This is a genomic window from Pseudomonas sp. TNT2022 ID642, assembly GCF_028656995.1.
In the GTDB taxonomy this organism is placed as follows: domain Bacteria; phylum Pseudomonadota; class Gammaproteobacteria; order Pseudomonadales; family Pseudomonadaceae; genus Aquipseudomonas.
Map to the genome: position 1 here is coordinate 114,329 of NZ_JAMDGW010000016.1, position 57,671 is coordinate 171,999.

General features: G+C 60.1%; 38 protein-coding genes and 1 pseudogene (2 of these 39 running past the window's edge). 12 read left to right on the plus strand and 27 right to left on the minus strand.

The genetic code is table 11. The features are described 5' to 3' along the window. The 4 genes from urtD to urtA form a co-directional block, all read right to left on the minus strand. Positions 1 to 161, minus strand: partial view of an urea ABC transporter ATP-binding protein UrtD gene (gene urtD, locus M5G26_RS16945; protein WP_443218391.1) — the start only. 709 nt of this gene lie to the left of the window's left edge; only the first 161 of its 870 coding nucleotides appear in the window; the start codon lies at positions 159 to 161; the stop codon falls past the left edge of the window. Further along, entirely contained in the window at positions 158 to 1,237 is a 1,080-nt protein-coding gene (gene urtC / locus M5G26_RS16950) for an urea ABC transporter permease subunit UrtC (protein WP_008078130.1), read from the minus strand. Before urtC ends, urtD begins: the two co-directional genes overlap by 4 nt. Further along, positions 1,237 to 2,739: an urea ABC transporter permease subunit UrtB gene (gene urtB, locus M5G26_RS16955; RefSeq protein ID WP_273916011.1), complete on the minus strand. Its 1,503-nt coding sequence runs from the start codon at positions 2,737 to 2,739 to the stop codon at positions 1,237 to 1,239. Before urtB ends, urtC begins: the two co-directional genes overlap by 1 nt. A gap of 594 nt (positions 2,740 to 3,333) precedes the next feature. Beyond that, on the minus strand, positions 3,334 to 4,599 hold the full coding sequence (gene urtA / locus M5G26_RS16960) for an urea ABC transporter substrate-binding protein (protein ID WP_007914554.1): 1,266 nt from the start codon (positions 4,597 to 4,599) through the stop codon (positions 3,334 to 3,336). Positions 4,600 to 4,910: 311 nt separating this feature from the next. On the opposite strand from urtA, the gene M5G26_RS16965 reads away from it, so the two are divergent. After that, a complete protein-coding gene (locus tag M5G26_RS16965; protein WP_273916012.1) occupies positions 4,911 to 9,722 on the plus strand; it encodes a DUF4329 domain-containing protein in 4,812 nt (1,603 codons plus the stop codon). Between the two features lie 70 nt (positions 9,723 to 9,792). Here the strand turns inward: M5G26_RS16965 and M5G26_RS16970 are convergent, their stop codons facing one another. The 10 genes from M5G26_RS16970 to cbiE form a co-directional block, all read right to left on the minus strand. Beyond that, complete coding sequence (locus M5G26_RS16970; RefSeq protein ID WP_273916013.1) at positions 9,793 to 11,166, minus strand: PepSY-associated TM helix domain-containing protein; 1,374 nt, start codon at positions 11,164 to 11,166, stop codon at positions 9,793 to 9,795. Positions 11,167 to 11,286: 120 nt separating this feature from the next. Next, on the minus strand, positions 11,287 to 13,407 hold the full coding sequence (locus tag M5G26_RS16975; RefSeq protein WP_273916014.1) for a TonB-dependent copper receptor: 2,121 nt from the start codon (positions 13,405 to 13,407) through the stop codon (positions 11,287 to 11,289). A gap of 85 nt (positions 13,408 to 13,492) precedes the next feature. Next, positions 13,493 to 13,939 carry a DUF2946 domain-containing protein gene (locus M5G26_RS16980; RefSeq protein WP_150693059.1) on the minus strand — a complete coding sequence of 149 codons (447 nt, stop codon included), beginning with the start codon at positions 13,937 to 13,939 and terminating at the stop codon, positions 13,493 to 13,495. A 21-nt stretch (positions 13,940 to 13,960) separates the two neighbouring features. Further along, positions 13,961 to 14,440, minus strand: a complete 480-nt coding sequence (locus M5G26_RS16985) for a copper chaperone PCu(A)C (protein ID WP_273916015.1) — start codon at positions 14,438 to 14,440, stop codon at positions 13,961 to 13,963. Positions 14,441 to 14,488: 48 nt separating this feature from the next. Continuing rightward, positions 14,489 to 14,887, minus strand: a complete 399-nt coding sequence (locus tag M5G26_RS16990; RefSeq protein ID WP_122599673.1) for a DUF2946 domain-containing protein — start codon at positions 14,885 to 14,887, stop codon at positions 14,489 to 14,491. 97 nt (positions 14,888 to 14,984) lie between these two features. Then, positions 14,985 to 15,275 carry an addiction module antidote protein gene (locus M5G26_RS16995; protein WP_077570750.1) on the minus strand — a complete coding sequence of 97 codons (291 nt, stop codon included), beginning with the start codon at positions 15,273 to 15,275 and terminating at the stop codon, positions 14,985 to 14,987. A 3-nt stretch (positions 15,276 to 15,278) separates the two neighbouring features. Beyond that, on the minus strand, positions 15,279 to 15,581 hold the full coding sequence (locus M5G26_RS17000) for a type II toxin-antitoxin system RelE/ParE family toxin (RefSeq protein WP_122606498.1): 303 nt from the start codon (positions 15,579 to 15,581) through the stop codon (positions 15,279 to 15,281). Positions 15,582 to 15,740: 159 nt separating this feature from the next. Then, positions 15,741 to 16,469: a cobalt-precorrin-6A reductase gene (locus M5G26_RS17005; RefSeq protein WP_273916016.1), complete on the minus strand. Its 729-nt coding sequence runs from the start codon at positions 16,467 to 16,469 to the stop codon at positions 15,741 to 15,743. Further along, entirely contained in the window at positions 16,466 to 17,563 is a 1,098-nt protein-coding gene (locus M5G26_RS17010; protein WP_273916017.1) for a cobalt-precorrin-5B (C(1))-methyltransferase, read from the minus strand. Before M5G26_RS17010 ends, M5G26_RS17005 begins: the two co-directional genes overlap by 4 nt. Further along, a complete protein-coding gene (gene cbiE, locus M5G26_RS17015) occupies positions 17,556 to 18,767 on the minus strand; it encodes a precorrin-6y C5,15-methyltransferase (decarboxylating) subunit CbiE (RefSeq protein WP_273916018.1) in 1,212 nt (403 codons plus the stop codon). The genes M5G26_RS17010 and cbiE overlap by 8 nt, the downstream gene beginning before the upstream one ends. 132 nt (positions 18,768 to 18,899) lie before the next feature. Here cbiE and cobG point away from each other — a divergent pair, with 132 nt between their 5' ends. From cobG to M5G26_RS17040, 5 genes are all read left to right on the plus strand, one after another. Beyond that, a complete protein-coding gene (cobG, locus tag M5G26_RS17020; protein WP_337993674.1) occupies positions 18,900 to 20,195 on the plus strand; it encodes a precorrin-3B synthase in 1,296 nt (431 codons plus the stop codon). Further along, on the plus strand, positions 20,188 to 20,814 hold the full coding sequence (locus tag M5G26_RS17025) for a precorrin-8X methylmutase (protein WP_134175765.1): 627 nt from the start codon (positions 20,188 to 20,190) through the stop codon (positions 20,812 to 20,814). The genes cobG and M5G26_RS17025 overlap by 8 nt, the downstream gene beginning before the upstream one ends. Beyond that, positions 20,811 to 21,545, plus strand: coding sequence for a precorrin-2 C(20)-methyltransferase (locus M5G26_RS17030; RefSeq protein ID WP_370872600.1), 735 nt, complete (start codon positions 20,811 to 20,813; stop codon positions 21,543 to 21,545). Before M5G26_RS17025 ends, M5G26_RS17030 begins: the two co-directional genes overlap by 4 nt. Next, on the plus strand, positions 21,545 to 23,245 hold the full coding sequence (cobJ, locus tag M5G26_RS17035; protein WP_134175763.1) for a precorrin-3B C(17)-methyltransferase: 1,701 nt from the start codon (positions 21,545 to 21,547) through the stop codon (positions 23,243 to 23,245). The genes M5G26_RS17030 and cobJ overlap by 1 nt, the downstream gene beginning before the upstream one ends. Positions 23,246 to 23,765: 520 nt before the next feature. Further along, positions 23,766 to 30,698 carry a TcdA/TcdB pore-forming domain-containing protein gene (locus tag M5G26_RS17040; protein WP_273916020.1) on the plus strand — a complete coding sequence of 2,311 codons (6,933 nt, stop codon included), beginning with the start codon at positions 23,766 to 23,768 and terminating at the stop codon, positions 30,696 to 30,698. Between the two features lie 83 nt (positions 30,699 to 30,781). On the opposite strand, the gene M5G26_RS17045 is transcribed toward M5G26_RS17040, so the two are convergent. From M5G26_RS17045 to prmA, 8 genes are all read right to left on the minus strand, one after another. Continuing rightward, on the minus strand, positions 30,782 to 31,378 hold the full coding sequence (locus tag M5G26_RS17045) for a MarC family protein (RefSeq protein WP_025111770.1): 597 nt from the start codon (positions 31,376 to 31,378) through the stop codon (positions 30,782 to 30,784). A 64-nt stretch (positions 31,379 to 31,442) separates the two neighbouring features. Continuing rightward, positions 31,443 to 34,220 carry a hybrid sensor histidine kinase/response regulator gene (locus M5G26_RS17050; RefSeq protein WP_273916021.1) on the minus strand — a complete coding sequence of 926 codons (2,778 nt, stop codon included), beginning with the start codon at positions 34,218 to 34,220 and terminating at the stop codon, positions 31,443 to 31,445. Positions 34,221 to 34,319: 99 nt separating this feature from the next. After that, entirely contained in the window at positions 34,320 to 35,615 is a 1,296-nt protein-coding gene (gene purD / locus M5G26_RS17055; protein WP_141125791.1) for a phosphoribosylamine--glycine ligase, read from the minus strand. 174 nt (positions 35,616 to 35,789) lie between these two features. After that, positions 35,790 to 37,397 carry a bifunctional phosphoribosylaminoimidazolecarboxamide formyltransferase/IMP cyclohydrolase gene (gene purH / locus M5G26_RS17060; protein ID WP_007914589.1) on the minus strand — a complete coding sequence of 536 codons (1,608 nt, stop codon included), beginning with the start codon at positions 37,395 to 37,397 and terminating at the stop codon, positions 35,790 to 35,792. Between the two features lie 83 nt (positions 37,398 to 37,480). Further along, positions 37,481 to 37,801, minus strand: coding sequence for a DNA-binding transcriptional regulator Fis (gene fis, locus M5G26_RS17065; protein ID WP_003221275.1), 321 nt, complete (start codon positions 37,799 to 37,801; stop codon positions 37,481 to 37,483). Further along, on the minus strand, positions 37,798 to 38,808 hold the full coding sequence (gene dusB, locus M5G26_RS17070; RefSeq protein WP_116031736.1) for a tRNA dihydrouridine synthase DusB: 1,011 nt from the start codon (positions 38,806 to 38,808) through the stop codon (positions 37,798 to 37,800). Before dusB ends, fis begins: the two co-directional genes overlap by 4 nt. A 185-nt stretch (positions 38,809 to 38,993) precedes the next feature. Next, entirely contained in the window at positions 38,994 to 40,268 is a 1,275-nt protein-coding gene (locus M5G26_RS17075) for a DUF3426 domain-containing protein (protein WP_134175753.1), read from the minus strand. 30 nt (positions 40,269 to 40,298) lie between these two features. Beyond that, positions 40,299 to 41,177, minus strand: coding sequence for a 50S ribosomal protein L11 methyltransferase (gene prmA, locus M5G26_RS17080; protein WP_034151566.1), 879 nt, complete (start codon positions 41,175 to 41,177; stop codon positions 40,299 to 40,301). Between the two features lie 195 nt (positions 41,178 to 41,372). Between prmA and M5G26_RS17085 the strand changes: the two genes are divergently transcribed. Continuing rightward, complete coding sequence (locus tag M5G26_RS17085) at positions 41,373 to 45,326, plus strand: dermonecrotic toxin domain-containing protein (RefSeq protein ID WP_273916022.1); 3,954 nt, start codon at positions 41,373 to 41,375, stop codon at positions 45,324 to 45,326. 82 nt (positions 45,327 to 45,408) lie between these two features. Here the strand turns inward: M5G26_RS17085 and accC are convergent, their stop codons facing one another. The 5 genes and pseudogenes from accC to gcbA form a co-directional block, all read right to left on the minus strand. Next, complete coding sequence (gene accC / locus M5G26_RS17090) at positions 45,409 to 46,764, minus strand: acetyl-CoA carboxylase biotin carboxylase subunit (RefSeq protein ID WP_134175748.1); 1,356 nt, start codon at positions 46,762 to 46,764, stop codon at positions 45,409 to 45,411. Positions 46,765 to 46,781: 17 nt separating this feature from the next. Then, the gene (gene accB, locus M5G26_RS17095) at positions 46,782 to 47,243 is read right to left on the minus strand and encodes an acetyl-CoA carboxylase biotin carboxyl carrier protein (protein ID WP_064388763.1); all 462 of its coding nucleotides are present in this window, start codon (positions 47,241 to 47,243) and stop codon (positions 46,782 to 46,784) included. A gap of 48 nt (positions 47,244 to 47,291) precedes the next feature. Continuing rightward, positions 47,292 to 47,744 (minus strand): type II 3-dehydroquinate dehydratase, encoded by a 453-nt coding sequence (aroQ, locus tag M5G26_RS17100; RefSeq protein WP_007914604.1) that lies wholly within the window; start codon positions 47,742 to 47,744, stop codon positions 47,292 to 47,294. Positions 47,745 to 47,950: 206 nt separating this feature from the next. Beyond that, positions 47,951 to 48,457, minus strand: a pseudogene (locus tag M5G26_RS29550) (methyl-accepting chemotaxis protein); the annotation flags it as partial. Positions 48,458 to 49,948: 1,491 nt separating this feature from the next. Next, positions 49,949 to 51,619: a diguanylate cyclase GcbA gene (gene gcbA, locus M5G26_RS17110; RefSeq protein ID WP_034151562.1), complete on the minus strand. Its 1,671-nt coding sequence runs from the start codon at positions 51,617 to 51,619 to the stop codon at positions 49,949 to 49,951. A 424-nt stretch (positions 51,620 to 52,043) separates the two neighbouring features. On the opposite strand from gcbA, the gene M5G26_RS17115 reads away from it, so the two are divergent. The 5 genes from M5G26_RS17115 to M5G26_RS17135 form a co-directional block, all read left to right on the plus strand. Then, positions 52,044 to 53,111 (plus strand): DUF2333 family protein, encoded by a 1,068-nt coding sequence (locus M5G26_RS17115; protein WP_007914608.1) that lies wholly within the window; start codon positions 52,044 to 52,046, stop codon positions 53,109 to 53,111. Between the two features lie 3 nt (positions 53,112 to 53,114). Continuing rightward, on the plus strand, positions 53,115 to 53,672 hold the full coding sequence (locus M5G26_RS17120) for an NUDIX hydrolase (RefSeq protein ID WP_150693072.1): 558 nt from the start codon (positions 53,115 to 53,117) through the stop codon (positions 53,670 to 53,672). Positions 53,673 to 53,978: 306 nt separating this feature from the next. After that, a complete protein-coding gene (locus M5G26_RS17125; RefSeq protein ID WP_016984929.1) occupies positions 53,979 to 54,350 on the plus strand; it encodes a translation initiation factor Sui1 in 372 nt (123 codons plus the stop codon). Between the two features lie 219 nt (positions 54,351 to 54,569). After that, a complete protein-coding gene (gene speA, locus M5G26_RS17130; protein WP_038360569.1) occupies positions 54,570 to 56,483 on the plus strand; it encodes an arginine decarboxylase in 1,914 nt (637 codons plus the stop codon). Between the two features lie 233 nt (positions 56,484 to 56,716). Continuing rightward, positions 56,717 to 57,671 carry the 5' portion of a type VI secretion system Vgr family protein gene (locus tag M5G26_RS17135; RefSeq protein WP_273916024.1) on the plus strand. 392 nt of this gene lie beyond the right edge of the window, so 955 of the gene's 1,347 nt are visible here — the first part of the coding sequence; its start codon is at positions 56,717 to 56,719; its stop codon lies beyond the right edge, outside the window.

Genomic DNA, 57,671 nt, shown 5'->3' on the forward strand with positions numbered 1-57,671 from the left:
ATGTCTTCCAGTGTGAGGATCGTGCCGTGGCGGGTATCCAGCCCCGGACCAACCCGCTGGCCGAGGCCGATCGAATCGCGGCTGGTGCCTTCGTCCTTGTTCGGTTCCACGGGAAAGAAGGCCGGTTCCAGCATGAATTCAGCGCTCGCCGTGACTCTCATTGTTCACCTCTTTTCTTCAGCAGACCGATCACGCCTTTGGGCAAGTACAGCGTCACGACGATGAACAGCGCGCCGAGGAAGAACAGCCAGTATTCCGGGAAGGCCACGGTGAACCAGCTCTTCATGCCGTTGACCACGCCGGCGCCGAGCAGCGGGCCGATCAGCGTGCCGCGACCGCCGAGGGCAACCCACACCGCCGCTTCAATCGAGTTGGTCGGCGACATTTCGCTCGGATTGATGATCCCGACTTGCGGCACATACAACGCCCCGGCCAGACCACACAACACCGCACTCAACACCCAGACAAACAACTTGAACCCGCGTGGGTCGTAGCCGCAGAACATCAAGCGGTTTTCCGCATCACGCAGCGCCGTCAGCACGCGACCGAACTTGCTCTGCGCCAGGCGCCAGCCGATGAACAGACTCGCCACCAGCAGCAACACCGTGGCCAGAAACAGCACCGCGCGAGTACCCGGTTCAGTGATGCCGAAACCGAGAATCGTGCGGAAATTGGTGAAACCATTGTTGCCACCAAACCCGGTCTCATTGCGGAAAAACAGGAGCATGCCGGCGAAGGTCAGGGCCTGGGTCATGATCGAGAAATACACGCCCTTGATCCGCGAGCGGAAGGCGAAAAATCCGAACACCAGCGCCAGCAACCCCGGCGCCAACACCACCAGACACATCGCCCAGAGGAAGCTGCTGGTACCGGTCCAGTACCAGGGCAATTCGCTCCACGACAGGAAGGTCATGAACGCAGGCAGACCATCGCCAGCGGCCTGACGCATCAGGTACATGCCCATCGCATAACCGCCGAGGGCGAAGAACAGACCGTGGCCCAGCGAGAGCAAACCGGCGTAACCCCAGACCAGATCCAGCGCCAGTGCGACGATGGCGTAGCAGAGGATTTTGCCGACCAGCGTCAGGGTGTACGCCGAGATGTGCAGCGCATTGTCGGGCGACAACAACGACAGCAGCGGCAGGGCGATCAGCAGGGCGAGGATTACCGCACCGATGGCAATGGTGACTTTCGGCCCGGCCTTTTGTGTGGCCGTGACTAACAGAGGCTGGTTCATCAGTCGATCACCCGTCCTTTCAGTGCGAAGAGGCCTTGCGGACGTTTCTGGATAAACAGAATGATCAGCGCGAGGATCAGGATCTTGCCGAGCACCGCACCGATCTGCGGTTCGAGAATCTTGTTGGCGATGCCCAGGCCGAAGGCCGCGAGCACGCTACCGGCCAACTGGCCGACGCCGCCGAGCACCACCACCAGGAACGAGTCGATGATGTAGCTCTGGCCGAGATCCGGGCCGACGTTGCCGATCTGGCTCAGCGCCACGCCGCCGAGTCCGGCGATACCGGAACCGAGGCCGAAGGCGAGCATGTCGACGCGACCGGTGGGCACGCCACAGCAGGCGGCCATGTTGCGGTTCTGGGTGACGGCGCGGACGTTGAGGCCCAGGCGCGTTTTGTTCAACAGCAGCCACGTCAGCACTACGACGAACAGTGCAAACGCGATGATCACGATGCGGTTGTACGGCAGCACCAGATTCGGCAGCACTTGAATGCCGCCGGACAGCCACGCCGGGTTGGCCACTTCAACGTTTTGCGCGCCGAACAACAGGCGCACCAGTTGAATCAGCATCAGGCTGATGCCCCAGGTGGCGAGCAGGGTTTCCAGCGGGCGGCCATAGAGATGACGAATCACCGTGCGCTCCAGCGCCATGCCGATGGCCGCCGTGACAAAGAACGCTACCGGCAGTGCGATCAAGGGATAAAACTCGATCGCTTGGGGGGCGTAGCGCTGGAACATCAACTGCACCACGTACGTCGAGTAGGCACCGAGCATCAGCATCTCGCCGTGGGCCATGTTGATCACGCCGAGCAGGCCGAACGTGATCGCCAGACCGAGTGCGGCGAGCAGCAGAATCGAACCGAGCGACATGCCGCTGAACGCCTGACCGAGCACTTCGCCGATCAGCAGTTTGCGTTTGACCTGAGCGAGGCTGGTTTCAGCGGCGGTGCGTACGCCGGCATCGCTTTCGACGCCGGGTTCAAGCAAGCCTTCGAGGCGCGAGCGTGCCAGCGGATCACCGGTTTCGCCGAGCAGGCGTACTGCGGCGAGGCGCACGGCCGGATCGGTATCGACCAGTTGCAGATTGGCCAGCGCCAGGCTCAGGGCGGCGTGGACGCCTTCATCTTTTTCGCCAGCGAGTTGCAGGTCGAGGAATTTCAGCTGCGCGGGTTTCGCGCTTTTCTGCAATTGCTGCGCGGCAGTCAGACGGATTTTGGCGTCGGCGGCGAGCAATTGGTGGCTGGCCATGGCGGTGTCGATCAGACCCCGCAGGCGGTTGTTCAGGCGCAGGGTTTTCGGTTGGCCGTCGATGGTCAGCTCGCCTTGTTGCAGGGCGTTGATCAGTTCGATACGGGCCGGATCGGGCTGCGCGGCCCAGGTTTCCAGCAGTTTGGCTTGCTGCACAGGATTGGCCGCGACGAAGTCTTCGGCATCGCCGGCATGGGCCAGCATTGGCAGCAATAGTGCGATGGCTATGAGAAAGCGGTGTATGGCAGTGGGCATTAGTGGTGTTTCCTTTCTTGCGGTGGCCGATGGAGCGGTGTCCGGCTGTGAATCCGCCCCTCACCCTAACCCTCTCCCAGAGGGAGAGGGGACTGACCGAGTTGTCAGGTCATCCAGCACCGACCTGACATTCCTGCGTCGAACTCAGGTTCTGAAAGCCATAGAGATCTGCTCCCTTCCCCCCTCTCCCAGAGGGAGAGGGGACTGACCGAGTTGTCAGGTCATCCAGCACCGACCTGACATTCCTGCGTCGAACTCGGGTTCAGAAAGCGCTATAGAGATCTGCTCCCTTTCCCCCTCTCCCAGAGGGAGAGGGGACTGACCGAGTTGTCAGGTCATCCAGCACCGACCTGACATTCCTGCGTCGAACTCGGGTTCAGAAAGCTATAGAGATCTGCTCCCTTTCCCCCTCTCCCAGAGGGAGAGGGGACTGACCGAGTTGTCAGGTCATCCAGCACCGACCTGACATTCCTGCGTCGAACTCGGGTTCAGAAAGCTATAGAGATCTGCTCCCTTTCCCCTCGCCCCCCCTGGGGGAGAGGGTTGGGGTGAGGGGGAAAAGATCTTCGCCCCACCCCAAAACCCAAGTCAGACTCAGTTGCTCTTCACCGCATAATCCGGCTTCTTGTCGTTGCCCTGAATGAACGGGCTCCACGGTTGCGCGCGGATCGGCCCTTCGGTCTGCCACACCACGTTGAACTGACCGTCGGCCTGAATCTCGCCGATCATCACCGGTTTGTGCAGGTGGTGATTGGTCTTGTCCATGGTCAGCGTGTAACCCGATGGCGCAGCAAACGTCTGCCCGGCCAGCGCTTCACGCACTTTGTCGACGTCGGTGGATTTGGCTTTCTCAACCGCCTGCGCCCACATGTGGATGCCGACGTAAGTGGCTTCCATTGGATCGTTGGTCACGGCTTTGTCGGCGCCCGGCAGGTTGTGTTTCTTCGCGTAGGCTTTCCAGTCAGCGACGAATTTCTTGTTCTGCGGGTTCTCCACCGACTCGAAGTAGTTCCATGCCGCGAGGTTGCCCACCAGCGGTTTGGTGTCGATGCCGCGCAGTTCTTCTTCGCCCACCGAGAAAGCCACAACCGGTACGTCGGTGGCCTTCAGGCCCTGGTTGGCCAGTTCTTTGTAGAACGGTACGTTGGAGTCGCCGTTGACGGTCGAGATAACCGCAGTCTTGCCACCCGCCGAGAATTTTTTGATGTTGGCAACGATGGTTTGATAGTCGCTGTGCCCGAACGGCGTGTAGACCTCTTCGATGTCCTTGTCGGCCACACCTTTGGAGTGCAGGAACGAGCGCAGGATCTTGTTGGTGGTGCGCGGGTAGACGTAGTCGGTGCCGAGCAGGAAGTAGCGCTTGGCGCTGCCGCCTTCTTCGCTCATCAAATATTCCACTGCCGGGATCGCTTGCTGGTTCGGCGCGGCGCCGGTGTAGAAGACGTTCGGCGACATCTCTTCGCCTTCGTATTGCACCGGGTAGAACAGCAGGCCGTTGAGTTCTTCGAACACCGGCAGCACCGATTTACGCGATACGGAAGTCCAGCAGCCGAACACCACGGCCACCTTGTCTTGCGTCAGCAACTGCCGACCCTTTTCGGCGAACAGCGGCCAGTTCGACGCCGGGTCAACCACGACCGGCTCAAGCATCTTGCCGTTGACGCCGCCCTTGGCGTTGATCTCATCGATGGTCATCAGCGCCATGTCTTTGAGCGACGTTTCGGAGATCGCCATGGTGCCGGACAACGAATGCAGAATCCCGACCTTGATGGTCTCGGCGGCCTGGACAGTCCAGGTCATGCCCATCGCGGCAATGGATGCCGTGAGTGTGAAAGCCTTGATCAAACTGCGACGCTTCATTGTGCGATCTCCATGAACGTTTGAAGTTTTTTTTGGTTGGCAGATGCGGACGACTGAAGGGTGTTTTGCAAGGGCTGTGCCCGGTCGGGATCGGGCCGGAAAATGTCGTTTCAGAGCGGTTGCAATGTGCGGTTGCGCACCAGTTGAGGACATCTGGCGGGTACTGGTGCGTCAGGGTGCGCCAGATTGGGGCGCGCGACCGAGCGGGAAGATGAAGATACATAAACGATAAACATGTACCTCGGCTCATGGCGCCTGCAGCAACACACTCGTTCGATCGCTATCCCGATTGTTCTTCGCAGGTTTCTATCATGAGTAATAGTTCAGTCCGACCCGGACGTGCCGCAACCGAGCCTCGAAAATCCAGGCTACCTCCCCTGAGTCCGCCGTTTCTGTCAGAGGAGGATGCTGCGTATTGGGTTCATACGCGCATACCGCTCAAGCCGGAAACGGAGCATGGCAGCGTGATTTTGTTGCGACCAGATGGAAAATTCGTGGCCACGTCACCGATATCCGGAGAGGCCACAACCTTTGATTTGAGCACCATCATCGACTTCGATGCGTCGGGAGATCTGGAGCCGCCCAAGGGGTATCGGTTTGCTGCAAACATTCACAGCCATGTTGCTCTTTACGATGTGGTGGGTGAGGCCTATCCAGAACTGGATGAAATGAACCTGCGGCTCTTCATCAACTTCTTTTCCAGTAGCGATTTCATGGGGGATGTTGAAGGGCGCGCCTATTTTCGGAGTTCATACCTCTCTGGTCCCGATGGAACATTGCTCAAGTACTCGCCCAGCGGGTCGAAAGCGGAACTCGATTACTTCCGTTGGCACGAAGCCGGTGCGCAGCCTGGGCGTGAGCCGTGGACTCGTGATGTGATGAGCATCATCAACAAGCTTGCGTCCGTCGGTGAACTGAGAGTCCTGGTTTCAAGTGCAGACTGGGGGCATTCGGTTGGCGTCGTACCGCCGGACTGGCAACCAGGCCAGGGTTTTTCAATGGGCAGGGTGAGCGAATTACCGCTGATGACCCGCGTTTGCTCCACCGCCGAGCGGGCTGTTCTCGCTGCACTGAAATCAAGAGGTGCGCAGGCCTCGGGATTGCTCCTGAAGAAGACTGCTGGCAATGAGTATGTCGCGACCCATGCACGCTCGTTCGGGCTGGCGTCATGGGATCCTGCGAAGATCTTTCCGGCGGGTAATGACGGTCAATTACGGTTGCCTGAAGGCTATGGACTGGAAGGTTTTTACTACGCTTCCCGTCCTGACCCTTCGCGGCTCACTCCTGCTCAACCGTGGCTCTACGAGAATTTCTTCACGCCTCAGGAAATCGCCTTGGCCATTTCGTGTCACAGGAGGAGCCAGCAATTGGCGGTAGCCGGTCGGCACTTGTCGCTGTACATGCAGGCCAACGATGCGTCCATGTTGAGGTACGTCTTCAGCGGCAGCCAGATCGAAGCAGCACTGAGCGTCGAGCTGCCGGACGGGTCGATCACAGACGCCGGGGTGCAATCCAGGCTGCAGACTGGAGCAATGTGGCCACGGGAATTTGTCTCGATGCTGATATTGGCCGGCCGGCTTGAAGTTGTACGAGGCAGCGCATTATGGGCGCGTTTGGCGGTGATGGACCTGGATTGGCTACCCTTCGCGAACTTCCCTTGGCCGCCATTGAGTCGGGCGTTTTTATCAGCCGATGACGCCGTTCGTTATGCCCATGAACAAATCGGCATTCGGCGTGACCGACAGTACGCAGGCTATGTATTTCAACGCAGCGACAAACGCTTTGTGGTCAGCGAGCCGCTGGAAGGGGATATCGACGTACTAGACCAGGGGCGGCTTTATCCTCGGGATAATCGAGGGCGCTCGATTTTTCCCGACGACCACGTGGTGCATGCCCGTTATGTCTCCCATGTTGCGCTCTCGCGGCTTGAACCGGTCAATGTCGATTTCCGGCAGTGGACGCTCCAGGAAGCGCTGCTGAGCTTGCAGATGTTGAGCGTCGAAGAGATCCGCCAAGTATTGCTCGATGAGACTGTTCTGTACTGCTCTGCTGCCAAGGACAGTCTGGTCAGATTCGCACCTTGCGCAACCTCGGCTTCGAAGGATCTGGCGCGCCGCCTGGGAACACGCTTGCAACCCGGCCCGTTGGCTCTGGATCTGGACAAGGGCAGCAAACGACCACAAGACTTCATCAGGGAGCAGGCCGCCGCTGGTTGGCTGTGGAACCTGACGGACAACGAGTTGTGGGGTCATCGCGGCCAAATAGTACCGGGCTGGAGCATGCCAGTATCCGCCGGGTCAACATCCACAGAACCGGCGTCGCCCATACCGACACTGCCTACGCCGTCCCTGCCCGAGCCGTCGCTGCCACCGTATCCCTCGTCGCCTTCGCCCCGGCCACCTTCTCCTTGGCCTTTGTCATGGAAGCGGCCTGAGTTCGTCATGTACGGTCCAGTCTGTGCTTCGGCGGACGAAGCAGCACAGCATCTGTTTGCTGGTGACAGGCGTTTGCATGATGAGAACCGTGCCTGGTTCGGATTCATCCTCAAGCACGAGGGCCGGGAGGAATACATCGGTACTGAGCTGTTTCCTGTCAGTGGTCAGGACAGCAATCTGTTTCGACTGGAGGCCGTGTTCGCCCCTCGACGGTCAGCGCCCTGGTATCAGTACCCGGAAGGCTTCGACATGTATGGGAGCTTTTATCTACATCAGCGAGTAAAGGCACCGTCGAGCAGCCCTGAGCACTGGCTGGCGCAGTACTTTGTCTCGCCGGATAACCTGACCACAGCGATGTACTACGGTCGCCGGCGGCCTGTAATGGATTCAGGGCCTGCCGCGTTTTATCTTGCCACTCGGGACGGTGCTCTGCTGACGTATGCAAGGAATAAGGCAAGCAAGTTGTTCCATGACGACACCTCTCAGACAACACTTGAGTCGATCAAGCGAGGCCTCGCTTACGGCGAGTGGCTGCCGACGGATTTCATCCATGCGGTTGCCGACAGCGGTGAACTCTCGGTGGTGCGAACAAGCGTGTGCTGGGATCGGTCAGGAAGGGTAAGGCCAACGTGGCAACCGTACGCGAATCTGCAGCGACGCTGGCTCGGCCCGGTTTTTCAAAGTGCTGACGATGCAGCGGCGTTTGCCAAATCGAGCTTGCCCCTGGGCACGGACAAACCGTTTGGCGGCGTCATTCTGAAACGGCCCGACGGCTTGTATTTGGCCTCTGCGCCCATCGAGGTGTCGCGGGAGGATTTCGACATCACCGAGATTTTCCCGGATGAAAGCAAGGGCGCAGGCGTATTTCCTGCTGGCTGCAGGATCACGGCGCGTTATCGATCCAGAGTCGCAAGGGAGCTCTCGGTCATTTTTTCTCGTGTCGAGAAGCAGATCTATTTGAACATGCTGTCGGTCGACACCGTGTACTCAGCCTTCACACGGCTGCCAATAGTGGCATGGGATGAATACCTGTTCGGCCCCGACGGTTCGTTGATCCGTTATCAACCGGGAATATGGGATCGTCTGCGAGCGGATCTGATGGCCGTTCTGACGGATTACAAAACGGTTCCTGCCAACCTGAATGGCGACGCGATAAAACAGCGCATACGTAGCGCGAAACTGAAACCGAGTGAATGGGTCGATGCCTTGGCAAAGGCAGGCTATTTGCAAGTTGTCATCGGCAGTGAAGTCTGGGGTTTGCCACGTCAGGTGAGTCGCTGGGTGCCATTCTCTGCAGATCTGCAGCCCGTAATGGACTACACCAGAGCCGCGAGCGCCGCGCTTTGCAGTCCGGTATTCATTCAGGCAGATGCTGTTGCCCGGTATGTTCATGAAGTCTCGGTGAGCAGGGACACTCAGACTTTCGGATTCATACTGCGCTCTCGGGATGGCTTGTTCCTCGCCAGCCTGCCCGTCGAAGTGCAACGCTCTGAGTTGGCTGTGGATCGAGTATTCGAACAGGCACGCCTGCTTTCAGGGTTTGTACAGGATTCGATTTATCTGCGCGCAGCGCTGCCTCCGCTGGGCGCACGGCCCGATGATTTGCGAAATGTCTTTGTTAACCCCAACGATGTTCAGCAAGCCTGTCGACGCTCCGGTACGCCGCAGGGCTACAAACCGATCTACATCTCCTGTGCCGATGACGCGTTGCTGAAACTGCAATTGCATGCGTTTGAACCCGGCGTGTTCTACGACGCTTTCGGGCAGGTTGAATTGCGCCCCAATACATTTGTATCGCGTGAGCAGGCCGCGATTGATGAACGTGACATTGCCAGGGGCAGATTCAGATTTACAGACTACGTGCACCGGATGGCCAAGGCCGGCCGGCTCGACGTTATTGAAACCAGTGATTACTGGTCGCGGCATGGTCAAGTGGATGAGCGCTGGCAGCCGCGCATGGCCGATGCTTCGAGCGAGCAACAATGGCGAGATAACCCGGTGCCGGCGCTGGGACCGATTTTTCATCACCCCGACGATGCCGCCCGCTATGCGCAACAACGCACGGACGATACGGCTCACACCGAAACCGGTTACGAAGGCGCAATTCTGGCGCGGTCGACGAGCAGTCGATTTGTCCCGCTCGAGCCAATAGCCTGGTCCGCCTATGCAGAGGACCCTGTCCTGCAGATATTCCGCTCGTCGAGAGATCCGACGATCAGCTGGCGAAATCCGGCGGCCCGTTATCCCCGTGGCTACATACTCGTGGCCAGCCACCAGTTCCATCTGTCGGGCAATACCACGCTCGTACCGGACACGGATGATGTCAGAGCAAATTTCGCTGCGCCTGCGCGAGTGCACGCGCACACACATGAACTCAAGAGCCAGGGTTTCGACATTCAGCATTATTACTACTCAACACCCAACCATGTGCTGATCAAGTACACGCCCGTTTATTCGCAGAGCGAGAGGGATTTGTTGCTGACCCGCCCTGTAGATTACGAAGCCGGGCGTTGGGTCAGCCGGCTAAGCCCGGGCGAGTTTGTTTCGCAACTCATGGAGCTGGGTGAATTCAGGGTGCTGCTCGCAGGGCATTACTGGCGTCAGACCGGACGAATGGGCGCCGGCTGGAGACTGCGCCGCCAGCTGCCGGCAACCGAGGGTGGTGCGCGAGTCAGGGACGAGTTGTAAGGCTCGCGATCCAGCGGCTACATGGCCGGGAGTGTGCCGCCGTCGGCGGCCACTCCACATTGAGTCTGATTTACGTCGAGGCAGATTCAGCTTGCCGATCAAACCGCGATAGCAGCAATCGATCCAGTAACCAGACGATCACCAGCGAAGCCCCCACCAACGGGAACACCACCGCCAGGGCCAACATGATCACCACGCCGGTTTTCCATTTCGGCAAATCATGGCGCAGCGGTGGTACACCGAATTTGCCCTGTGGCCGACGCTTCCACCAGATCACCACACCGCTGACAGCGCTGAGCAGGATCATCAGGCAGATCAGCAGCACGACGATCTGGTTGAAGGTGCCGAACATCTTGCCTTCGTGGAGCATCACGCCGATCTCAGTGGCGCGGGCGACGGTGCCGTATTGTTCGAAGCGAACATCGGCGAGGACCTTGCCGGTGTATTGATCGACATGCAGGGTGGCGTCGTTACGCGGGTCATCGGCGAACACGGCGATGGTGAACACGCCGGTGGCGGTGGTCGGCAAGGTGATGCTGTAACCCGGCTCGACTTTGCGCTGGGTGGCAATGTTCTGCACGTCTTTCAGGCTGATGGCGGGTGCTGCGGGGCCGGCATTGGCGGCACCGTGAGCCATGTGTTCGGCGTGGTCGCCGGACATTGGCATCGGCGTGTTTTCCATCGCCCATGGCACGGTCTGGCGGGTGGCGGTGTTAAGGGTTCGCGCCTCGACGTCGGAGGTTGGCACGTTGTCCCACATCGCCGCCGGGAACACGTTCCACACCTGGGCATATTGCTTGCCCCAGAAGCCGGTCCAGGTCATGCCGCTGAGCAACATCACCAGCAACAGGGTAGCGCCCCAGAACCCGGTGACGGCGTGCAGATCACGCCACAATACGCGACCGCGACTGTTCAGGCGCGGCCACAGAATCCCCGCTGCCTGACCGCGCGGCCACCACAGGAACAGGCCGGACACCACCAGCACCACGCCCCAGCCGGCGGCCATTTCGATAAGCCGGTCACCGACAGTGCCGATCATCAGTTCGCCGTGGATCGCGCGGGCGATGGCTTGCAGATTTTGTTTGGCATCCTGCTCACCGAGGATGTCGCCGTGATACGGGTCGACGAAAACATTAAGTTCGTGGCCGGCGTTGGTCACCACGAATTGTGCGCTGCGTTCGGCGTTGACCGGCGGCAGATACTGGGTGACCTGGCCCTGTGGATAAGCACTTTTCACCCGTTGCAGCAGGTCATCCGCCGGTACTGTGTGATGGCCGGCCGGGACGTTGAGCAGGCTGCTGTACATCAGTGAATCGAGCTGTGGTTTGAACAGGTAAATGATGCCGGTCAGGGCCAGCATCACCATGAACGGGGCGACGAACAGGCCGGCGTAAAAATGCCAACGCCAGGCCAGGTTGTAGAAATTCGGTTTGGGCTGTTTCATCACGTGTGCTCCGCTGGGCGAATTTTTTAGATCAAGAGATCGCAGCCTTCGGCAGCTCCTACAGGGAGTACGCGCTCCCCTGTAGGAGCTGGCGCAGCCTGCGATCTTTTGACTTTCTTGTTAGAAACTCATGTCGATCTTGGTCCAGAGCGTGCGCCCCGGTTCATTGATCGCTTGCGGGTCATTGGCCGGGTAGCCGAACCCGGCGTTGCCCGCCAGGTTCAGGTGTTCGGCGTAAGCCTTGCCGAACAGGTTGTCGACGCCGCTGCTGACCTTCCAGTTCTTGTTGATCCGGTAGGCACCGTTGAGTGAGAACACGCCGAAGCCCGAACTCTTGTCGTAATCCTTGCCGACCACGTTGCCCTTGTTCTGGTCGATACGGTTTTGCGCGGCGACTACTCTCCACAGTGCCCCGGCGCTCCAGTTGTCTTCGGTATAGGTCATACCGAAGCGTGCATCCAGCGGCGGCATCTGCGGCAGGGCTTTGCCATCGCTGCTGTTCTTGCCCCAGGCGTAGGCCAGGGTCGCATCGGCTTTCCAGTGGTCGGTGAGTCTGTACGCGGCACCGAGTTCACCGCCCATGATCCGCGCGTCGATGTTCTCGGCGCGCGAGGTGCTCATGCCCATCATTCCCGGGGTGTAGTCGAAGAGGATGTAATCGCGGACCACGCCGACGTAACCCGAGGCCCAAGCTTCGAGTTCGGCGCTCTTGTAGTTCACGCCGAAGTCGAACTGGGTGGTTTTTTCCGGTTTGATCGAATCGAACGCGTTGACCGAACCGGCCGGGCCGGACTTGGGCGAAAACAGCTCCCAGTAATCCGGGAAGCGCTGCGCATGACCGAGGCCTGCATAAAGCGTGGTCGGGCTGTCGGCGAGGTCATGCTCGTAGCGAATGAAACCGCTGGGCAGGGTATCGGCGCGGGTGTCGTCGGCGGTCGGATTGGGGCGGGCCATCATTCCCGAGCCGGTGGTTTGCCGGTAATCCTTGGCCGAAGCGCGGTCGACGCGGGCACCGGTGATCAGCCGATCACGGTCGGCGGCGTACCAGGTCATTTCGCTGAACACGCCGTAGTTATGGAAATCGGCGTCCTTGCTGTACGGCTGATCCTTGTAGGTATCGATGCCCATGCCGCTGCGCTGGCGGTGTTCGTTGGTCTGCGCGTCGAGGCCGGTGATCAGCTGAATATCAGCCCAGCGCCAGGTCGCTTTGATCCGCGCGCCGAGGGTGCGGCGGTCGACATTGGACGCCATCGGCCCGGCCATCATGCCGGTGCCGGACGGCGTGCGCAGGGTGTAGTTGTCCATCACGTGGTCGGCGTAGTTGTAGTAGACCTGCGCTTCGAGTTTCTCCAGCACGTCGGTGATATTGGATTTTTCGAAACGCAGACCGAGGCTTTCACGCAGGAACTGCGAGCCATCCATGCCGCGCCCGGCATAGCGTGCTTCACCGTCGCCCTTGCCGGCGGTGAGTTCGATCAGGGTGTCGGCGTCCGGGGTCCAGCCGACCGCGATGTCGCCGTTCCACTTGTCGTAGCGCGAGGCGACGATGTCGTTGTTGCCGTCGCGGTAATCGTCGGAATGCGCGGTGTTGCCGATCACGCGCACGTAGCCCAGCGGGCCACCGGCAGCGGCGTCGACCACTTTGTCGAAGCGTCCGTGGGAGCCGGCCAGAATGCTCGCATTCACCCGTGTGCCGAGTTCACCAAAGGTCTCCGGCTCACGATCAAACAGCACCGTACCCGCCGACGCGCCCGGACCCCAAAGCACGGTTTGCGGGCCTTTGATCACGGTGAGTTTGTCGTAGGTTTCCGGCGAGATGTACGAGGTCGGCGCGTCCATCCGCCCCGGGCAGGCGCCGAGCATCATGCTGCCGTTGGTGAGGATGTTCAGCCGTGAGCCGAACATGCCGCGCAGCACTGGATCGCCGTTAGTGCCGCCATTGCGCACCAGCGCGAAACCCGGAATGGTTTTCAGATAATCGCCGCCGTCACTGGCCGGCACCGGTTGGCGCGGATCTTTGGGGTTGGTGACGATGGTCAGCGGCGAGCTCGGGGCGATCGCGGTAATCACCGTAGGGCTCAGTTCTTCCTGGTGGCCGGCGTGATCATCGGCCAGTACCAGCGGTGACAGCAGGACGCCGCAAAGGACGGCGGTAGCGTGCCTGAAACGAACCCGCGATTCGTTCAGAGCGAAGGACGCCGGGGCAACGCCCGAGCGTGGAACAGCAGAAAACCTGGACATGACAATTTCCATCAAACAGTCGTAAACGACACGGCCGGCAGCCTGAAGCTGTCTTCTCAACCGTGTGCAATCAGAGGTGCGGTGTTTACGCTGCGACGGGCGGGGCGCGGGTGCGGGCGCCGGGGAAGAAGGTCTGCCGGGCGTGGCCCAGACGTGGATAGGGCGGGGTGAAGGTGTTCAGCGGCGGAATATTGAAGGCGACGAAATCGCCGCCGCCGGTCAGTGCCGGGCAATTGAACAGCAGGCTGCAATAGCCGCACTTTTCCCACAGCACGTGGTGCGAGGATTGTGGCGGGCAGTGTTCGGCTGAGGGCTTGGCGTCGTGGCCGCTGTGATCCATGCCCGGCATGTCCATCGACATGTCCATGCGCATTGGCATCGATGTCGAGGCGTGTTGATCCATCGGCATCGACTGAGAAATCAGTGGGCCGATGAAGATCATCAACATGGCGAACAGGGCGATCCAGCTGCCGCGGGTCAGGTGTTGAGTCTGACGGCGTTGCCGGGAGGGCCTGGCGCTCAGCGGGCGCATGGGCGGAGTCTGCCGGAAGGCTTACTGAGCGTGCGCGTGGGCCTGCGTGGTTTCCGGTGGTTTCTTCTGCACCGAGACTTCGACGGTGACGTCACCGGCCTTCTCGAAATGCAGCGTCAGCGGGAAGCGTTTGCCATCGCTGAGCAGGCTGCGATCGGTCGGATTGAGCAGCATCACGTGATAGGCCATTGGCGCAAAGGTCACGTTGCCGTCGGCCGGAATGGCCACGCTCGGCACTTGCTGCATCTTCATCAGATCGCCCTGCATGACGTGTTCGTGCAGTTGCGCTTCCGGGGCGATGGGCGAGTCGACGCTGAGCAGGCGATCGTCCGTCTTGCCGGCGTTGTGAATGATGAAATAGGCAGCAACGGTTGGCGCATTCGGCGGCAGTTCCTGCGACCACGGGTGGGCGATCTCAAGTTCGCCGGCCTTGTATTCGTGGGCATGGGCAAAGCACGCAGGCAGCAGCAGCGCAGCGACGATGATGAGTTTGTTCAACATGGCAGTTCTCCAGAACGATTTGAAACGCAGGTCAATTGCGCGAACAAATCAAACCAGAGGGGAAGCGCGGGGATTGAGACTCGGCCATTGCTGGCGCGGCGTGGGTGTTTGCAACGAGGCGGGTGCGACGCTGCGGTTGCTTTCGTAGCGGGCGAAATACAGCTGCGGCGAATGCCCCGGCAACGCGACCAGTGGCGCCGAGCCTGAGCAACACCAGCAATGCTGCATGTTCGAATGATTGTCGTTGCTCGGAGCCTTTTGATCGGTGGTGCCGATGTTGATCGCCACCATCTTGGTCCCGCTGCCGGTGCAGAAACTGCTCCAGAGCAACTGTTCGGCCGGTGAATTGGCCGCCTGCGCCATCGCCCCGGTCATCGGCATGGCGAGCATGTTGAACAGCACTGCAAAGCAGGCGATCCAGGCAATTGCTAGCCGGTGTCGGTTCATGGGACAGATCCATTGGGTGGGCGATCAGGCGCGGCTATTTAGCCTGATCAGGGCCGATAAGTAAAAAAGCGTCGTGCGGTTTGGTGTCGCAGCGCTTTCACAGTGTTACGGCATGCAATCGCAAACCCAGAGCCTTCATGACTTTCATGATAGTTGCGAATTCGGGATTGCCAGTGCTACTCAGCGCTTTATAAAGACTTTCGCGGCCCAAACCTGCATCCCGCGCCACTTGTGTCATGCCTTGAGCCCGGGCGATGTCATTGAGCGCTGCACGGATAAGGACGCCGTCGCCTTCATCGTCGTCAAAACAGGCATCCAGATACGCCGCCATGTCCTCGGGAGTTTTGAGGTACTCGGCGGCGTCAAAACGGGCGAATTCTTCGCTCATGATTTACTCCTCATTTCCGATGTTATGAGCCATCTGCACGGCGCGTTTGATATCTCTTTTTTGTGTCGATTTGTCGCCCCCGATCAGCAGCAGATAAATCACTTCGCCTTTGCGTGTGAAGTACATCCTGTAACCAGGGCCGTAATGAACACGCATTTCATAAACAGTGTCACCGACGAACCCGCAATCACCGAAGTTGCCATTTTCGGCTGTTTTAATTCTGGAGATGATTCGGCCTTTCCCTTTGATGTCTTTCAAGGAGTCGAGCCATTCGGAAAATATGCGGGATCGTTCAAAAGCGATCATGTCGGGATCGTATTCCTTGGGATACAAGCTGGCAAGCCGCTTTTCTTGGCTGTCTGCTTGTCGGGATTAAAGGAACCGAAGTATTGGGGTGAGGATGTAGTGAAAAACAGTCGGCTGCGTCCTCAAAAATTGCAGGTAAATTCGCAAATAAATTCGAAGTCAGGAAAAGTCTGACGTCGTCAGGGCTTCAAGGACTTCAGACGCTGATCGAAATTCCCGATCAACCCCCGGCAACCCCGGTCGCTTCAACACAATCACCGGCACCCCACGCTCGCGCGCCACTTCCAGCTTCGGCTCGGTCGCGGTGCTGCCGCTGTTCTTGCTGATTAACACATCGATCTGCCGCCGTTCGAACAGTGCGCGCTCATCCTCCAGCAGAAACGGCCCCCGCGCGCCGATCACTTCGCAGCGTTCGTTGCCGGGGTAGACGTCGAGGGCGCGCAGAGTCCAGAACTGGTCCTGAGGGATTTCATCGAGGTGCTGCAGCGGTTCGCGGCCGAGGGTGAACAGCGGTCGGCGAAACGGCTTGAGCGCAGTGATCAGCTCAGCCCAGTCGCTGACTTCGCGCCAGTCATCACCGGGCTGCGGCTGCCAGGCCGGACGGCGCAGGGCCCAGCAGGGGATGCCGGTCAGTCGCGCAGCGGTCGCGGCGTTCTGGCTGATTTGCGCGGCATACGGATGCGTGGCATCCAGCAGCAGGTCGATGCCTTCGTCGCGAATGAATTGCGCCAGACCTTCAGCCCCGCCATAACCACCGACGCGCACCTGACAGCGCAGATCGGTCGGCACCCGGCCAACGCCGGCGAGGCTGTAAATATGTTGTGGCCCCAGCGTGCGGGCGATCGCCAGCGCTTCCGTCACGCCGCCGAGCAGCAATATCCGGTTCATGCAAAACCTCCGGCATGCCCGACAATGCCGCCCTGACGATCAATCGCAAATACCTCGACCTGCACCTGCGGCGGCACCACGCTGCGGGCGAAATTCAACGCATGGCGGCAGACTTCATCACCGAGAGCGACCCCCGCCGCACTGGCCATCGCCAATGCCTGCTGGCTGGTATTGGCCTCACGAATACCTTGCTGCAACGCTTCATCCGCGCCGATCGCCGCCGCCCACGCAGCCAGTTGCGGCAAGTCGATACTCGAATGCCGCGAGTGCAGGTCCATGTGCCCAGCCGCCAGTTTGCTGATCTTGCCGAAGCCGCCGCACAGGCTGAGTTTATCCACAGGCACTTTGCGCACATGCTTGAGCACCGCGCCGACGAAGTCGCCCATTTCGATCAGGGCGATTTCCGGCAGGTTGTAGACCCGACGCATGGTGTCTTCGCTGGCGTTGCCGGTGCAGGCGGCGATGTGCAGGTAACCATTGGTCTTGGCGACGTCGATGCCTTGGTGGATCGAGGCGATATAGGCCGCGCAAGAGAACGGCCGGACGATGCCGCTGGTGCCGAGGATCGACAGCCCGCCAAGAATGCCCAGTCGCGGATTCATGGTTTTCAGTGCCAGCGCTTCGCCGCCCTCGACGTTGACCGTGACGTCGAAGCCGCCGCCGTAACCGGTCTCGGCGGCGAGCAGCGTCAGGTGATCGCTGATCATTTTGCGTGGCACCGGATTGATCGCCGGTTCACCTACACCCAGGACCAACCCCGGCCGAGTCACGGTGCCAACCCCGGCACCGGCATTGAAACGAATCCCCGGCTCACTCAGCAGTCGCACTCGCGAATAGAGCAATGCGCCGTGGGTCACGTCCGGATCGTCGCCGGCATCCTTGATTGTCCCGGCCTCGGCGCCGTCATCGGTCAAACGACAGAACTCCAGACGCATCTGCACCTGTTTGCCTTTGGGCAAAACAATCTGCACCGCATCGGCGGAGTGTCCGCCGAGCAACAGGCGCGCGGCGGCAAGGCTGGTGGCGGTGGCGCAGCTGCCGGTGGTCAGGCCGCTGCGCAGGGGCGCAGGTTGTTCGGCGGTTTCGTCACGCATCGAGGGGTTTGACCAGATCGAGCAAAGTGATCGGCAGCGCCTGCCGCCAGGTATCGAACTCGCCGAGTGGCTGCGCCTGAGCGACATGGATGCGCGTCAGCTCGCCGCCGTAACGTTCGCGCCAGTTCATCAGGGCCACTTCGCTTTGCAGGGTCACTGCGTTGGCTACCAGACGACCACCCGGTTTGAGGTGTTCCCAGCAGGTTTCGAAGACGCCTTCACGGGTGACGCCGCCGCCGATGAAAATCGCATCCGGGCGCTCCAGTCCAGCGAGAGCCTGCGGTGCCTTGCCGCGAATCAATTGCAGACCGGGCACACCCAGCGCATCGCGGTTGTGTTCGATCAGTTGCTGGCGACCTTCGTCGGCTTCGATGGCCAAGGCGCGGCAGCTCGGGTGCGCGCGCATCCACTCGATGCCGATCGAACCGCTGCCGGCGCCGACATCCCAGAGCAGTTCGCCGGGGGTCGGTGCGAGGCGGGCGAGGGTGATGGCGCGTACGTCGCGCTTGGTCAACTGGCCGTCGTGCTGGAAGGCCGAGTCGGGCAATCCAGCGAGGCGCGACAGGCGCGGGGCGTCGATATCGGCCTGGCACTCGATGGCGATGACATTGAGGTCGGCTATCGGCGTGTCACTCCAAGCGTTGGCGCTGCTGTCGATGCGTCGTTCGGTGTCACCGCCGAGATGCTCGAGAACGGTAAAACGACTCGAGCCGAAGCCGCGCTCGCGGAGCAATTGCGCAACCGCCGCCGGGCTCTGACCGTCATTGCTCAGCAACAACAGACGCACGCCACTGAATAATTGCGCATTGAGCGCCGCCAGTGGTCGGGCCACCAACGACAGCGTCACCACGTCCTGCAACGGCCAGCCAAGACGAGCGGCGGCCAGCGAGCAGGAGGACGGCGCCGGCAGGATCAGCATCTCGTCGCTCGGCACCTGACGGGCGAGGCTGGCACCAACGCCGTAGAACATCGGGTCACCGCTGGCCAGCACGCAGACCGCATCGCCACGCTGCTCAAGCACCGGTGCTAGGGAAAACGGACTGGGCCACAACTGCCGTTCGCCGCGAATGCACACCGGCAGCAGATCCAGTTGGCGCTGGCCACCGACGATCCGCGAGGCGCCCAGCAGGGCACGCCGGGCGTTTTTGCCCAGGCCCTTGAAGCCGTCTTCACCGATTCCCACTACCGTCAGCCAGGGTGACATCTATATTCCTCTAAACACGCCGTTCCGACGGGCAGTCTTTTCATGCCAGCGGACAAAGCAGGCATAATACCGCGCCTTCGCCCGCGAAGCGCCTTTCCCACGCAGCCGGTCCGCCCCTTGAACGAACGCCCGATGTCCACCGCTTTACGCCCCTCGGCCTGTCCGGGGTTGCTGCGTATCGTCCAGGCACTGGACGGCGGCATCTGCCGGATCAAGCTCAATGGCGGTTCGATCAGCGCCGATCAGGCCGACGCGGTGGCCGAGGCTGCCGAACAGTTCGGCGGGGCGATCGAAGCGACCAACCGCGCCAATCTGCAGATTCGCGGGATCGGTGAGCAATCCGCAGCGCTGATCGAGCGTCTGCTCGCCGCCGGTCTCGGCCCGCGCACCGCCGCCGGTGATGACGTGCGCAACCTGATGCTCAGCCCGGCCGCCGGCATCGACCGGCAGATGCGCGTCGATACCCGCGCACTGGCCGAGCAGCTCCTCGACACCTTGCAAAGCCATCCACGCTTTCATGAGTTGAGCGCCAAGTTTGCCGTGCAACTCGATGGCGGCGAAGCGCTGGCGATGCTCGAACATCCTCATGATTTGTGGTTGTCGGCGTTTGAGCGCGACGGTGAAAAGTTGTGGGCGTTCGGTCTGGCCGGATGCCCGACGGATCGTGCCGTCGGTGCCGTGACGACGGAAAACGGCCATGCGCTGGTGGTCGCGGTGCTGGAATTGTTCCTGCAACTGGCCCGCCCTGAACAAACGCGGATGCGCCATTTGCTCGATGAACTGCCGATGCTGGCCTTTCTCGACGCCCTGCGAACGCGCGTGCCGATCAAGTCGGTCAGCCAGTGGCAGCGCACCGCCGCTGCGCAGGATCTGCACATCGGCGTTCATCCGCAAAATACACCGGGCCGGATGTATATCGGTGCGGTGCCGGCGCTGGGGCGTCTCGACCCTGCAATGCTGCGCGGGGCTGCGCAACTGGCCCGTCAGTTCGGCAATGGCAGCCTGCGTTTCACACCCTGGCAAAGCCTGCTGGTGCCGGATGTCAAAGCAAGCGATGCGGCGCAAGTGCTCGAGGGACTTGAGCAATTGAACCTGTTGACCCGCGCAGCCGAACCCCTTGCACGGCTGATCGCCTGCACCGGTGCCAATGGCTGTGGCAAAGGCCTGGCCGACACCAAGCAAGACGCGCGTCATCTGGCGACGTTGCTGCCCACGGCCCTCAACGTGCATCTCAGCGGCTGCAGGCGCTCGTGCGCCGCCGCCCACTGTGCCCCGGTGACGTTGCTGGCCGTCAGTCCCGGTCATTACGACCTCTATTTTCGCGATGCGACGCTGCCGGGTTTCGGCGCGCTGCACGCACGCAACCTTACTATTGAAGCGGCCGCGACCCTGCTCGACGCCCGCGCTCGGAGCCCCATTGATGCTTGATTACATCCGCGATGGTCAGGAGATTTATCGCAACTCCTTCGCGATCATTCGCAGCGAAGCCAATCTGGCGCGCATCCCGGCCGATCTGGAAAAACTCGCGGTGCGGGTGATTCACGCCTGCGGCATGGTCGAAGCCGTCGACGGTCTGCAATTCTCCGAAGGTGCGGGCAAGGCCGGGCGCGATGCGCTGGCCGCCGGTGCGCCGATCCTCTGCGATGCGCGGATGGTCTCCGAAGGTGTGACCCGTGCGCGCCTGCCGGCCAATAATGAAGTCATCTGCACCTTGCGTGACGAGAGCGTGCCGGATCTGGCCCGTGAACTGGGCAATACCCGTTCCGCCGCCGCGCTGGAACTGTGGCGTCCGCACCTGGAAGGTAGCGTGGTGGTGATCGGCAACGCGCCGACCGCGCTGTTCTATCTGCTGGAAATGCTGGATGCCGGTGCACCGAAACCGGCGTTGATTCTTGGCTTCCCGGTAGGCTTCGTCGGCGCCGCCGAATCGAAAGCCGCGCTGGCCGCCGACAGCCGTGGCGTGCCGTTCGTGATCATGCAAGGCCGCCTCGGCGGCAGCGCCATGGCCGCCGCCGCCGTTAACGCCCTCGCCACGGAGATCGAATGATGCAGGCCAAAGGACGTTTGATTGGCCTGGGCGTCGGCCCGGGTGATCCGGAACTGATTACTGTCAAAGCCCTGCGCCTGCTGCGCGAGTCGCCCGTGGTGGCGTACTTTGTCGCCAAGGGCAAAAAAGGCAATGCCTTCGGCATCATCGAGGCGCACCTGCAAGAAGCGCAGAACTTGCTGCCGCTGGTCTACCCGGTAACCACTGAGGCACTGCCGGCGCCGCTTTCCTATGAGCAGGTCATCAGCGATTTCTACGACGAAGCCGCCGAAACGGTCGCGGCGCATCTGGATGCCGGTCGCGATGTGGCGGTGATCTGTGAGGGTGATCCGTTCTTCTACGGTTCCTACATGTACCTGCACGATCGCCTCGCCACGCGCTACGAAGCACAAGTGGTGCCCGGCGTTTGCTCGATGCTGGGCGGCGCTTCGGTGCTGGGTGCGCCGCTGGTGTATCGCAATCAGAGCCTGTCGGTGCTCTCCGGCGTGTTGCCCCATGAAGAGTTGAAGCGCCGTCTGGCCGATGCCGATGCGGCGGTGATCATGAAGCTGGGGCGCAATTTCCCGAAAGTGCGGCAGGTGCTGGAAGAACTCGGTCTGGCCGAACGTGCGCTGTACGTCGAGCGCGCAACCATGGCCAATCAGAAGATCGTGCCGATGGATCAGGTCGAGCCGATGTCGTCGCCGTACTTCTCGCTGATCATCGTGCCGGGCGAACGGTGGCAAGGCTGATGACTCAATCCACGCCAGCCATCGTCATTCTCGGTCAGGGCAGCCTGGCCACCGCGCGGCGCATTCAGCAGGTATATCCGGCGGCGCAGATCCATGGCCTCGCCGGGCGCGTCGAAGGTGCCGATTGCACCTATCAGGAGTTCGGCGCGACCCTGCGCGCGCTGTATCAGCAGGACACGCCGATCATTGCCCTGTGCGCAGCCGGCATCGTCATTCGCACGCTGGCGCCGCTGTTGCTGGAGAAGGGCGCCGAACCTGCCGTGCTCGCCGTGGCCGAAGACGGCAGCGCCGTGGTGCCGTTGTTGGGCGGCCTTGGCGGGGTGAATGTCATGGCGCGAGAGATCGCTGCCGGGCTGCAAGTCGCCGCAGCAATCACCACCAGCGGCGAGTTGCGATTTGGCACCTGCCTGCTCAATCCTCCGAGCGGTTACGCACTGGGCGATCTGGAACTGGGCAAGCGGTTTGTCTCCGATCTGTTGGCCGGCCACAGCGTGCGCATCGAAGGCGCGGCGCCGTGGCTGGATCAGGCGCAACTGCCGGAAGATCCGCAGGCACAGCGCTCGATTCATGTCGGCAGTGCCGAGCGTGAAGCAAGTGCCAATGAGTTACTGATCTATCCACGCAGTGTGGCGGTGGCGGTGAGCGCGGAAACTGCGGACCTGCCGTGTGCCGTTCGCAGCGCATTGCAGCAGGCGCAAATCGCTGTGCAGTCGCTGGCCTGTCTGTTGGCCAGCGAGACGCAAATGGCTTCGCCACTTTTGCGTCAAGCGGCGCTTGAATTGGGTGTACCGCTGCGCTTTGTCGCGGCGCAAAGCGACATCGAATCGCAGGCACGTGTCGCAGTGCCTGAGGCAACCGTCATTGCCGGCCACGGCATGGCAATCGCGGTCGCCGAACAGCCGTTGGATGTTTCCAGCATTGGCCGGCCACGCGGCCGTCTCGCCGTGATCGGCCTCGGCCCCGGCGCTGCCGAACTGATGGTGCCGGCGGTGAAAGCCGAACTGGCGCGCGCCACCGATGTGCTTGGTTACGAAACCTACGTACGCATGGCCGGGCCGTTTCGCGACGATCAAGTGCAGCACTGCACCGACAACCGTGAAGAGATGCAGCGCGCCCGACACGCCTTCAGGCTGGCCGCCGAGGGGCGCTCGGTGATTGTTGTGTCTTCGGGCGATCCCGGTGTGTTCGCCATGGCCGCTGCAGTGCTCGAAGCCTTGCACGAGTCCTCGGACCCGGCGTGGCACAGCGTCGATCTGGAAATTCTGCCGGGCGTATCGGCGTCACTGGCCACCGCTGCACAGGCCGGTGCGCCGTTGGGCCATGACTTCTGCGTGATGTCGCTGTCGGACAACCTGAAACCGTGGTCGATCATTGAAAAGCGTCTGGATCTGGCCGCTGAAGCAGATCTGGCGTTGGCGTTCTACAACCCGATCTCCCGTGCGCGACCTTGGCAATTGGGGCGGGCGCTGGAGATTGTCGCGCAGCATCGCACGCCGCAAACACCCGTGGTGTTGGGTCGCGACATCGGCCGTCCCGGCCAGACTCTGCGCACTACGACACTGGGCGCGTTGACCCCGGAGCAAGTGGACATGCGCACCATGGTGCTGATTGGTTCGTCCACCACATGCACCTTTCCCCGTGCCAGCGGTGGTGATTGGGTTTACACGCCGCGTTGGTACGGCGAAAAGCCGCTTTCCTGAGCGTCGTGCCGAGGCAAGTTGTAAATAAGTTGCCTCGGTGTGACATCAAGTCGAAATTCGTTAGCGGACGATTAATTTTAAATCAGGGCGGTGTATCCGTTGGGAACGCCGCTTCGTTGGTTTATCGAACGACTCGTCATGCGCCTGTTTGTTGCCGAATCATGCGCGGAATCAACTTGTCTGTTGTTTGATGTTTCTTGGGAAATTATTTGAGTTTTGTGTTTTTTGAAGTTGCCCCGCGGGCAGACTAACTTCGTCCAGGATTCTCTCAATGAATAAAGGATGAAGTCTGATGGGTGCAATGGAGCAATATGTTGACGAGTTTAATTTTATTTCTGCCGATGAATACTCTGCGTTAAAGCGAGCATTCAGGTCACTTTCCGGTTCGGCCGAATATGCAATGTTGGTGGCGCTTTACGAGAGTGCTGACCAGGCCAGGAGCCTCGCTGAAAAGCTGCAAGTTGTAACACTCTTCCTTGAGAACTTTGAACGCTTGGCAAGCCGTAACTCAGCGCCCGCGATGGCCTCGATCAATACTGTCGAAGACAAGTTGCGCGATTACGCCGCCCGCTTGGCGGGCACTGTAAGTATGCTCAGTGACATATCCGCTGCGGTGCCCAGAATCATGCACTTTGTCTGGGTGGGCGGCAGTGAAGTCGGCAGTATTCAGCGCGATTACATGAATATCTGGCGTCAGGTGCTGGCTGCCGGGAATTACCAGTTCAATCTCTGGTACGACAGCGATGCGTTACTGGCTTTCGAAATGAATCGGGTTATATCCGACAGCGCCAGAGTTGATGCGATGGAGTCAGGCGGGGACACAGTGACCAACCCCGCTGAACTTTCAAAGATGATCGAAGATCGTGCGCGTGTATTGAAGCGCGAGATGTTCGAGTATCTGCAACAACCGCAATGGCAAGGGAAAACTGATCAGGCCCGGATCGACCTGATGGTGCGCGCCTATGGCAAGGATCGCACGACGTTGGAAGCCTTTCGTCAACACTGTTTGCAAACCCATCAGCAAATGGCCGGTAACGACTTGCAGTTGCGTGATGTTCGTCGGGAGTTTACCGGGCACTTTTTACAGGATATCTATCACCGCGAAGTGGCAATGCGCGGTAACTTTGCGGCGGCAAGCGATGTTGTTCGCTTGCAGGCCGAATATGCCGAGGGTGGTCGTTACAGCGACATGGATTATCTGCCGCCGCTGGCTGACAGACTGGGCGGCGTCGACATCAGCGGGTTCAGTGACGAGCAACGGCTGGGGGTATTGCAGCTTTTGCTCAATCATGATGAAACGTTGATGCCCGGACGCGACCGCCTGCGCTACGCCGATCACACGGACACCTTGCCTGCCGCACATCGGGAGGCACTGCTGGTCTTTGCCCGCAGCAAGCCCGGCGTCGAGCATATATTTGTCGCACCGCGTGAAGTCCACAGCCCGCAACATGGCCTGCGTATGGGCGCGCAATTCAGTAGAGAGATGAACGCTTATCTGCTGGCACAGCCGCAAAGCGAGATGACGCTCGCGGTCATGCAATTGATCCGCTTCAACTATGACTGCCTGCAGGCCGTTGAGCAGGCGGCCATCGCGTCGTCGGTAGACTGGTCACAGACTGAACGATTGCTCGACGTAATAGAAAACGTCATGAACGAGAAAATCGAGCAGGGGCAACTGACGCGCACGCTGCAGGATTTTCTGGGTAAGTTGAGCGAGGCGATTTTAAGTTACTACCGTGATGGTATTCGCGTCGGATCGCGCGGCACTATTGCGCTTACCGGACCCGGTGCAGCGGTGACCGGGCTGAAAAATTATGTCGAGACTCACCTCCTGCCGCACAACGAGGTTACGGTTCAGGAGCGCTTGCGACTGGCCGAGGGTTACAACGTTCAGACCGAGGAGGAAGCAATCTCCGGTTGGACGGTCAATGACGACGCCGAGCAATGGCTGGCCAAAGAGCAGGAAAAGTGGAGAGCCGGCAAACTCGGATCACGTTACACCGGGCAACTGGCGGATCTGCTTCAGCCGCAGCAGACGCTGACGTTCAAACAAGGCTGGCCGGTGGTGGGCGGTAAAGCGGTGCTGCTGACGTCGGTCCTGCAACAATTGATGGATGATCTGGGCGAACCCTTTGTGCGAGCCATGAGGGACAAGCTGAGCGGTGACATCAGCTTCACCAAAGCCTTTTCCATCGGCTTCGAAAATCGTCAGTTGATCCTTGCGCAACCTGTGCGCGAACTGCCCGTTTCCCAGGGCGCCGAATCCTCAAGCAACCTCAATGAACTGCTCAGCCGCATCGCCCATGATTCTCTGCCGCTTGAACAACTCAGCCCGTTGGTGCGCGTCATGCTCGGGGGGATTTTCGGCGCGACAAGTCTGGACGACGCCAGCTTTGCCAGCGTCTGGCAAACCGTGCGCGACCTTGCTGTCGACACTGACGGCGACGGTACTTTCGCTCGCTATGATGCGGTTGAAAAAGCCCTGCGCCAGCGGCAGTCGCCCGACTTCGAGGCCGGGCTGGCGCGTGGACAAGTGCATGACGTCCTGACAGCCCGCGAACTCAAGGTTCAGGCACTGTTTGAACCCTTGACCTTGCGCCAATGGGGCGAACGTATCGGGCAGATCAATCGCACGGCGCAAAGCGAATTCCGCTCGCGGATTCTCCAGCGCAGCGCGCAGGTGCGCGAGATATTCTTCGAGGCCGGCGCGACCTCGGCCCGGCAGCTGTCGCAGGATTTGCTGATGCACACGCCCAGTGATCCGGGGCGTCGGTGTTATCCGCTGGCGTTGCTGATGGGCGCCGCGGTGGCTGCCGGCGAGTCGGCCGAACGGACACTGGTGGGGCATGTTGCCACGGCCAACATCAACCACCAGCAACCCAGTTCACAGGCATTGCTCAGTGCGTTGAATGAACTGCGAGCCTTGCCCGCCAGTGCCATTGGTGACTCCCGCGGCTTGCAGAGTCTGGACTCGGTCATACAGACACTGGAGGCGAAAAGTGCAGCCACCGTCCTGTTGCTCGACACCGGCGATCACGCCCTGCTGGTGGCCAAAGTGCAGGCAGGAGGTCAATTCGTCTACCGGTTCTATGATCCGAACTTTGCCATTTATGCGTTCGCCGAAGGTGCGCAGGTGAAACTTGGCGTTGAGCGTTATCTGAGCGCGGGCGACAGTGCACTGGCCAGGCTTTACGGTCTGGGCGACATGGCCGGGGCGCGATTCAACGTGATCGAGTTGAACACCGAGGCAATGGCGGCCCGCACGCTATCGACGGGTTTGCCCCTGGAGAGTTTTTTGCGCATTCCTTCGCGTGATTCACGCAGTGGCCCAGTCTGGGCAAAGCAGGCCGTGGCGCGCCAGCGTTCGCTCAGTGAAAACGCGCGGATGGGTGCCAGCCTGGCGCAAGTGGATGCGCGCTATTGGGCGCAGGCGTTTGCTCAGGCCATGCAGCAGTTGCGCAGTGAGCACTCGTTGGGGCGTGAATATCTGCCGTTGCTGGAAACGCTCACACCTCAGGCGGACGGTGACTTTTCGCTGACGTTGGTCGATGCAAAGAATCCGCATCAAGTGCGCACCGTGAGCACGGCCGACCCGCGCTTCACTCAGCTCAAGCAGCACCTGCATCAGAGCGTGAAGGCAGGCAAACCCAGTGGCCCGGCCGAGGCTGATGGAGGCAGCCGCTTGAGTTTCGCCTTCGCGATCCAGACGCTGATCAGCGAACTGCGCCATCGTGAATACCAGGCCGGTGATCAGTTACCAGCCTTGTCGATTGCGCTTCAAGTCCAGGTTTACGTCAGCTATGCGCAGTTGGGTTTTGGCGTGCTCAGCGACACCGCACAGATGATCAACCTGGTGCGGCAAGTGGTGGCCAGTGAACAGGCGTTGGTCCTGCGCCAATCGTCGTTGTCCGGCCGTGTGCTCGGTCGCGGGGCAACCGGCGTTGGTTTTGCGTTTTCGCTGGTCAACATCGGCTTCGACATTCACAGCCTGTCACTGGCGCAAAATCACGAGCAGCGCTCGCGGTTCTCCACGTCTCTGGCGTTCAACACAGTGGCTTTGGGACTGGATGTTGTGGCATTGGCGGCAGGCGGAACGGTCGGGGCAGCGGCTGCTTTTCTTTCTGTGCCGCTGCTCGGTATCGGCATTGGAGCCACTGCCATCGCCAGCAATCTTGGGCAGATTGCCGACAAGGCAACCGCGGTCGGCAATCATTTGCGAGCCATCCACAACGCTTACAAACCGTGCGCTTTCATTCTCGAAGAGGGGGTGTTGCGGTTTCCGCCAGAAGCCGTGATCACCCACCTGGATCTGCAGGACAGGCGGGTTCGCTTTGACAGCCAGCGCTTTTATCCGTGGGGCGGCGGCGCGTTCGAATTGCCGCAATACAACGATGATCCGCGGCAGATACACCGTTCCCTCAACATCCGGCAGGCTTTTGGTTTTCCAGAGAGCACAGCGCTGAATATCCAAGGGGCTGCGGCACTGCATACTGTGGTGTTGCCTTGCACACCGCTGTGCTATTACGGCTACGAATATCAATTGGGAGGTGCGGGCTATGTGTACGAGCCGCTGCCGGGAGAGCAGGTCGAGCCGCGCCACGCCAGTGAAATGCCTGAGCCACACTGGTACTCGGTTTTCAATCCGTTCACGGCGCTGGGCGATACGCTGACGACCCATCTGGATAAGCGTATCCACACACGCTATCCGCAATTGCGCAACAGTGCGGCGGACAAGCTGGAATACGACAAGCAGGGCAACCGGCGTTTTTATCTGCACAGCACACCGTCTTTGAAACACATCCTCTACAAACTGCATGCGGTCTACACACCGACAACGATCAGCGTGCAATTGGACGAGCATGTACGCCAATTAGTGGTTCCGACCCTGCCGGTGGAGTGCCAGCAAAAGCTGTCCTACGAAATTTCCGCCACGTCAGGCCGCTGTCAGCTGCGTCTGGCGCCGGGATTGAAAATGGTCAAGTTCAACGGCGCTGGCCAATGGCTGGTGCATGCAACTTGGGTCAATATCGAGCAGCTCAGTTTTGACGACTTGTCAGCGATGGATGACGATGCCGAGCGGGTGCATCTGGCGGGGCGTCAACTAACGGTCGACGGTATCGTGCTGTCGGCGTTCGAGGGGCTGATCGAACTGGCCGGGGGAGAGTTGTTTCAACTGGACTGGCAACGCAATGCGCTGCGCCTGGTTTCGATCACCCTCGACGATGATAGAAGCCATCCGCGTGATGTCCTTGCCCATCTGCGCCAGCGAGACCATGAGGGGCGCCTGGGCACTGGTTACGTCACGCTTCACCGGTTCAAGGTTCCGTTCAATCCGGCCAGCGACGCTGTGCGCACAACGGCCTTTCACGACGTTGCTCAAAAACGCCTGTTATACGCGCGTGATCTGCCGCGCGAGGTCAACGACGGCCTGATGCTGGGCGCCGCCAACGCTGCCCATGCGTGGTTTTATCATCCCGACCATGCCACGGTCTGGCGCGTCGATGTGATCAGCGGGCTGGTCGTGCATCGTTATCGGTTACTGAGTCTGGAATCCGGTACAAAAATCACCGCTTTCGGGCAACTGGCGGACGGCACCCTGCGAGTTTCGCAGCAGTTGGTTGAGCAAACATCCGTGAGCGTGCGCACGACACTGCAGTTCCAACTGGCCGATCGCGAAGTGACACTGACAGACATCAACCTGTGGTCACCCGGCCTGGAAAACTCTTTCCTCAAGCCCGAGGAGGGGACGAGGATCGCGTTTTTCCGCCATCGCCAGAAACAGCGTCGTCCCTACGCGGACGAGACCCCCGGCATGGCTTCGCCTATCAGCACCTGGACCTACGCACCGTATATTCACGCCCGTGCCTGGTCCTTCGATCGACTGCTTGAGCGGGCATGGATTGCCGCGCATCACGACAGGTACTTCCGAGCTGACGCCGACAGTGACGCGGACCGCGTGATGTTGGTGTCTCGAACCTCTGACCCGGCCGCTGCGCTGCTGTTTTACAGCCGGCAAAGTCAAATGCTCAGTCATGGCATCGAGTTGCGTGACAACGTGCCATGGCACAAGGCGCTGGCGAACAATGTGATTGACGTGACGCGCGTTGGCGAAAGCTTCCTGGCCACTCAGGGCGACGGACGACTGTTCGAAATCGATCTCGGCGCCAAGGATGACAACTGGCTGTCCGAGCTTGATAGACACGTTCTGAAGTTTGTCGGCGTTGGCCAGCGTTGGCTGCAACAAAACCCCGATTGGCTGACGGCCTTACCGGCGCTTGCCAAGGAATACAGCAACGCCGCGTTTGCGATCATCGGCCTGCGTGCGCAAGTGGGGCAGACGTTTCTGCCAGCTTGGTGTATTGACGAAAAGCTTGTGCTGATGGACACCATGGGCAACCACGAGCTTGCGTTGTTGGGGCTGACGCCCGACCGGCAGGCGGTTTGGCTGATGGATGTTTCTTCCGGGCAGCTCTGGCGCCAGACGCTGGTCGCCTTCGACCAGATGCGCACGGCGTTCGGCAACGGCGGCGTATTACTGCATCGCCAAGCGCTGCCACAGGCCGTGCGAGTCTGGTCGTCGTGGGCGTTTTGCGAGGTGCTGCCGCATGGCGACGGGCTGCTCGGGCGTACCCGCGAAGGTGTGACGCTGCAACTGCAGGATCAGCAACCGGCGCGAATTGTCAGCATGGAAAACCGTTGGTCATACGTCCCTGGCCAGACGCCTGCGCAATTGCAGGAGCGTTTGAAGCGGCGGCTGGACGGACAAGCCCATGCCGCGTTTCTCCCCGTGGAAAACACCGGCAATCGTTACCAATACTATGTTCCGAAGCTTGATCGGCTGTTCGAAGTGTCCGCACGGGACGATGGCAAATGGGCAACGTTCCTCGGTACCCGTGACGGCGCCAATCCGCTGCTGTTCGACCCGATTGACCCATTGATCTTCAGCGCCGGACCGGTCGATGGCGTTTGGTTGCCGGGTAGCTACGCCCACCGTGACGAGGAGGTCATGGCGCTGGAATTGAGTGATGATCTCACCGAGGTGCAGCCATTGCTTCCTGACAATGTCGAAAGGTTGATTCTGAGCTTCGGTTCGCACACTGAGGGTTATCGGATATCGGCCGAAACCTGGCAGCGTCTGGATTGCATTGTTGTTGATGTGCGGCGCCCATCCGGGGGCTTGGTGACGGAACCTGGCTTGTTGGTGCTGGATATGCATGAGTGTGGGCATTGGCTGATGTCGCGAGTCGATGGCCACCTGGTACTCGCCGACCCGGACAATGGCCACAGTCTGATCGTCCGTGGAATCGAGGAGCAGGGTTCATGCGAGCTGGCTGTCAAAATCGCTGACCGTCAGTACCTGTTCGCACTCGAACAATGGTTGAAGGCCTTCGCGACCGTGCAGGGCAATGACGCAATTGCCAGTCTGGCGGCGGTGGCTGAACATTTGCCCTGACCGGTAAATGGGTCTGAAAAGTAAAACGCCGCGAACGTTGTCGTTCGCGGCGTTTTATTTTTGGTGGGCGCGTCCGGCTGGCGTCAGGGCACCAGATAGCCTTTAACCCCGGTAAAAATGATCTGCGCGGCCAGTGCGCAGACAAACAATCCCATCAAGCGACTGACGATCTGCAAACCCTGATCCCCCAGAATCCGCTCGATACGATTCGACAGATACAGCACCACGCCCACGGTAAAACTGGCCAGCGCAATACTCATGATCGCGGTGAGCTTGTCGTCCCAGTGCGGTTGGCTGACGCCCATCACCAACAAGGCACCGATAGTGCCCGGGCCGACAGTCAGCGGAATGGTCAGCGGCACGATGGTCACGTCCTGCTGCACGTTGTCGGCCTGCACCGCCGGTTTGCCCTGCGCCATGCCCAGTGCCGAAATGAACAGCACGCTGCCGGCGCCGATGCGGAAGGCATCCACGGTGATGCCGAAGACATCGAAAATCACCCGCCCGAACAGATACAGCAAAACGCTGGAGACCAGTGTGGCCACGGCGACTTTCCAGGCCAGGCGCCGTTGTTCCTTGCGCGAGTAACCACGGGTCAGGCTGATAAAGCAGGACAGCACGAAGAATGGGCTGTAGAGCACCAGCATCTTCAGGTAAACGCTGAACAACACGTGGAGCATGGTGCAAGCTCACTGGCGAGGGAGGTCGTGGGGGAGTCTATCAGGCGCTACGGGGTCTGTCGGCTCAGGAGGTGGGTGTTGCCGTGCGATTCTGCTGATCACGCTGGGCAACCCAATGCTCGATCAACTCGCGCAATTGCGACAGCTCGACCGGTTTGGACATGTGCCCATCCATCCCGGCCTGACGCGCGCGCTCCTTGTGCTCGGCGAGAATGTGCGCCGTCAACGCCACGATTGGCGTGCGAATGCGTTGATTGCTGACTTCCCATGCACGCAATTGCTGGGTCGCTGAGAAGCCATCGAGGATCGGCATTTCGCAGTCCATCAACACCAGGTCGTAACGCTGTGCTTTCATCGCTTGCAGGGCTTCTTCGCCATTGGCTGCGGTGTCCGGTTGCAGGTTGAGCTTGCCGAGCATGCCGCGAATCACTTTGGTCGAAATCGTGTTGTCTTCGGCGACGAGGATGCGGAAGTCGCTCGGCACTTTGGCCGCCGTGGCCGGGGTGACCACTTGCGGCTGGAACACCACCTGACCTTTGTTGCGCTGGTTGAGCTCGTCGGCCAGGGTGGTCTTGAGCGTGTAGCCGGCCACCGGTTTGGCAAGGATGCGTTTGATCCCCGAGTTGCGCGCGATGATCTTGCTCGGCGCATTGCTGATGCCGGTGAGCATGATCAGCAGAATGTCGTGGTTCAGGCTCGGGTCTTCCTTGATCTTGGCCGCGAGCTGCATGCCAGTCATGCCCGGCATGTTCTGATCGAGCAACACCACATCAAAGTAATCGCGCAGGTGCGCCTTGGTCCGCAGCAAGGCCAATGCTTCCTTGCCGGAAGGCACGGCGCTGACATTCAGGCCCCAGGCGCTGCATTGCTGCACCAGGACTTTGCGGCAGGTGTCGTTGTCGTCGACCACCAGCACCCGTGCGCCTTGCAGTGGGCTGTCGAGATCGGAGGTCGGGTGTTCGAGGCGATCCGGATCCAGCGGCAGAGTCAGCCACAGCGTGCTGCCCTGACTGGCGCCGCTCTTGATGCCGAATTCGCCCTGCATCAAACGAATCAGTTGCCGCGCGATGACCAGACCGAGATTGCCGCCCAAGCGATTCGCCGAGAGAAAGTGCTTGCTGTGCAGTTCGGCGTGCATCAGTGCGTCGCGTTCTTCCTGCTCCATTGGCGCGCCACTGTCCTGCACGGCGATGCGCAGGCGTGGTTTGCTGCTGCGTTCGTCGAGCGCGACGACGATCAGCACTTCGCCTTCATCGGTTTTCTTCAGGGCGTTTTCCAGCAGACTCAACAGCGTCTGGCGCAGACGCGTCGGGTCACCGCTGATCACTCGCGGCACTTGCGGCTGGATAAAGCTGATCAGCTCGACGTTCTGCTGTTCGGCCTTGGCCCGGTAGATGCTCAGGCAGTCATCGATCAAGGCATTGAGGTCGAACTGCACGTCGTCCAGTTCGATCTGACCGGATTCGAGCTTGGAGATGTCGAGGATCTCGTTGATCAGCGTCAGCAGTTCGTTGCCGGCGCTGTGGATGGTTTGCACGTAGTCGCGTTGTTTGACCGACAGCGGCGTGCCCAGCAGCAGTTCGGTCATGCCCAGCACACCGTTCATCGGCGTGCGGATTTCGTGGCTGATCTTGGCGAGGAACTCGGCTTTGGCGTTGATCTCGGCATTGCTTGCGGCGAGATCGCGGCTGACGCTGAAACGGCTTTCGGTGATGCTGCGCTGGCGCTCACCGAGGGCGATGCTCATCAGCAGGCCACTGATACAGATGAACGCCATCAGGGTCATGATCAAGCCTTGCGGCGAGACCAGTGTCAGCCCCAGCAGGGCCGGAAGAATGATCAGCGTGCCGATGTTGAACACCACCATGGCCGCGACGAACAGGCGCGCCGGGCGATAACCCTTCTGCCAGTGATAGAACGCGACAAACAACATGCTCAGGCCGGCCAGTGCCACCAGTGCATAAGTGATGATGTTCAGCGGCAGGGTGTTGACGAACAGCAGCAACAGGCTGCAGGTCACGATAAACAGAATGTCGCCCAGCAACAGTTTGTTCAGCGGGTGCGGGCCGAGCGGCGCGAAGAAGCGGTAGGCGAACATCAACCCGGCCGGTGCGGTCAGCAACAGTGCCAGATAGGCGCCCGGCGTCTGCACCGCATGCCAGTTTGGTAGCCATGGGCCGGCGAGGTTGAGCAACAGCAACAGGCTGAGGCCCAGCAGGCCTTCGCAGACTGCCAGCCACAGGCTGCTGCGCGAGCGGGAATAGGCGTAGCGCACAAGGTTGTGCAACAGCAGCATGCCGAGGCAGCCGAACAGTAAACCGAAGACCAGCGTCTGATTGTGGTTGGCCGCGCTCATCACTGCCGATTGCAGGGTGACGTGCGGGCGCAACTGATGGTCGGAGACCAAACGCAGATAGACGTCGAGAGGTTTGTCGCTCTGCGGCAGTGGCAGCATGAAGTCGCTGCTCGGCAACGGTCGTTCGGCCTGTGGCTGATCGGTGCCGGTGTTGCGTTGCTCGATCAGCTTGTCGCCGTCGAGCACGTAGAGATTGAGCTGGGACAGGTCGGGGGCAAAGATGCGCAGCACTTGCTCGTGCTTGCCCGGTGCCAGCCTGAAACGCAGCCACAAGGCGCCATCGGGTTCGGACGCTGTGAGGCGGTCAAGGTCGATGGGGCTGAATTGATTGGTGTAGCGAGCGGAGCGGATATCACTCAGTTGCAGATTGCCCTGATCGTCGAGCAATACCGACCAGCCACTGCCTTGCGCGGCCTGGGCCGGGAGCATGCAGAGCAAGGTCAGCAACGTGACGGTGAAGCTTATGGCAATCCTGAGCCAGCGCACGGCGAAATCCCTTCGTAGGTTGATGCCAGAATATAACGATGCGCGGCGGCGGAACAGCCCGGCGAGGAACGGTATCCCTCGCCGGACTTGATCGACAGCTTATTCCTGGGTTTCGCCACGTTCACGGGCAATGGCGCGGTAGCCAATGTCCTTGCGGTAGAAGCAGCCTTCCCAGTCGATGGCGGCCGCGAGCTTGTAGGCTTGCTGCTGCGCTTCACCGACGCTGGCGCCCATTGCGGTGGCGCAAAGCACGCGACCGCCGGCAGTGACGACGTTGCCGTCTTTCAGTGCGGTGCCGGCGTGGAAGACTTTGCCTTCCAGCTTCGCCGCTGCGTCCAGACCGTTGATCGCTGCGCCCTTGGCGTAATCGCCCGGGTAGCCGCCAGCGGCCAGCACGATGCCGACGCTCGGGCGTGGATCCCATTGGGCTTCGACCTTGTCCAGCGCTTGCGCCAGCGCCGCTTCAACCAGCAGCACCAGGCTCGATTGCAGACGCAGCATCACCGGTTGGGTTTCCGGATCGCCGAAGCGGCAGTTGAACTCAATGACTTTCGGGTTGCCGGCTTTGTCGATCATCAGACCGGCGTAGAGGAAGCCAGTGTAGACGTTGCCTTCCTCAGCCATGCCGCGCACGGTCGGCCAGATCACCAGATCCATCACGCGCTTGTGCACGTCGGCGGTGACCACCGGGGCAGGGGAATAGGCACCCATGCCGCCAGTGTTCGGGCCGCTGTCGCCGTCGCCAACACGTTTGTGGTCCTGGCTGGTGGCCATCGGCAAAACGTTTTTGCCGTCGACCATGACGATGAACGAAGCTTCTTCGCCGTCGAGGAATTCTTCGATGACCACGCGCGAACCAGCGTCACCAAAAGCGTTGCCGGCGAGCATGTCACGCACGGCGTCTTCGGCTTCAGCCAGGGTCATGGCGACGATCACGCCTTTACCGGCGGCCAGGCCATCGGCCTTGATCACGATCGGTGCGCCTTTTTCACGCAGATAAGCCAGGGCTGGCTCGATCTCGGTGAAGTTCTGGTAATCGGCGGTCGGGATCTTGTGGCGTGCGAGGAAATCCTTGGTGAAGGCTTTCGAGCCTTCCAGTTGCGCAGCGCCGGCGGTCGGACCGAAGCAGTCCAGACCACGGGAGCGGAACAGGTCAACGACACCCGCCACCAGCGGCACTTCCGGGCCGACGATGGTCAGGGAAACGTTTTTCTCGGCGAAGTCGGCCAATTGCTCAAGGGCCAATACGTCGATGGCGACGTTCTCGCACTTGGCTTCGATGGCGGTGCCAGCGTTGCCCGGTGCGACGAAAACCTTCTGCACGCGCGGATCCTGAGCCACTTTCCAGGCCAGGGCGTGTTCACGGCCACCGCTGCCAATGATCAAAACATTCATTTCAAAAACCTCAAAATTCTGTGGGCGCTACCAAACCTCAGCATTCAAACCCTGTAGGAGCTGCCGAAGGCTGCGATCTTTTGATCTTGCTTTTCAAAAACAAGATCAAAAGATCGCAGCCTCGTTTTACTCGTCAGCTCCTACATGGCTCCTGCGTGCAGAGGGAGCGGGGAATCAGTGACGGAAGTGGCGCATGCCGGTGAAGACCATGGCGATGCCGGCTTCGTCAGCGGCGGCAATCACTTCAGCATCACGCATCGAGCCGCCTGGCTGGATCACCGCAGTGATACCCACCTTGGCTGCGTTGTCCAGACCGTCGCGGAACGGGAAGAACGCGTCCGAGGCCATCACCGAACCGGCCACTTGCAGACCGGCGTGCTCAGCCTTGATCGCAGCGATACGCGCCGAGTTTACGCGGCTCATCTGGCCAGCGCCGACACCGATGGTCTGACGGTTCTTGGCGTAGACGATGGCGTTGGACTTAACGTACTTGGCGACTTTCCAGGCGAAGATCAGGTCGTGGATTTCCTGTTCGGTCGGGGCGCGTTTGGTCACGACTTTCAGGTCATCGGCGCTGATCATGCCGATGTCACGGCTCTGCACCAGCAGACCGCCGTTAACGCGCTTGTAGTCCCAGGCAGCAGCGCGGTCAGCCGACCACTCGCCGCAGGCCAGCAGGCGCACGTTGGCTTTGGCTGCAACGATGGCGCGGGCTTCTTCGCTGACGCTTGGGGCGATGATCACTTCAACGAACTGACGCTCGACGATCGCTTTGGCGGTCTCGGCATCCAGTTCACGGTTGAAGGCGATGATGCCGCCGAATGCCGATTCGGTATCGGTGGCGTAAGCCAGTTCGTATGCCTGACGGATGCCGCCTTCTGCATCCGGGCTGACTGCCACACCGCACGGGTTGGCGTGTTTGACGATCACGCAGGCTGGCTTGACAAAGCTCTTCACGCACTCCAGCGCGGCGTCGGTGTCGGCCACGTTGTTGTACGACAGCTCTTTGCCTTGCAGTTGGGTCGCGGTGGCGATGCCGACTTCGGCAGGCTTGGCTTCCACGTAGAACGCCGCGCTCTGGTGCGGGTTCTCGCCGTAGCGCATTTCCTGGGCCTTGATGAACTGGCTGTTGAAGGTGCGCGGGAATTCGCTGCGGCCTTCGGTGCTCAGGGTTTCAGCGGCCTGATTCACGGTGCCCATGTAATTGGCGATCATGCCGTCGTAGGCGGCGGTGTGTTCGAACGCCTTGAGCATCAGGTCGAAACGCTGAGCGTAGGTCAGGCCACCGGCCTTAAGGCCTTCGAGGACGCTGGCGTAATCGCTGGCATTCACCACGATCGCTACGTCTTTATGGTTTTTCGCTGCCGAACGGACCATGGTCGGGCCGCCGATGTCGATGTTCTCGATGGCGGTCGGCAGGTCGCAGCCTGGCTTGTTGATGGTGGCTTCGAACGGATAGAGGTTAACGGCAACCAGATCGATCGGCTTGATGCCGTGCTCGCTCATGATCGCGTCGTCGATACCGCGACGACCGAGGATGCCGCCGTGGATTTTCGGGTGCAGGGTTTTCACCCGACCGTCCATCATCTCGGCGAAACCGGTGTAATCCGCGACTTCCACTGCGGCAACACCGTTGTCGCGCAGCAGCTTGAACGTCCCGCCGGTGGAGAGGATCTCGACGCCCAGGGCTTCGAGCTCCTTGGCGAATTCGAGGATCCCGGTCTTGTCGGAAACGCTGATCAAGGCGCGGCGGATCGGCAGGCGGGTAGTCTGGTCGGTCATCTCAATTTCCATCAAAAGCAAAGGAAGTCAGCAAAAAAGGCGACCGTTTTTTACGCGGGCGCCTTTCTGGTTTGATTGAATGCTTACAGCAGATCGTACTGCTTGAGTTTCTTGCGCAGCGTGCCGCGGTTAAGTCCCAGCAGCTCACTGGCCTTGGTCTGGTTGCCCTTGACGTAGTTCATCACGCTTTCGAGCAGGGGAGCCTCGACTTCGGAGAGCACCAGGTTGTACACATCCGTGACGGACGCGCCCTCAAGGTGGGCGAAATAATTGTGCAGCGCCTTCTCGACACTCCCGCGAAGGGTCTGGCCTTCTTCGCTCGGGGTATTGAGGTGCTGTTTCAAATTCACGTTGTCGCTCACGGGTGCTGTTCCACTCACTAAAGTCTCGGTCATCATCGTCATGCGGCCACCCCTTCTTCGTCCCCTGTCAGGCTCTTGTAACGCTCGGCGAAGAACTCCCGAACGTTGGCGCATTGTGTTTCCGTACCATCCAAACGATTGAAGTGGGCGCGAAACTCCCTGGCGCCCGGCAAGGTTGCGAGATACCAGCCCACATGCTTGCGCGCAATGCGCACGCCCATCACATCCCCATAGAAAGCGTGAAGTGCGGCCAGATGCTCTAGCAGTATGTGTTCCACCTCGATCAGCTCCGGTGCCGGCAATTTCTCGCCGGTACGCAGGAAGTGTTCGATCTCGCGAAAAATCCATGGCCGCCCTTGGGCGGCGCGGCCTACCAACAGGCCATCGGCACCGGTCGCGTCGAGCACGTAACGGGCCTTTTCCGGCGAATCGATATCGCCATTGGCGAACACCGGGATCGACACGGCCTGCTTGATCGCGGCAATCGTGTCGTACTCGGCTTCACCCTTGTACAGATCGGCGCGAGTGCGGCCATGCACTGCCAGCGCGGTGATCCCGGCCTGCTCGGCGATCTTCGCCACGGTCAGGCCGTTCTTGTTGTCGCGATCCCAGCCGGTGCGGATCTTCAAGGTGACCGGCACATCAACCGCAGCCACGACAGCCTGCAGGATCTCGGTCACCAGTGCTTCGTCCTTCAACAACGCGGAACCGGCGGCCTTGTTGCAGACCTTCTTTGCCGGGCAACCCATGTTGATATCAATAATCTGTGCGCCCAGTTCGACGTTGGCCCGGGCCGCGTCCGCCAGCATCTGTGCATCACCACCGGCAATCTGTACCGAGCGCGGCTCGGGATCGCCTTCGTGGATCATGCGCATGCGCGACTTGCGGGTGTTCCACAGGCTCATGTCGCTGGTGACCATTTCCGAGACAACAAGCCCTGCGCCCAAACGCTTGCACAGCTGACGAAAGGGCTGATCGGTGACCCCCGCCATCGGGGCGAGAATCAAGCCGTTCTGCAATGTGTATGGGCCGATGCGTACCGCCGACATAGGACTTCCCTGAAGTGGGGCCGGATCATGAGAGTTCGAAAAAGGGTTGGCATGATACCCGCTCTCGATGACTGGATAAAGGCTGAATTGAACAAAATCTGAACAGTTATTCTGTTATCGCCACAGGTTTGGTTGTGCGTGACAAAGTCAGAAATCCGCCGTCAATTCGAAAGCGATGAAGCACTTCACTCGGGCGAGTGGAAACTCAGGCTGTAATTCACCGCTTTGGGGCCTGGATCGAGAATATCCAGCGCAATGTGGATCGGCGTCTGCGGCGGCATTTCCGCCAGGCCTTCGAGATCGCCTTTAAGGTACTCGCCGGGTTTGAAGCGACGACTGGCGATCAGGTGACCGTTAAGGTCGGCGAAGCGCAGTTCCAGTAATGGAAAGGGCTGAGAGAACGTCGCGCGGTTATAAATGATCGCGTCGACCACCAGTGCACCGTTGAACTCCGGGTGGCTGCGCACCACCAGATTGCTGCTCTTGATCCGCGCGATGTCGACTTTGGATGGCACCGTGCAGCCGATCTGCGGGCAGATTTGCTGGAACCACGGGCGGTATTGATCCTGGCGGGCCAGTTCATCGAAATGATACGAGATGTACTGCGCAGCCAGTCCGCCTGCCGCCAGCAGGACCAATACCAGCCAAAGCAAGCGGCGTCCCCACGGCGAGCGGCGTTTCTGCCAGTCCAGTTGCAGCGGGTCGTCGGTCAGGTCCTGCAGCACTTCGGCGCGTACGCCGGGTTCTGCGCGCTCGCGTTTTTTGCGCAGCGGTTCAATCGATGGCGAGTCGTCGTCATCGATTTTGTCACTGGCCGACAAACGTTCGCGGCGCGCATTCGGGTCGATCGGGTCGTGCAGGCGTAGATGCGGGATCGCCGGTTCGTCATCCACATCCACCGGCTCCAGCGACAGCGAAGGTTCGGTGCGCTCGGATTTGACCGGTTCAATGTCGTCGATCTGCGGCTCGTTTTCCGGCTCAGGCAGCCGTTCATCGGCGGGTTCGCTGAACAGACTGTCAGGCCACGCGGCATCGTCCGGCTCCGGGCTGTCGCGCCGGGCGCTCAGAGATTCTTCGCGCGGGCGGCCGAGTTCGGTGGCGGGCTGGATTTCCCGTTGTTCGAGGCGGGCGAGTTCTTCGTCCAGGTCAAGGCTGTCGAGATCAAGCTCCGAGGCGCTCCACTGCTTTTGGCTGATGGCGCGCGGTGCTGGCTGCTCGACGATGGGCGGTGGTTCGATAACAGGCGCGATCTCGACAATCGGCGTCTGCTCGACAATTGACGGCGCCACCGGCGTCACCGCGTCCTTGCCAGCGTGTTGTTCCAGCAGCTGTTTGGCAGCGTTGAACACTTGCAGGCAGGAGCCGCAGCGAACCACTCCGCGGGCCACGCTCAATTGAGCATGGCTGACACGGAAACTGGTTTGGCAATGCGGGCACTGGGTGACGAAACTGTCGGTCATGCGGCGATCCGGATTATGCAGGCGGTCATATTAGCGCCGACGGCCGGTGATGCGCACCCAGCCATCGCGATTGGCGATCGGGTCGAGATCGAAGTCCTGCGCGTAAGCAGCGGCAACTTCATCACCTTGCTCGGCAAGGATGCCCGACAGCGCCAGACGCCCACCGGACTTGACCAGCCCGGACAGTTGCGGCGCCAGCGAAACCAGCGGGCCGGCGAGAATATTGGCGACCAGTACGTCGGCTTTGACCTGCGGCAGATCTTCCGGCAGGTACAGCGGGAACAGTTCGTCGGCAATGTTGTTGCGCCCGGCGTTGTCGCGCGAGGCTTCCAGCGCCTGCACGTCGATGTCGGTGCCGACAGCTTCCTTGGCGCCGAGCAGCAGGGCCGCAATCGCCAGGATCCCCGAGCCGCAACCGAAGTCGAGCACGTTGCAGTCTTTCAGGTCCTGACCGTCGAGCCATTCCAGGCACAGCGCGGTGGTCGGGTGAGTGCCGGTGCCGAACGCCAGGCCCGGGTCCAGCAGCAGATTGACTGCGTCAGGCTCAGGCGCGGCGTGCCAGCTCGGCACGATCCACAGGCGCTGGCCGAAACGCATCGGCTGGAAACCATCCATCCAGCTGCGCTCCCAGTCCTGATCTTCAATGACTTCGCTGTGATGCTCGGGCAGCGGGCTGCCGGTCAGCAGTTCCAGATGAGCCAGTACCGGCGCCGGTTCGGTGCCACCCTCGAACAGCGCGAGCAGGTGGGTGTGCGCCCACAGCGGGGTGGTGTTGAGTTCCGGCTCGAAGATCGGCTGATCTTCGGCGTCCATGAAGGTCACCGAAACGGCGCCCACTTCAAGGAAGGCGTCTTCGTAGGTTTCGGCTTGTTCCGGGCTGATGGCGAGACGTACTTGCAGCCAAGGCATGGCGGGCACCTTTAAATATATCTGTGGGACAGCCCGAAGCTGCAAAGGGGCGCAGTTTACGCTAGGTCGTCAGCAAAGTGGATAAACCGGTTCACTGTTACAAAACCAATCACTAGATATACATATGTATGGTCTGAACCTGTTTTCCGGCAAATACAGTGAAGCTCATTCCACAACAAGAATGGATTGAGCGACATGACAGATAAACAAGGGAGTGTAGAGGGTCAACGGCGTATCGCTGCTCCCGCGAGTACGGCTCAGGCGCTTCTTTTGCGATTAAGACGCTGGAAGGTAATGGTCGACGAGCGCTTGGGCAGTCAAATGACATTACTCGAAGCGATGGAACATTTCGCATTGATAGAACTGCGCGTTCATTACCCGCAAGACAATATCGTGCCTGGCTTTGTCATTTCTCTGCTCGACGCGGTACTTCAAAGGCTCATTGACCGCCAGCCTGTGGTTTTTCGAGCGGTACAGGACTCTCCGTATCGCTGGCCGGGCGGCACGGATCCGGGATTGCCTTCGGGGCGTCGCGAGGTTGTCATCCAGACGGTGGAAGCAGTCGCTTCGTATTTTCTCGATCAGTACAAGACATACCTGCGAGAACACTGGGCTCCAACAGAGCAAGAGGCTTCGTTTGATCTTATGGTCAAGCGCAAGCTGCAGCGCTTTATCGATGACATCGATAAAGCATTCCATCGCGATAGCCTCGCAGGGTTGGTACCTGATCGGCTGCGACAAAAAATTGAAAGGATCCAGAAGCGCAGTTTCGCAAGGTATCGATTGACCAGGCTGGCGAATGCCCGGGAACGCCAGATCCTCGAGGCGCTTTCATTCGCACAGCTGCCGCATTGGTTGCGGGTCTTGAATGAATCGGACCGAGTGTTGTTGCATGAGTATCAAGACCAGACCTCACAAGCCCAGGAATCGCTTGATGGTTTGCTTGAGGGATACGGCACGTTGCGCGCCTACGCCCGGCAGCAGGCCATCGACCATATCCAGCTCAAGCTGGACATGGAGGTCGAGCCGGACATTATTCAGGTGCGGTTGATGTGGCGTTCGGCCGTCGGTCAGCCGGTACAAGATCGAAGCCTTAGCGAACTGCTGGCGGCCGGGCCGATCAGCGAGGATTTCGCCTCGGTGCTTGAGGTGAGCAGTGGTTCTTCACTGCGTAACCAGCCTCTGGAACCTGCATTCATCGGCCACATGCTGTCACAGCAGGATTTTCCGGCTCAATACCTGCAAGCCCTCGGTCAGCAATACGAACGTGCCGACGTGAAAAAGGCCTTGATCGACTGGTTCACGCTGCGATTGCAGCAAAGCGCATTTGTTGCACGTTGTGCGGGTCATATCACGGTGGATGACCATGAGCGTCTTGAGCAGGCGTGGGACAGCAGCAATGTCTCAGCGACAAGCCTGCGTGTTGCCGGTCTGACACTTCCCAATGGCATGAAATGTACCGAGTTGCTGGTGTTTTACCGCGAAGAGACCGCAGGGGATGTTCGTGACCTGTTGTTGTATGCGCCCAACAAGCCCGACGGACAGGAATGGATCCGGCTGACTTCACTTGCAGCTTTGAGCGAAGAGGTGTGGGAATGGACCCAGACCGAATCGGGCCGAGAGTATCTGTTGCAACAGGTATCGACCGTCGCGGCGCGCACGGCGCGGGAATACTTGTTCGACGTATCGGCCAGGCCGAGCTTATGGGGAATGAGCAGTGACATCAGGCGAACAGCAATGGGATTCACGGATTGTGTAGAGGACGCCTCCATGCTGGGGCTCGCGAGGACCCTTGATCAGGTCGAACAGGAGAACTCACCGCGCTGGTACACGGCCCTTGCACTAGAGGCCCGTCGACGTATCAGCAGTCTGAATCAGGAACTTGTGGTTCATCAAAAGGTTTTCAACGATTTACTTGGCCGATATGAAGTCTTTGTCGATTTCGCCAAGCGCACGGTCGCCCAAGAGCTTGCGCCTTACATGCGCAGCAAGAATGTGCTGGAGCCGGTCGACCCCTCGACGGTTCTGATTGACTACCGCCCCAACCTCACCAATGACAAGGTGCACGTGGCCAGCCTGCTGGAGCTGGCCATCTATGGGTACGATGACAATTCGGGCATCGATCATCCCCGACAAGGTGTGCGCTCGTCGGTCGGCCAGGATTTGAGCCAGCTTCGCAGTGCTGATCTGGCGCTGTACCTGCGCACGGCCTATCTGGGCGACAAGTATGCCCGCGAGATTCGGGGAAAGTTTCTTGATGCGGGCGATGCGGTATTCGCAATGCGCCGAAGCGCCTATCGGAACGTGCTGTTGTCCAAAATGGATCGTGACTTGCGCGTCGCCAGAAGTACCGGTCAGCTGGACGATAAAGTGTATCTGGCGCTCGTCCGGCAAGTTTCGCTCTTGAGCCAGGCACGATCTGCAGGGCCCCGGGTTTCTGTGACAAGCATTGCAGAGCGCGAAGGGATGTTCAGGTTTACCGTCCGTGGCAACGTGGTGCTCGGGGTCTATGTTTTTGCCTGTTTCGACCCCGGCGCGTCCTATTGGCTCTACATGCCGGATGCAGCCGACGGCATGACCTTTCGCCCCTATCAGAGTCTCTTCGGGGAAACCGCTGGCAAGCTGAGTGACTATGTCATGGCACGTGTGGCCGTCTCCGCACGTAAAACCGTCTCGCGCTTACTGCGTGCCATGGCGGCAAAAAACATGAATGTGGATATGGTGTACGAATCGCAGCGGGTGAGCGATGCCAGAAGCGAGTTCAATGCTTATATCGAGCGCTCGGTCACTGACGTGGAAGACGTCACCACAAGTCGCGCAGAGATGATCGAAAAACAGGTAGTCAAAGGGCTGATGTTCGCCTCTGCTCCCTTTTGTCTGTTGTTTCCACCGTTTGCCCTGCTACTGGATATCGTGTTCGTCGCAGTCAGCGCCAAAAAGGCTATCGAAGCACACTTGGAAGGCGATACGGATGGTGCGCTCATTCATTGGCTGGAAGCGTCCTGGGGCGCGCTGTTCGCCATGGTGGGCGCCGCAAGTGCGATCAAGCTGCTTGGGCAAGCGGCCAGGAGCCTGAAGCAGGCGACAAGGTCGATATCGTTGGTGGCTGATCGCCTGAGAAATCCTCCAGCGGTCAGGGTGAAGCAAACGTTGTCGATGGATGAAGCTGTACATTTCAAGCCTGGGCAGGCCGTCAGAAAAACGCCAGAGAATTTGCAGCTGGTTTCCACAGAGGGCACCTTTTTCGGTACTTATCACAGCCCCTCCAGCGTCGGGTCTGAATCCAGTTACTACATTCGCCGCAAGGGCAAGTATTACCAGGTAAAGGAGCACCCGACTTTCTATGGATTGATTCTGATCGATCCCCGTCTTTCCTCGACGAGATCTGCCCGACCCATATTCCTTTCGGCGGGTGGAAAGTGGGTGCATACGAGGATTGGAGCGAGGGGGGGTGAAGGCGTCCGCTATCTTGGCCGTGCCGACAATCTGCGCAGTGCGTTTCCGGGGCGGGCCGAGCCGGTAGTGAACAGAGGAGCCATGCAGGGCGAGGCCGTGGTGGCGAGGTTCAGCGCCAGTTCGAGGGACAATTATCTCTTTTCACTGAATGCGCAGACCTGTGTGATCGCCTCCCTTTACAATCCGGCTACAAAGGCCGGGGCCGTCATTCATTTTGATCATAATATTCGTTCGCTGATCGATCGCACTGTGAAGGACGTGATTGGGCGTCTGGGAGGGACTGCGCAGGACATTCGCAGCACCCTCGTGGGAGGCGACTGGCTGACAGGGGCAGACATCGGCGGCTCGGTGAGGCAAGTGATGAAACAGCAAGGGTTGCGGCCTGACTGGGACTATTGGTCCTACTCTTCTTGCCTGGGCAACAATTATGGCGTGACGTTGAATTTGAGCAATGGCGTCACCACGGTATACAAAATATCCAGGGCTCAGTTTGAGCGGATCTATTTGCCCATCTGGAAGCGTGCTCGTGATGGAACCGACAACGTATCAAGACGTTTCAATGTCTTCAGGGAGCGATTCCGCGCAAAGCCGCTGAAAGAGAGCGCAGCGGGTACTGTCGTGGATGACCAAAACCTTGTGGCAACCCCGCGAATGGTCGAAGAGCAGGCTTTTGCAATGGTGTTGTTGAGCTGAGCCGCTGCTTGTCGTTATACAGGACTCATAAAAAAACCCCGGTTCAGATGGACCGGGGTTTTTGATTGCGCCGCTCGAAGCGTTACGGCTGTTTAGCCAGCTTGTGCTCGAGGTAGTGAATGTTCACACCGCCCTTGCAGAAGCCTTCGTCACGAACCAGATCACGGTGCAGCGGGATGTTGGTCTTGATCCCGTCAACCACGATTTCGTCCAGGGCATTGCGCATGCGGGCCATGGCTTCGTCGCGGGTGGCGCCGTAAGTGATCAGCTTGCCGATCAGCGAGTCGTAGTTCGGCGGAACCGCATAACCGCTGTACAGGTGCGAATCGACGCGAACGCCGTTGCCGCCTGGGGCGTGGAAATGCTTGACCGTGCCCGGGCTCGGCATGAAGGTTTTCGGGTCTTCAGCGTTGATCCGGCATTCCAGCGAGTGACCGCGGATAACCACGTCATCCTGAGTGAACGACAGCTTGTTGCCAGCGGCGATGCTGAGCATCTCCTTGACGATGTCGATACCGGTGACCATTTCCGAAACCGGGTGCTCCACCTGAACACGGGTGTTCATTTCGATGAAGTAGAAACGACCGTTCTCGTACAGGAACTCGAAAGTACCCGCGCCGCGGTAGCCGATGTCGATGCACGCCTTGACGCAGCGAGCCAATACTTCTTCGCGCGCCTTCTCGTCGATGCCCGGTGCCGGCGCTTCTTCGAGAACCTTCTGGTGACGACGTTGCAGCGAGCAATCGCGGTCGCCCAGGTGGATGGCGTGACCCTGGCCGTCGGACAGTACCTGGACTTCGACGTGACGTGGGTTGGTCAGGAATTTTTCCAGATACACCATCGGGTTGCCGAACGCCGCGCCAGCTTCGGTGCGGGTCAGTTTGGCGAAGGCGATCAGGTCTTCTTCCTTGTGCACCACGCGCATGCCGCGACCACCGCCGCCGCCAGCGGCTTTGATGATCACCGGGTAGCCGACTTCACGACCAATGCGCAGCGCCGTTTCTTCGTCTTCCGGCAGAGGGCCGTCGGAACCTGGAACGGTTGGCACGCCTGCTTCGATCATCGCGTGCTTGGCCGAAACCTTGTCGCCCATCAGGCGGATGGTTTCGGCTTTCGGGCCGATGAAAGCGAAGCCGGAGTTCTCGACCTGCTCGGCAAAATCGGCGTTTTCCGCGAGGAAACCGTAGCCTGGGTGAATGGCGGTAGCACCCGTCACTTCAGCGGCAGCGATGATGGCCGGGATGTGCAGGTAGGACTGAGCGGCAGAAGCCGGGCCGATGCAGACGGATTCGTCTGCCAGACCCAGGTGCATCAGCTCTTTGTCGGCCTTGGAGTAAACGGCGACGGTCTTGATGCCCATCTCTTTGCAGGCACGCAGAATCCGCAGGGCGATCTCACCGCGGTTCGCGATCAGAACTTTTTCCAACTTCGCAGTCATCAAAGGCTCTCCGCAGTTCAAACGATGGTGAACAGCGGTTGGTCGTACTCAACCGGCTGGCCGTCTTCGACGAGGATGGACTCGATCACACCGCTGGTTTCAGCTTCGATGTGGTTCATCATCTTCATGGCTTCAACGATGCACAGAGTGTCGCCTTTCTTCACGGTCTGGCCGACTTCAACGAAGGCTGGCGAGGCTGGCGAAGACTTGCGGTAGAAGGTGCCGACCATCGGCGAACGGGCAACAGTGCCGTTCAGCGCAGGGGCAGCAGCGGCAGCCGGGGCTGCAGCAGCAACCGGAGCAGCTGCAACAGGTGCGGCGGCCGGCGCTTGCATTGGCGCTGGTGCGTAGTACTGCTGAGCCGGGGTCTTGCTGTGACGGCTGATGCGTACGGACTCTTCGCCTTCCTTGATCTCGAGCTCGTCGATGCCGGACTCTTCCAGCAATTCGATCAGTTTCTTAACTTTACGGATATCCATGAATCATCAACTCCCAAGGGTCGGTCAGGGGCGCTTAACGCTTGTAGTTCAAGTCGTTGCCTGTGTTTCAAGCTGTTCTAGTGCAGCCTCCAGGGCCAGTCGGTAACCGCTGGCGCCAAGGCCGCAGATCACTCCCACCGCTACGTCGGAGAAGTAAGAGTGATGGCGGAAAGGTTCGCGTTTGTGCACGTTGGACAAATGCACTTCGATGAATGGGATGCTCACTCCCAGCAACGCGTCACGTAATGCGACACTTGTGTGCGTAAAAGCTGCTGGGTTGATCAGAATGAAATCGACGCCTTCGCCGCGCGCAGCGTGGATGCGGTCGATCAATTCGTACTCGGCATTGCTTTGCAGATACAGCAGATGATGGCCGGCTTCACGGGCGCGGCGCTCCAGATCCTGATTGATCTGCGCCAGGGTCGTTGAACCGTAGGTGCCGGGTTCGCGGGTGCCGAGCAGGTTCAGGTTGGGGCCGTGCAGCACCAGGAGGGTTGCCATCTGCGTAGTCCTTGTTATGAGTGAGCAATCGTCAGAACCCGGCGACTATGCCGCAAAGACTTTGTGACTGTCCAGTTCTATGCAATAGCCAGCACGATGGCCGATGTTTGCGCGAAATATGTGACTGAGGGTCCTAATCCGGTCACTTGTGGTGAACCCCCTGTAGGAGCTGCCGCAGCCTTCGGCAGCTCCTACAGGGATTTTCGTCAGACGCGGAAGGCCTGCACGGCTGTATGCAGTTGCCCACCCAACACCAGCAGATTCTCGCCTTGTTCGCGCCCACGGCCGATACGCACCAGATTATCCCCACCCAACTGATGAATCCGCTCGCTGTGATCGCGAATCTCGCTGACCGCACCGCTTTGCTGCGCGGTGACATCGGCAATGCGGATCGCCGTGTCGGAAATGGTCTGGATCGCGCCGACGATTTTATCCAGTGCACCATCCGCCGCTTGTGCCTGATTGGCGGTGGCTTCGGCATGTTCGACTTGCGCGCGCATGCCTTCGACCGATTGCCGCGCCGCCGTTTGCAGGCCAGCGATCAGCGTCTGAATCTCGGCTGTCGCACCTGCGGTGCGTTGTGCCAGCGAGCGAACTTCTTCGGCCACCACGGCAAAACCCCGACCCATTTCCCCGGCGCGCGCCGCTTCAATCGCCGCATTCAGCGCGAGCAGATTGGTCTGGTCGGCAATCGAGCGAATCACCGTCAACACGCCGCCGATGGTCGCCGACTCTTCAGCCAGATGCTCGATCATCTGCGCGTTGCCCTGAACCTCACCAACCAGCGCGTGCAGGCCGGTGAGGCTCTGGCCAATGACGGTTTGACCATGCTCAACGGCCAGTCCGGCATGACGGCTGGCATCCGCCGCTTGCTGTGCATCGTCGGCAACTTGCTGGATGGTCGCTTCAAGTTCACCGAGGGAATCGCGGATCAACGCGGTGTCGCCGGCCTGATGTTCGGCGCCGCTGTGCAAGTCGTTACTCAGTTCGGCCAGGGTGCGGCTACTGCCTGCCACTTGCTCGGCATTGCCGCGAATGGTGCCGACCAGATCCACCAGGTAGGCACGCAAGCGGTTCAGTGAGGCCTCGATGTCACGCAGTTCACGGTTGGTTTTGCCCAGATGAATGTCGCGACTGAAGTCGCCCTCGGCCCAGGTCGAAAGCGCCGGCGCGAGATTGGTCAACGTGCGCGCCAGGCGCCGTTGCAAAGTGTCGATCAGTAAAGCGATCAGCAGAATCAGGCCGATCATCACGCCTTGCATCAAGCGCACTTCGCCCTGGATCTGGCCGTGCTGGGCGCGTACCACCGGCTCCAGTCCGGCGATGGCTTGCTGTACGGCGGCGATTTTCTGGTGAGTGGCGGCGCTGAGGTCGGCGCGTTTCTGGATCTGGTCGCGAGTGCGCGCAAGCTCCGCCGGGTAGCGGGCCAACAAACTGTTGAGTTCACGCTTGAGGCCGACCCCGGCATCTTCGGCAACGGTTTTTTCACTGTTCTCGATGCCCATCATCGCCGCGAAGTCGTCGCTGCCCGATTCATTGTTGGCGACGACGCCGAGCAGCGGCAGGGCATCAAGCGCTTGAGCCTGCGAGCGAATACTGGTGACTTCGCGCTCAACATCGACGCCCAGTTCACTGCGCCCGCTGCTGACCAGTTTGTCCCGCGCTAATGACAGTTTGCCCAAGTGCTGCGACGCGGTGAGCAGTGGCGTCAGATAAGCCGGATTACCGTTGGCGTAGGTGCTGAGCTGGTCGAGGCTGGCACTCAATTCGCGCTCGGCCTGCAACAGCAGTGCCTGTGGGTCGCCGGCCAGTTTGCCGGCGGCGAGCAAGTCGGTTTTGCTGAACTCGGCAAGTCCCGACAGGCTCGGGTGCAAAGTGTCAGCCAGTGCTGGCGGCAGTTCGGCGAGTTCTTTCTGCAAACCGTCGATGGCCTGGCTGGCACTGCTCAAGCGCAGGGCATCACCGCTGGCGAGGTAATCCTCGACGTTGCGTGCCACCTCGTTCTGAAATTGCTGCGACAGCCCCAGGTAACGCTCCATCAACAGATACGGACGTTCGAGGGCTTTTTGCGACCACCACAGCGTGGCGCCGAGTGCGAGGCACACGGCGACCAGCAGCAGCGTATTGAGATTGGTGAGCAACTTCAGGCGCATGACGGCTACCAACGGCAGAAATGGTAAGCGCCTGAATTTATTGCGGTTCTGTTACAGGGTTATGACCGAATCAGTGGAATCCGATGAAAAAGTGGCACTTTGCTTTGAGTCGCGCGCGGTCTGCACGCGATTGCGGCCGGCACCTTTGGCGCGGTACAGCGCTTCATCGGCCTGACTGGCCATCATCAGGCTGTCGCAGTCATCGTGCATCTCCACCACGCCGGCGCTGAAGGTGCACCACAAATCCTGCGGCTGCGCCGGGTAATGGATTTCGGCGAAGCGCTGACGAATTTCGTCGAGCACTTTGTGCGCGGCTTCTATATCGGTGTCGGGCATGACGATGGCGAACTCTTCGCCGCCGTAGCGGCCGATGAAGTCGGTCTTGCGCAAGCGCTGCTTGAGAAACAGCGCCAGACTCTTGATCACGCGGTCGCCCATCGGGTGGCCGTGGCTGTCGTTGACCCGTTTGAAGTGGTCGATGTCGAGCATGGCAAAACTCAGCGGCTTGTTCTCGCGGCGGGCGCGGAACGAGCAGTCTTCGAGCAATTGCAGAATGTGCGTGTGGTTGTACAGACCGGTGAGGCTGTCGCGGACCATCCGCGCTTTCAGATTGCGCGCACGGGCGGCGCGGTTGCGCACGGTGGTGATCAGGTGACGCGGCTTGATCGGTTTGGTCAGGAAGTCATCGCCGCCCTCGCTCATGGCGTCGAGCTGCTTGTCCAGATCGTCTTCGGCCGACAGGTAAATGATCGGTACGCTGACATAACGGTCGTTGTGGCGAATCACCTTGGCCAGCTCAGTGCCCGTGCAGGCCGGCATGTACATGTCGAGAATGATCAGATCCGGCTGGAAATCCGCCAGTTCGGCCATCGCCTGAATCGGTTCGATCAGCGTGCGCGTGACGATCCCGGCGCTGTTGAGCAGGCGCTCGGTGTGCAAGGCCTGCGCGCGCGAGTCGTCGATGATCAACACTTTATAAGGTTCGTACTGGGCGACGCAGGTGAGGACTTCGATCTTCTCCAGCAGGCTCGACGCTTCGAGGGTGCCGGTGAGGAACTCCTGGCCACCGGCGCGTACGGCGGCGAGCCGTGTCGGCGTGTCGGTTTCGTGCAGACTGAAGAACAGCAGCGGCAGCGGTTCTTCGAGGCCAACCTGGGCCTCGGCGGCGAGTTTCAGGCCGATGCCGGCGCCGCTGAAATCGACGTCCATGACGATGGCGGCCGGCAGGCGCTCGACCATCGAGGAGCGGAACGCCGAAACACTGTCCAGCGCCTGCGCGCTCAAACCGAAGAACTCCAGTTGTTTGGCCAGGCGCTCGGCGCGGTCGTGGTCCTGCAGCATCACGTAGATCGGTTTGCGCAGTGGCGGCAGAAAGGTCTGGTCGAGTTGATCGCCATGGCGCAGGCCGGTGCGCGACAAGCGTTGCATCAAGCGATTGAGATCGGTGATCAGGCCGCTGCTGAGGCGTCCGCGATTGGCGTCCACCGCTTCCAGCGACTGGCTGATGTGGCGTGCAAGCTGGGTATGTTCCGGCTGTTCGAAACGCTCGGCAAAACGCAGCAGGCGCAAGTTGGCCTCGCTCAGTTCGGCGAGGTCGACAGTGGACCACTCACTGCGTTGCAGGCGCTGCCATATCTCAAGAATCTGACGTGCCTGATGAATTACCCGCTGGGCAAAGTGGTGCTTGAGACGCTCACGGCTGGGGTCTTCTGGCTCGGTCATATCCTGACTACTAGTTAGGCTGCATGCTGAGATCGACTGGTGGCTCTATGCTAGCACCTCTTTTCCCTTACACGAGTGTCGTACGTCAATAATCTGCAATGCGTCACCATTCAGTTTCTGACCGGGCGGTTTTGTTTTTGACCTTGGTGTCTGACAAGTCCCCGTAGGCCGGGCATTCCCTGACTAAGCTGGGTGGTCAGGATGACGGGGCAGTGGTGCTTTTATCCGTGCAGTGAATGACCTTTGCGATGGTTTTCAATCCGATGGGCTGAAGCGTGGGCATCGGGGATTCCCTTAGTGAGCGTCGAAGCGTCATTCGCCCACATGATTTGCGGCTTATCTATACTCGCGGGTGCCCGGCCTTGGCACGTTGTTGTATGGTTGTGGTCGAACCGTTGAACCCAAGATTTGAAAGGATATCGCCATGCTGGACTGGAAAAACCGCGCGGGCAGCGCGCCCGAACGTGCCGCCGAGCCCAAGTCGGCCGCCCGCAGCTATGTCGGTGGGGTGCTGTTCAGCCGAGCTTTGGCCACGCTGATCGGCCTCTATCTGCTGGTGACCATTGGCCTGGGCTGGTACTGGAGCCAGGAGCCGGCGCTGTTTCCGGTCGCGCAAAACGCTCAGGTAGCTGCCGAGAAAGAAGGCAAGCAGATGGTGATCGGCTACACCACGGTTGAAACCCTGAAGACCGTCGCCGGCACCCTGCTCAACAAACCGGGCGGCTATATTTCCAATGATCGCTTCCCGCCAGGCCTGTGGATGGACAACACGCCGAGCTGGGAATACGGCGTACTGGTGCAGGTGCGTGACCTGACCCGTGCCCTGCGCAAAGACTTTGCCCGTTCGCAATCGCAGTCGGCGGAAGATGCCGATCTGGCCAAGGCCGAGCCACGCTTCAACTTCGACAACAAGAGCTGGATCCTGCCGTCCAGTGAGTCGGAGTACCAGGAAGGGATCAACTCGCTGAGCCGTTATCAGGCGCGCCTGTCTGATCCAACCCAGAAAAACGCGCTGTTCTATGCGCGCGCCGACAACCTGAACAACTGGCTCGGCGATGTCGGCACCCGTCTCGGTTCGCTGTCACAACGCCTGTCGGCCAGCGTCGGTCGGGTCAAACTTAACACCGCGCTGAAAACCGAAGTGCCGGCGATCGGCGAAGTACCGCAGGTTGACGAAGAAGTCGTCGAGACTCCGTGGATGCAGATCGACAACGTCTTCTATGAAGCACGCGGTCAGGCCTGGGCGCTGTCGCATTTGCTGCGCGCCATCGAAGTCGACTTCGCCGATGTACTGGCGAAGAAGAACGCCACCGTCAGCGTGCGCCAGATCATCCGTGAGCTGGAAGCTTCTCAGGAACCGGTCTGGAGTCCTATGATTCTTAACGGCAGCGGCTTCGGCGTGCTGGCCAACCACTCGCTGGTCATGGCCAACTATATTTCCCGTGCCAACGCTGCTGTGATCGATTTGCGTCAACTGCTCAATCAGGGCTGATTCATGAGCCAGAAAGCCAAAGAGGCGGCCCATCGCGCCGCCTCGGATGCCGAACAGATCGCCTGGGTCGACGAGCAGGACAACCTGCTCGGCGCCCTGGTGCGCGCCGATCTGCGCGAGCGCGGGCTGATCGGCCGTGGCACCTACATCATGTTGTTCAATTCCGCCGGTGAGCTTTGTGTGCATCGGCGCACGTTGAGCAAGGCGATATATCCCGGTTACTGGGACGTCGCGGCGGGCGGCATGGTACAGGCGGACGAGACCTATGCCGAGTCAGCGGCCCGTGAGCTGGAAGAAGAATTGGGCGTCAGCGGTGTCGAGCTGACTGCCCATGACCATTTCTACTTCGAAGACACCGGCAATCGTCTGTGGTGTTCAGCGTTTTCCGCTGTGTGGGACGGTCCGCTCAAACTGCAGCCTGAAGAAGTCCTTGAAGCACGCTTTATTCCGGTCGGGCAGGTCATGCTGGAAATCGAGCAGAAGCCTTATTGCCCGGACTCTCTGGCAGCGCTCAAGCGCTATCTGAAGGCGCAGCAAAGCGACGTCGCAAAGAACACATAAATTGGCGCCGATTGGCACTTAGCAAGTCGCATTTTTGCCGTTACACTGCGCGACCTTTTCAAACTGCACCAAAGAGTTTGAGGTTGGCCTGCTGACCCACTGTAGGAGCTGCCGAAGGCTGCGATCTTTTGATCTTGTTTTTCAAGAGCAGGATCAAAAGATCGCAGCCTTCGGCAGCTCCTACGGCTCAGCAGTCTCGTCGCCAAATTCCGGTGCAGTAGCGCTGCCCCTGCCTGAGTGGGGCTTCGCGGTCGCTGACCTTGCCCAAGGTTGCGATCAGTCTTTGTCCTCCCAAGAGGATTGCCGGTGGCCAAAAAAGCCGCATCCTTCGCCGCCTTAGGTGGCCTGGTATTTTCCACCGACGCAGGTCGTCATTGCCCGGAATGCAGTCAGCCGGTGGACGCCTGTATCTGCAAACAAACCGTGATCCCGGCCGGCGACGGCATTGCCCGCGTGCGACGCGAGAGCAAGGGTCGTGGCGGCAAGACGGTGACCACCATCACCGGCGTGCCCCTGGCCGAAGACGCGCTCAAAGAGTTGGCGACAACGTTGAAGAAACGTTGCGGCACTGGCGGGGCGTTGAAAGACGGCATCATCGAAATCCAGGGCGATCATGTCGAGCTACTCTTGGCTGAGCTGATCAAGCACGGTTTCAAAGCGAAGAAGTCCGGCGGCTAGCAGCCTCTGTGAAATCCATCTGCGGCTTGATCCGGCGCTGAAGCAGTTCAGATCCGGCGTCGTCTCCATGGTTTTCACAGAGCCTGTTCATGACCGGTTTCTAAACTCCACGCGGTCAGCGCGGTCTACCGCCGCGCTGACGAACCGTCATTTTCATACTTTAGACTGCGCCGGCCTGAGATCAGGCGACGCACTATGACTTCTTTATAGGGGACTTCGATGTCCGTACGACGCACACGCAAAGACGATGGCAGCCAATGGACAGTTGCGGACAGCCGCAGTGTTTACGGGATTCGCCATTGGGGGGCCGGATATTTCGCGATCAATGACGCCGGTCGCGTCGAAGTTCGTCCGAACGGCCCGAGCAGCTCGCCTATCGACCTGTTCGAGCAAGTTGACCAACTGCGCAAAAGCGGTTTGTCCTTGCCGTTGCTGGTTCGTTTCCCCGACATTTTGCAAGACCGCGTACGTCAGTTGACCGGCGCCTTCGATTCGAACATCGAGCGCCTGGAATACCAGAGCAAATACACCGCGCTGTACCCGATCAAGGTTAACCAGCAAGAAGCGGTGATCGAGAACATCATCGCTACCCAGGACGTTTCCATCGGTCTGGAAGCCGGCTCCAAGCCTGAGCTGCTGGCCGTGCTGGCGCTGGCGCCGAAGGGCGGCACCATCGTTTGCAACGGTTACAAGGACCGCGAGTTCATTCGTCTGGCGCTGATGGGCCAGAAGCTCGGCCACAATGTCTTCATTGTGATTGAGAAAGAATCCGAAGTCGGTCTGGTGATCGAAGAAGCCGCCTCGCTGAAGGTCAAGCCACAGGTCGGCCTGCGCGTGCGTCTGTCGTCGCTGGCGTCGTCGAAGTGGGCGGACACCGGTGGCGAGAAATCCAAATTCGGTCTGTCGGCAGCGCAACTGCTGTCGGTGGTCGAGCGCTTCCGCGCGGCGGGCCTGGATCAAGGCATTCGCCTGCTGCACTTCCACATGGGTTCGCAGATTGCCAACCTGGCTGACTATCAGCACGGCTTCAAAGAAGCCATCCGTTACTACGGCGAGCTGCGCAACCTCGGTCTGCCGGTCGATCACATCGACGTCGGTGGCGGTCTGGGTGTCGACTACGACGGCACGCACTCGCGCAATGCCAGTTCGATCAACTACGACATGGACGATTACGCCGGTGTCGTGGTCGGCATGCTCAAGGAATTCTGCGATGCGCAGAGCCTGCCGCATCCGCACATCTTCTCCGAGAGCGGCCGTTCGCTGACCGCGCACCACGCGATGCTGGTGGTGCAGGTGACCGACGTCGAGAAGCACAACGACGAAATCCCGCAGATCGAAAACAAGGAGTCGCTGCCGGAAACCGTGCAGTGGCTGGTTGACCTGCTCGGCCCGACCGACATCGAAATGGTCACCGAAACCTACTGGCGCGCCACGCACTACATGAGCGACGTGGCCGCGCAGTACGCCGACGGTAAACTGACCCTGGCCGAAAAAGCCCTGGCCGAGCAGTGCTACTTCGCGGTGTGCCGTCGCCTGCACAACTCGCTGAAGGCCCGTCAGCGTTCGCACCGTCAGGTGCTCGACGAGCTCAACGACAAGCTGGCCGACAAGTACATCTGCAACTTCTCGGTGTTCCAGAGCCTGCCGGACACCTGGGCGATCGATCAGGTGCTGCCGATCATCCCGCTGCACCGTCTCGATGAAGAGCCGCTGCGCCGCGCGGTGCTGCAAGACCTGACCTGCGACTCTGACGGCAAGATCAACCAGTACGTCGACGAGCAGAGCATCGAAACCAGCCTGCCGGTACACGGTTTGAATGAAGGCGAAGACTACCTGCTGGGCGTATTCCTCGTGGGCGCCTATCAGGAAATCCTCGGCGACATGCACAACCTGTTCGGTGACACCGACTCGGTGAACATCTACCAGAACGCCGATGGCAGCGTGTACCACGCCGGCATCGAGACCCACGACACCATCGAAGACATGCTGCGTTATGTGCACTTGTCGCCGGAAGAACTGATGACTCACTACCGCGACAAGTGCGCCAGTGCCCGCATCAGTGCCAGCGAGCGCACGCAATTTCTCGATGCCTTGCGTCTGGGCCTGACCCGCTCCTCCTACCTGTCTTCCTGAGGTCAGGTGGCGATCTCGCCGGGTTGTCTGAATTTTTCCTGAAGGTGGTGGAAAATTCGGATGATCCGGTGGGATATCTCCCAAAATCTTCGCGAAAGGCTTGGCATTCCCGGCCAGAAAAGTCATCCGGTCTGCTTTTCGCGTAGGTCATTTCCTAAGTTGTACTTCAGCTCTCTACTCGGCCATGGCTCTCGGCGAGAATCCCCGGCCGCCCCTCCTGTAGAGATCCGCCCATGTTCGATCCAGTCAACGAGTCGTCGTTTCGTCTCGATGTAGCGGGCCTGTCCGACCCCTTCGAAGTCCTGGCCTTTACCGGTAGCGAAGCCCTCAGCGAATCCTTTGTGTTCGAGATCGATGTGTTGATCGACGATCCGCACCTGGATCTCGCCGGCCTGCTTTACCGTTCGGCGTTCCTTTGTTTCGGGCCGTCGGGGGAGGGCGTGCACGGGCAATTGCAAAGCCTTGTCCAGCATGAGCATGGACAAGGCATGCGGTTGAGCCGGATCCGTCTGGGGCCGAAACTCGATTGCCTCGCGCTGCGCTACAGCCAACGCATTTTCAGTGGCCGTTCGGTGCCTCAAATCATTGAGCAAGTGCTCAGGGAGCACGGGATCGTTGGTGCTCAGCGCCGTTTCGAATTGCATGGCAACTACCCGGCCCGGACGTTCTGCACCCAATACCGCGAGTCCGATCTGCAACTGCTCCAGCGCTTGTGCGCGCAGGCGCAGATTCACTATTACTTTGAACACCATCGCGACCGGCATTGTCTGGTATTGGCCGATGATCCGGCGCAGCTGCCGTTGGCGGGTACCGCGCGTTATCGGTGTGAAGACGACGGTGACGGTCCTGCGGCCTTGCACCAATGGCAATTGCAAAGTGCAATGGCGGCCAATGTATCAGGCGTACAACGCGCTGAAGGTCAGAGTGATCTGGCAGCGTTGCGCAGTGGTCATTGGCTGCGTTTGGCCGGGCATCCCTTCGCCGAATGCAATCGCCCATGGCTGCTGACACGCATTGAGCATCGCGCCGATCCATCCGACGAACCGCCCTACACCAACCGACTGTTCGCCGCGGTGCAGCTGCCGTGTGCCTCGGCCAAGGCGCCATCGCGTCTGCGCATGCACAGCCTGCAACGTGCCTGGGTGGTGGCGGTCGATGAACCACAACCCGACCGTTTACGCCCGGTGG

Excerpts from the sequence above, each read along its gene's own strand:
- urtC (WP_008078130.1), bottom strand. The coding sequence starts at position 1,237 with ATGAACCAGCCTCTGTTAGTCACGGCCACACAAAAGGCCGGGCCGAAA.
- urtB (WP_273916011.1), bottom strand. The coding sequence starts at position 2,739 with ATGCCCACTGCCATACACCGCTTTCTCATAGCCATCGCACTATTGCTG.
- urtA (WP_007914554.1), bottom strand. The coding sequence starts at position 4,599 with ATGAAGCGTCGCAGTTTGATCAAGGCTTTCACACTCACGGCATCCATT.
- M5G26_RS16965 (WP_273916012.1), top strand. The coding sequence starts at position 4,911 with ATGAGTAATAGTTCAGTCCGACCCGGACGTGCCGCAACCGAGCCTCGA.
- M5G26_RS16970 (WP_273916013.1), bottom strand. The coding sequence starts at position 11,166 with ATGAAACAGCCCAAACCGAATTTCTACAACCTGGCCTGGCGTTGGCAT.
- M5G26_RS16975 (WP_273916014.1), bottom strand. The coding sequence starts at position 13,407 with ATGTCCAGGTTTTCTGCTGTTCCACGCTCGGGCGTTGCCCCGGCGTCC.
- M5G26_RS16980 (WP_150693059.1), bottom strand. The coding sequence starts at position 13,939 with ATGCGCCCGCTGAGCGCCAGGCCCTCCCGGCAACGCCGTCAGACTCAA.
- M5G26_RS16985 (WP_273916015.1), bottom strand. The coding sequence starts at position 14,440 with ATGTTGAACAAACTCATCATCGTCGCTGCGCTGCTGCTGCCTGCGTGC.
- M5G26_RS16990 (WP_122599673.1), bottom strand. The coding sequence starts at position 14,887 with ATGAACCGACACCGGCTAGCAATTGCCTGGATCGCCTGCTTTGCAGTG.
- M5G26_RS16995 (WP_077570750.1), bottom strand. The coding sequence starts at position 15,275 with ATGAGCGAAGAATTCGCCCGTTTTGACGCCGCCGAGTACCTCAAAACT.
- M5G26_RS17000 (WP_122606498.1), bottom strand. The coding sequence starts at position 15,581 with ATGATCGCTTTTGAACGATCCCGCATATTTTCCGAATGGCTCGACTCC.
- M5G26_RS17005 (WP_273916016.1), bottom strand. The coding sequence starts at position 16,469 with ATGAACCGGATATTGCTGCTCGGCGGCGTGACGGAAGCGCTGGCGATC.
- M5G26_RS17010 (WP_273916017.1), bottom strand. The coding sequence starts at position 17,563 with ATGCGTGACGAAACCGCCGAACAACCTGCGCCCCTGCGCAGCGGCCTG.
- cbiE (WP_273916018.1), bottom strand. The coding sequence starts at position 18,767 with ATGTCACCCTGGCTGACGGTAGTGGGAATCGGTGAAGACGGCTTCAAG.
- cobG (WP_337993674.1), top strand. The coding sequence starts at position 18,900 with ATGTCCACCGCTTTACGCCCCTCGGCCTGTCCGGGGTTGCTGCGTATC.
- M5G26_RS17025 (WP_134175765.1), top strand. The coding sequence starts at position 20,188 with ATGCTTGATTACATCCGCGATGGTCAGGAGATTTATCGCAACTCCTTC.
- M5G26_RS17030 (WP_370872600.1), top strand. The coding sequence starts at position 20,811 with ATGATGCAGGCCAAAGGACGTTTGATTGGCCTGGGCGTCGGCCCGGGT.
- cobJ (WP_134175763.1), top strand. The coding sequence starts at position 21,545 with ATGACTCAATCCACGCCAGCCATCGTCATTCTCGGTCAGGGCAGCCTG.
- M5G26_RS17040 (WP_273916020.1), top strand. The coding sequence starts at position 23,766 with ATGGCCTCGATCAATACTGTCGAAGACAAGTTGCGCGATTACGCCGCC.
- M5G26_RS17045 (WP_025111770.1), bottom strand. The coding sequence starts at position 31,378 with ATGCTCCACGTGTTGTTCAGCGTTTACCTGAAGATGCTGGTGCTCTAC.
- purD (WP_141125791.1), bottom strand. The coding sequence starts at position 35,615 with ATGAATGTTTTGATCATTGGCAGCGGTGGCCGTGAACACGCCCTGGCC.
- purH (WP_007914589.1), bottom strand. The coding sequence starts at position 37,397 with ATGACCGACCAGACTACCCGCCTGCCGATCCGCCGCGCCTTGATCAGC.
- fis (WP_003221275.1), bottom strand. The coding sequence starts at position 37,801 with ATGACGATGATGACCGAGACTTTAGTGAGTGGAACAGCACCCGTGAGC.
- dusB (WP_116031736.1), bottom strand. The coding sequence starts at position 38,808 with ATGTCGGCGGTACGCATCGGCCCATACACATTGCAGAACGGCTTGATT.
- M5G26_RS17075 (WP_134175753.1), bottom strand. The coding sequence starts at position 40,268 with ATGACCGACAGTTTCGTCACCCAGTGCCCGCATTGCCAAACCAGTTTC.
- prmA (WP_034151566.1), bottom strand. The coding sequence starts at position 41,177 with ATGCCTTGGCTGCAAGTACGTCTCGCCATCAGCCCGGAACAAGCCGAA.
- M5G26_RS17085 (WP_273916022.1), top strand. The coding sequence starts at position 41,373 with ATGACAGATAAACAAGGGAGTGTAGAGGGTCAACGGCGTATCGCTGCT.
- accC (WP_134175748.1), bottom strand. The coding sequence starts at position 46,764 with ATGACTGCGAAGTTGGAAAAAGTTCTGATCGCGAACCGCGGTGAGATC.
- accB (WP_064388763.1), bottom strand. The coding sequence starts at position 47,243 with ATGGATATCCGTAAAGTTAAGAAACTGATCGAATTGCTGGAAGAGTCC.
- aroQ (WP_007914604.1), bottom strand. The coding sequence starts at position 47,744 with ATGGCAACCCTCCTGGTGCTGCACGGCCCCAACCTGAACCTGCTCGGC.
- gcbA (WP_034151562.1), bottom strand. The coding sequence starts at position 51,619 with ATGACCGAGCCAGAAGACCCCAGCCGTGAGCGTCTCAAGCACCACTTT.
- M5G26_RS17115 (WP_007914608.1), top strand. The coding sequence starts at position 52,044 with ATGCTGGACTGGAAAAACCGCGCGGGCAGCGCGCCCGAACGTGCCGCC.
- M5G26_RS17120 (WP_150693072.1), top strand. The coding sequence starts at position 53,115 with ATGAGCCAGAAAGCCAAAGAGGCGGCCCATCGCGCCGCCTCGGATGCC.
- speA (WP_038360569.1), top strand. The coding sequence starts at position 54,570 with ATGTCCGTACGACGCACACGCAAAGACGATGGCAGCCAATGGACAGTT.